The 43,924-nt window shown below is 40.7% G+C and carries 43 protein-coding genes, 3 tRNA genes and 2 pseudogenes; 26 read left to right on the top strand and 22 right to left on the bottom strand.

Going from position 1 to position 43,924, the window contains the following annotated elements:
• Positions 1-160 precede the first annotated feature (160 nt).
• Positions 161-1,300, bottom strand: coding sequence for a homocitrate synthase (gene lysS / locus RMY64_RS28945; RefSeq protein WP_322674582.1), 1,140 nt, complete (start codon positions 1,298-1,300; stop codon positions 161-163).
• A gap of 35 nt (positions 1,301-1,335) precedes the next feature.
• The gene (locus RMY64_RS28940) at positions 1,336-2,217 is read right to left on the bottom strand and encodes an AAA family ATPase (protein ID WP_322674581.1); all 882 of its coding nucleotides are present in this window, start codon (positions 2,215-2,217) and stop codon (positions 1,336-1,338) included.
• 315 nt (positions 2,218-2,532) lie between these two features.
• On the opposite strand from RMY64_RS28940, the gene RMY64_RS28935 reads away from it, so the two are divergent.
• Positions 2,533-2,742, top strand: a complete 210-nt coding sequence (locus RMY64_RS28935) for a molybdopterin-binding protein (RefSeq protein ID WP_322667910.1) — start codon at positions 2,533-2,535, stop codon at positions 2,740-2,742.
• A gap of 570 nt (positions 2,743-3,312) precedes the next feature.
• Here the strand turns inward: RMY64_RS28935 and RMY64_RS28930 are convergent.
• The 11 genes from RMY64_RS28930 to nifK form a co-directional block, all read right to left on the bottom strand.
• The gene (locus RMY64_RS28930; RefSeq protein WP_069069799.1) at positions 3,313-3,612 is read right to left on the bottom strand and encodes a 2Fe-2S iron-sulfur cluster-binding protein; all 300 of its coding nucleotides are present in this window, start codon (positions 3,610-3,612) and stop codon (positions 3,313-3,315) included.
• A gap of 228 nt (positions 3,613-3,840) precedes the next feature.
• Entirely contained in the window at positions 3,841-4,212 is a 372-nt protein-coding gene (locus RMY64_RS28925; RefSeq protein ID WP_229455309.1) for a HesB/IscA family protein, read from the bottom strand.
• Positions 4,213-4,346: 134 nt separating this feature from the next.
• Positions 4,347-5,144, bottom strand: a complete 798-nt coding sequence (locus tag RMY64_RS28920) for a HesA/MoeB/ThiF family protein (protein WP_322683920.1) — start codon at positions 5,142-5,144, stop codon at positions 4,347-4,349.
• A gap of 10 nt (positions 5,145-5,154) precedes the next feature.
• Positions 5,155-5,472 (bottom strand): nitrogenase-stabilizing/protective protein NifW, encoded by a 318-nt coding sequence (gene nifW, locus RMY64_RS28915; RefSeq protein WP_322674579.1) that lies wholly within the window; start codon positions 5,470-5,472, stop codon positions 5,155-5,157.
• The gene (locus RMY64_RS28910; RefSeq protein ID WP_322667906.1) at positions 5,469-5,684 is read right to left on the bottom strand and encodes a CCE_0567 family metalloprotein; all 216 of its coding nucleotides are present in this window, start codon (positions 5,682-5,684) and stop codon (positions 5,469-5,471) included. Before RMY64_RS28910 ends, nifW begins: the two co-directional genes overlap by 4 nt.
• 135 nt (positions 5,685-5,819) lie before the next feature.
• Positions 5,820-6,296 carry a NifX-associated nitrogen fixation protein gene (locus RMY64_RS28905; RefSeq protein ID WP_322674578.1) on the bottom strand — a complete coding sequence of 159 codons (477 nt, stop codon included), beginning with the start codon at positions 6,294-6,296 and terminating at the stop codon, positions 5,820-5,822.
• On the bottom strand, positions 6,293-6,706 hold the full coding sequence (gene nifX / locus RMY64_RS28900) for a nitrogen fixation protein NifX (RefSeq protein WP_069069804.1): 414 nt from the start codon (positions 6,704-6,706) through the stop codon (positions 6,293-6,295). Before nifX ends, RMY64_RS28905 begins: the two co-directional genes overlap by 4 nt.
• A 305-nt stretch (positions 6,707-7,011) precedes the next feature.
• Complete coding sequence (gene nifN / locus RMY64_RS28895) at positions 7,012-8,349, bottom strand: nitrogenase iron-molybdenum cofactor biosynthesis protein NifN (protein ID WP_322701796.1); 1,338 nt, start codon at positions 8,347-8,349, stop codon at positions 7,012-7,014.
• The gene (nifE, locus tag RMY64_RS28890) at positions 8,350-9,732 is read right to left on the bottom strand and encodes a nitrogenase iron-molybdenum cofactor biosynthesis protein NifE (RefSeq protein ID WP_322701795.1); all 1,383 of its coding nucleotides are present in this window, start codon (positions 9,730-9,732) and stop codon (positions 8,350-8,352) included. It abuts the gene before it with no gap.
• Between the two features lie 132 nt (positions 9,733-9,864).
• A complete protein-coding gene (locus tag RMY64_RS28885) occupies positions 9,865-10,212 on the bottom strand; it encodes a Mo-dependent nitrogenase C-terminal domain-containing protein (protein ID WP_322674576.1) in 348 nt (115 codons plus the stop codon).
• A 181-nt stretch (positions 10,213-10,393) separates the two neighbouring features.
• Positions 10,394-11,929: a nitrogenase molybdenum-iron protein subunit beta gene (gene nifK / locus RMY64_RS28880; RefSeq protein ID WP_322674575.1), complete on the bottom strand. Its 1,536-nt coding sequence runs from the start codon at positions 11,927-11,929 to the stop codon at positions 10,394-10,396.
• Between the two features lie 691 nt (positions 11,930-12,620).
• On the opposite strand from nifK, the pseudogene RMY64_RS28875 reads away from it, so the two are divergent.
• The 4 genes and pseudogenes from RMY64_RS28875 to RMY64_RS28860 all read left to right on the top strand — a co-directional run.
• Positions 12,621-13,943, top strand: a pseudogene (locus tag RMY64_RS28875) (site-specific integrase); the annotation flags it as partial.
• A 105-nt stretch (positions 13,944-14,048) separates the two neighbouring features.
• Positions 14,049-14,324: a DUF433 domain-containing protein gene (locus tag RMY64_RS28870; RefSeq protein ID WP_322674574.1), complete on the top strand. Its 276-nt coding sequence runs from the start codon at positions 14,049-14,051 to the stop codon at positions 14,322-14,324.
• A gap of 48 nt (positions 14,325-14,372) precedes the next feature.
• Positions 14,373-15,506 (top strand): ATP-binding protein, encoded by a 1,134-nt coding sequence (locus tag RMY64_RS28865; protein ID WP_322701794.1) that lies wholly within the window; start codon positions 14,373-14,375, stop codon positions 15,504-15,506.
• The gene (locus tag RMY64_RS28860) at positions 15,499-16,272 is read left to right on the top strand and encodes a hypothetical protein (protein WP_322674572.1); all 774 of its coding nucleotides are present in this window, start codon (positions 15,499-15,501) and stop codon (positions 16,270-16,272) included. The genes RMY64_RS28865 and RMY64_RS28860 overlap by 8 nt, the downstream gene beginning before the upstream one ends.
• 44 nt (positions 16,273-16,316) lie before the next feature.
• On the opposite strand, the gene RMY64_RS28855 is transcribed toward RMY64_RS28860, so the two are convergent.
• Positions 16,317-16,886 (bottom strand): Uma2 family endonuclease, encoded by a 570-nt coding sequence (locus RMY64_RS28855; RefSeq protein ID WP_322701793.1) that lies wholly within the window; start codon positions 16,884-16,886, stop codon positions 16,317-16,319.
• Positions 16,887-16,997: 111 nt separating this feature from the next.
• On the opposite strand from RMY64_RS28855, the gene RMY64_RS28850 reads away from it, so the two are divergent.
• On the top strand, positions 16,998-17,189 hold the full coding sequence (locus tag RMY64_RS28850; protein WP_322674570.1) for an element excision factor XisI family protein: 192 nt from the start codon (positions 16,998-17,000) through the stop codon (positions 17,187-17,189).
• A 66-nt stretch (positions 17,190-17,255) separates the two neighbouring features.
• Here the strand turns inward: RMY64_RS28850 and RMY64_RS28845 are convergent, their stop codons facing one another.
• Complete coding sequence (locus RMY64_RS28845) at positions 17,256-17,795, bottom strand: DUF2267 domain-containing protein (RefSeq protein ID WP_322674569.1); 540 nt, start codon at positions 17,793-17,795, stop codon at positions 17,256-17,258.
• 447 nt (positions 17,796-18,242) lie between these two features.
• Here RMY64_RS28845 and RMY64_RS28840 point away from each other — a divergent pair, with 447 nt between their 5' ends.
• Positions 18,243-19,040: a dienelactone hydrolase family protein gene (locus RMY64_RS28840; RefSeq protein ID WP_322701792.1), complete on the top strand. Its 798-nt coding sequence runs from the start codon at positions 18,243-18,245 to the stop codon at positions 19,038-19,040.
• Between the two features lie 54 nt (positions 19,041-19,094).
• Here the strand turns inward: RMY64_RS28840 and RMY64_RS28835 are convergent, their stop codons facing one another.
• Positions 19,095-19,742: a class I SAM-dependent methyltransferase gene (locus RMY64_RS28835; RefSeq protein WP_322701791.1), complete on the bottom strand. Its 648-nt coding sequence runs from the start codon at positions 19,740-19,742 to the stop codon at positions 19,095-19,097.
• A gap of 371 nt (positions 19,743-20,113) precedes the next feature.
• On the bottom strand, positions 20,114-22,300 hold the full coding sequence (locus RMY64_RS28830) for an ATP-binding protein (protein WP_322701790.1): 2,187 nt from the start codon (positions 22,298-22,300) through the stop codon (positions 20,114-20,116).
• 419 nt (positions 22,301-22,719) lie between these two features.
• Between RMY64_RS28830 and RMY64_RS28825 the strand changes: the two genes are divergently transcribed.
• The 3 genes from RMY64_RS28825 (at position 22,720) to RMY64_RS28815 (ending at position 26,399) form a co-directional block, all read left to right on the top strand.
• The gene (locus RMY64_RS28825) at positions 22,720-23,604 is read left to right on the top strand and encodes a glycoside hydrolase family 75 protein (protein ID WP_322701789.1); all 885 of its coding nucleotides are present in this window, start codon (positions 22,720-22,722) and stop codon (positions 23,602-23,604) included.
• Positions 23,605-23,890: 286 nt separating this feature from the next.
• Positions 23,891-24,586 carry a PEP-CTERM sorting domain-containing protein gene (locus RMY64_RS28820; RefSeq protein WP_322701788.1) on the top strand — a complete coding sequence of 232 codons (696 nt, stop codon included), beginning with the start codon at positions 23,891-23,893 and terminating at the stop codon, positions 24,584-24,586.
• Between the two features lie 223 nt (positions 24,587-24,809).
• Entirely contained in the window at positions 24,810-26,399 is a 1,590-nt protein-coding gene (locus tag RMY64_RS28815; RefSeq protein ID WP_322701787.1) for an alkaline phosphatase, read from the top strand.
• A gap of 234 nt (positions 26,400-26,633) precedes the next feature.
• Here the strand turns inward: RMY64_RS28815 and RMY64_RS28810 are convergent, their stop codons facing one another.
• Positions 26,634-27,056 carry a hypothetical protein gene (locus tag RMY64_RS28810; protein WP_322701786.1) on the bottom strand — a complete coding sequence of 141 codons (423 nt, stop codon included), beginning with the start codon at positions 27,054-27,056 and terminating at the stop codon, positions 26,634-26,636.
• Positions 27,057-27,616: 560 nt separating this feature from the next.
• Here RMY64_RS28810 and RMY64_RS28805 point away from each other — a divergent pair.
• The 3 genes from RMY64_RS28805 to RMY64_RS28795 all read left to right on the top strand — a co-directional run bounded on the left by RMY64_RS28805 (position 27,617) and on the right by RMY64_RS28795 (position 30,183).
• A complete protein-coding gene (locus RMY64_RS28805) occupies positions 27,617-29,230 on the top strand; it encodes an AAA family ATPase (protein ID WP_322701785.1) in 1,614 nt (537 codons plus the stop codon).
• A gap of 213 nt (positions 29,231-29,443) precedes the next feature.
• Positions 29,444-29,860 carry a XisH family protein gene (locus RMY64_RS28800; RefSeq protein WP_322674557.1) on the top strand — a complete coding sequence of 139 codons (417 nt, stop codon included), beginning with the start codon at positions 29,444-29,446 and terminating at the stop codon, positions 29,858-29,860.
• Positions 29,848-30,183 (top strand): XisI protein, encoded by a 336-nt coding sequence (locus RMY64_RS28795; protein ID WP_322701784.1) that lies wholly within the window; start codon positions 29,848-29,850, stop codon positions 30,181-30,183. The genes RMY64_RS28800 and RMY64_RS28795 overlap by 13 nt, the downstream gene beginning before the upstream one ends.
• Positions 30,184-30,655: 472 nt before the next feature.
• Here RMY64_RS28795 and RMY64_RS28790 read toward each other — a convergent pair whose 3' ends face one another.
• The gene (locus tag RMY64_RS28790; protein WP_322691781.1) at positions 30,656-31,306 is read right to left on the bottom strand and encodes a TraX family protein; all 651 of its coding nucleotides are present in this window, start codon (positions 31,304-31,306) and stop codon (positions 30,656-30,658) included.
• 252 nt (positions 31,307-31,558) lie between these two features.
• On the opposite strand from RMY64_RS28790, the gene RMY64_RS28785 reads away from it, so the two are divergent.
• The 11 genes from RMY64_RS28785 (at position 31,559) to RMY64_RS28740 (ending at position 40,335) form a co-directional block, all read left to right on the top strand.
• Positions 31,559-32,137, top strand: a complete 579-nt coding sequence (locus RMY64_RS28785; RefSeq protein ID WP_322674554.1) for a hypothetical protein — start codon at positions 31,559-31,561, stop codon at positions 32,135-32,137.
• A gap of 21 nt (positions 32,138-32,158) precedes the next feature.
• The gene (locus RMY64_RS36940) at positions 32,159-32,293 is read left to right on the top strand and encodes a COP23 domain-containing protein (RefSeq protein ID WP_322674553.1); all 135 of its coding nucleotides are present in this window, start codon (positions 32,159-32,161) and stop codon (positions 32,291-32,293) included.
• 200 nt (positions 32,294-32,493) lie between these two features.
• Positions 32,494-32,569 (top strand) — tRNA-Met (locus RMY64_RS28780).
• Positions 32,569-32,643 (top strand) — tRNA-Met (locus RMY64_RS28775). Before RMY64_RS28780 ends, RMY64_RS28775 begins: the two co-directional genes overlap by 1 nt.
• A gap of 399 nt (positions 32,644-33,042) precedes the next feature.
• On the top strand, positions 33,043-34,107 hold the full coding sequence (locus tag RMY64_RS28770) for a reverse transcriptase family protein (protein ID WP_322701783.1): 1,065 nt from the start codon (positions 33,043-33,045) through the stop codon (positions 34,105-34,107).
• Positions 34,108-34,342: 235 nt separating this feature from the next.
• A tRNA-Ile gene (locus RMY64_RS28765) sits at positions 34,343-34,415 on the top strand.
• 626 nt (positions 34,416-35,041) lie between these two features.
• Positions 35,042-36,568 (top strand): slipin family protein, encoded by a 1,527-nt coding sequence (locus RMY64_RS28760; protein WP_322701797.1) that lies wholly within the window; start codon positions 35,042-35,044, stop codon positions 36,566-36,568.
• Positions 36,569-36,795: 227 nt separating this feature from the next.
• The gene (locus RMY64_RS28755) at positions 36,796-36,948 is read left to right on the top strand and encodes a hypothetical protein (protein ID WP_322674551.1); all 153 of its coding nucleotides are present in this window, start codon (positions 36,796-36,798) and stop codon (positions 36,946-36,948) included.
• A gap of 106 nt (positions 36,949-37,054) precedes the next feature.
• Positions 37,055-37,546 carry a hypothetical protein gene (locus RMY64_RS28750; protein ID WP_322674550.1) on the top strand — a complete coding sequence of 164 codons (492 nt, stop codon included), beginning with the start codon at positions 37,055-37,057 and terminating at the stop codon, positions 37,544-37,546.
• Positions 37,547-37,921: 375 nt separating this feature from the next.
• A complete protein-coding gene (locus tag RMY64_RS28745; protein ID WP_322674549.1) occupies positions 37,922-39,355 on the top strand; it encodes a site-specific DNA-methyltransferase in 1,434 nt (477 codons plus the stop codon).
• 11 nt (positions 39,356-39,366) lie between these two features.
• Positions 39,367-40,335: a type II restriction endonuclease gene (locus RMY64_RS28740; RefSeq protein WP_322674584.1), complete on the top strand. Its 969-nt coding sequence runs from the start codon at positions 39,367-39,369 to the stop codon at positions 40,333-40,335.
• A gap of 202 nt (positions 40,336-40,537) precedes the next feature.
• On the opposite strand, the pseudogene RMY64_RS28735 reads toward RMY64_RS28740, so the two are convergent.
• Positions 40,538-41,095, bottom strand: a pseudogene (locus RMY64_RS28735) (nitrogenase component 1); the annotation flags it as partial.
• Positions 41,096-41,533: 438 nt separating this feature from the next.
• Here RMY64_RS28735 and RMY64_RS28730 point away from each other — a divergent pair.
• Complete coding sequence (locus tag RMY64_RS28730) at positions 41,534-41,734, top strand: hypothetical protein (RefSeq protein WP_322701782.1); 201 nt, start codon at positions 41,534-41,536, stop codon at positions 41,732-41,734.
• Positions 41,735-42,258: 524 nt separating this feature from the next.
• Here the strand turns inward: RMY64_RS28730 and RMY64_RS28725 are convergent.
• Entirely contained in the window at positions 42,259-42,429 is a 171-nt protein-coding gene (locus RMY64_RS28725) for a hypothetical protein (protein ID WP_322701781.1), read from the bottom strand.
• A gap of 56 nt (positions 42,430-42,485) precedes the next feature.
• Between RMY64_RS28725 and RMY64_RS28720 the strand changes: the two genes are divergently transcribed.
• On the top strand, positions 42,486-42,716 hold the full coding sequence (locus tag RMY64_RS28720; protein WP_322701780.1) for a hypothetical protein: 231 nt from the start codon (positions 42,486-42,488) through the stop codon (positions 42,714-42,716).
• A gap of 147 nt (positions 42,717-42,863) precedes the next feature.
• Here the strand turns inward: RMY64_RS28720 and RMY64_RS28715 are convergent, their stop codons facing one another.
• On the bottom strand, positions 42,864-43,652 hold the full coding sequence (locus RMY64_RS28715) for a KilA-N domain-containing protein (protein WP_322701779.1): 789 nt from the start codon (positions 43,650-43,652) through the stop codon (positions 42,864-42,866).
• Positions 43,653-43,924 lie beyond the last annotated feature (272 nt).

Here is a 43,924-nt window from a genome sequence, read left to right as displayed (position 1 = left end):
GTATGGACATTGCACAGTAGATGACCTCAATTCATCCCTCTATTATGCAACGCCTCTTTTATAAAATAGATTAATAGCAGATATAAGTGGATTTAGATCCCCGACTTCTTGAAGAAGTCGGGGATCTGCACTTGAATAGTAAGTGCGTATATTTTTAAATTTACTGGCAATGATAAGAATATAAAATATTGTCTACATCTTCGATGGTAAGATTTTGTTTGTCAGCTAAAGTTTTTAGCATATTGGTAATATCTTTAAGCTGGGATAAATTAAAGGAAAGTCCTAATTCATTCGCTCGGTAATTAACCGCCTGTTTTCCAGCCAATTTATGATTAATTAAGATTGAGCGCGTTACACCAAAACTCCTGGGATTAATAGCTTCATAAGTCTCAGAGTTATTAAGCATAGCTTTAGTATGAATGCCAGCTTTATGACTAAAAGCACTCTCACCAAAAACACAATGGTTAAAAGGAATAGAAATTCCAACTTTTCTCGCAACTAATTCATGCAAGTAACCAAGTCGATCTAAGCGATATTTTGATTTAATCTGTTCTGGATTTGTGGCATATAACCTAGCGATGAATCCAGCTAGTGAGGTAATACCATTGCGTTCACCAATACCCAGAACACAAGTGTCAATATGAGTTGCTCCTGCTTCCAATGCTGTATAACTGTTAGCATTTGCACATTCTGTATCATTATGGCCGTGAAACTCAATATCTAAATTAGTGAACTGGCGCAAAGTCTTCACTAATTCAAATACTTGCATTGGCGTAATAATTCCTACTGTATCGGCAATTCCTATGCGTTTGACAACTCCTAATTTTTCAATCTCCGAGTAAATTGTGATTAAATCTTCTATGGAAGTGCGTGACGAATCCTCAGCTGAAAACCGTAACTCAACATCGGGAGATTGTTGATGGATAAAAGTTAAAACTTCAGATGCTAAATCAATAATTTGATTAATATTTTTACCATGACTGAACTGACGCATCAAAGAAGAACTACCAATAGTTAAATTAATCCCGGCTACGCCTGTTGCTAAAGCAACTTTAGCATCTTCTAAGTGACAGCGAATGTGAGTTAATATTTTGGATGGCAAGCCTAACTGAGCCAATCGTTCACAGTCTCGTCTAGACTGAGGTGAAGCAATTGGTGACGTTAACTCTATATATTCCACTCCAAACTCAGCAAGGGCTTCAGCAATCTCGACTTTATCATCTGAAGAAAAATTGGCTTTGACAAATTGTTCGCCTTCACGGAGAGTACTTTCTACAATTGCAAATTCAGATAGCGACATTGAGCAATCCCTATACTAATTCTGACTAAGGATATTCACTTATTAGTTTTTATATTAGCAGATTTGTATAATTGAGAAATAATTGCTTTGGCTGATTCTTGAGGACTGACTATAGTATCAATTATAAGAGAGCGATCGCTCGTATCCATCGCCTCTAAAATCTGTTTCGTCAAAACCGAATCATAGTTCTGACTTTCTTCGACAAATATTTTTAGTTTTTCCCGCAATTCTAGACTTGTGATAACTTGTTTACTGATAAGTTCTAAGATTTGTTGTTCTTCTTTAGGAGTAAAATAAGCAGAAGCTTCTGGTACGCCCAAACTAGCAAAATTACTCAAGACTTCTGGAATAATTTGCATCCGCTCGTCTAACTCTTGATTAGCAATTCGATCGAAAGAATCATGACGTTTTATAAGCCTTTCTAAACGTACAGTATTTGGTGCAGTCAACATTACAAATTTAGCATTTTTTAAAGCTTTCGCTGCATAGCGAATCTCATTTTCACCACGTAAACTATCGAAAACTAACATAGAGTTTACTTGTTGTGGATTAATATGTAGCGAAGCTAAGATGTGACCCATTCCACCAGGAAAGTATTCTCTATAAAGACGAGTATAAGTTAGGCGTTTAATCCGGCAATGGGGTTGTATGAGTTTCTCTTGCATTTTTAACATTGGCGCAATTATTACGCGTTCGGTTAAAACACGACGATTAGGTAAAAGTGTAAAATCCAAGCCTTCTTTAGCCAAAGCTTTTGCAATCGTGCTTTTTCCTACGCCAGTCATACCTACTATGATTAGTAAAGGAAAACTCGTTATTGGCAACCAGTCTTTAGGAACAGGAAATCCTACACCTACACCTAGACTTAAGTGTTCAAAAAATAGATTTTGCCTTGTTGTATTAACTCGATCCTGCACAATATGAACCTCTTTTTAGCTTAGTTATTATAAAGATACAGTTATCATATAACCTCAGTACTTATACATAAAATTAGCTGTTTTAAATTTGATGTATATTATTATCAATAATTACTTTTTTTAAATTTTTTATCTTACTTTTTGGAGCAAATGACCGCCCCACCTATTCGTGTAATGCTCGTCAAGCAGAGATACTACCGTTAAGTAAATGAGGTGATTTCAAAATTATTAAGATATTTTAAAAAAAGCTATTTTTAAAATAAAAACTTGCTAACTTACTAAAGTATAAATAGTCAAAATTAGTGAATTAAAAACATGGAAATTAGCGCTCGTAATTCTCTGAAGGGTACTGTCAAAAAAGTTGTACATGGTTCAGTTAATACTGAGATAACTTTAGAACTAGCGCCAGGAGTAGAGCTAGTATCAATCATCACAAAATCATCAGCGGAAAAGCTATCACTTGCAGAAGGTAAGCAAGCCTATGCTGTGATTAAATCATCAGATGTGATCGTTGCTGTTGATTAAAAAATAGAGTTGGCTTCCTTTGTGAGCCACTCTATATTTTCATATAAAATTGCATTTATTTATACAATTATAGTGCAATAGCGTATTCAAGCGTAATTGCAGCAATCATATTAGATTTTTAAAATTGAAAATCACAGATACTCAACTTATTTAAAAAGCCAGGTATTTGATGTTTCAGAAATGATTAAATAAGACTATACATAAAGGTTAATTAATGGAATTATCAATAATGCGAACATAAATCGCTTGGACACTTTCTAAATTTAGGACAAAATCTATGTTATCAATATTGAGGATAAAAGAGAAAAATTTTGTCACAACCTGATATGAGTTCTTATTACTATTCCCATTAATACAAATTTTTTAAAGATTATTCCATTTTGATTTTTATAAAAAGTTACGATTTCTAGCTCTTGCATTATAAATAATTCTAATAAATAGCCAATAACACTAAAGCGGGTAGATATTTAATTATAAATTAGGAATTTTGAAAGGAGGAAGGAAGTATATTTTCATCCTTCATCCTTCATTTGTTATTTGGTTGCAAAAGGCAGCAACCAAAGTAATAATTTAGACCAGATATGCTTCTTGATGTGTTTTAATTGTGCAATTAGAACGAGGATAAGTTACACAAAGTAGAGCGTATCCTTTAGAAACCTGATCGTCATCTAAAAAGTTTTGATCGTCTTGATTAACTTCACCTTCGACAACTTTACCAACACAGCTAGAGCAAGAGCCTGCATGACATGAAAAGGGCAACTCAATACCATTTTCTTCTGCTGCTTCTAAGATGGTAGTTTCTTCGTCAACTTCAATTGTGGTGTCGATGTCTTCTTTTTTGTTGATTAATCTAACTTGGTAGGAAGCCATTTTTAGATTCTCCTCAAACGTTATACAGTTGGTCTAATTTCCGAATTTTTTGAGCAACCTATCCTACTTTTTGCTTCCCTTCTTCTGACAGAGATGCTAAGTTTAGTTAGCTTTTTTATAGAGATAAGGGATGCAATGCGAACTAGAAGCTATCTCAAGGGCATTGAAACTCTGCGGAGTGCGTTTATGGGAAATCTCTACAATTGACTTAGCACTAACGAAATGATGTTAGCTGCAAGGTACACCAGTAGGCGTACAGTCGCCTGTTTTAAAAGACTTTCCACAACCGCAGGTATCAGTTGCATTAGGGTTGATGAATTTAAAACCGCTTTCCATCACTCCCTCAACAAAGTCAACGATAACTCCGTCTAATAAGGGCGCACTTTTGGCATCAACGTAAACCAGTACTTTGCCTTGCTGACTTACTAAATCATCTGGTTGAGGCTTGCTGGTGATATCGATCGCATATTCATAGCCACTGCAACCACCATCTTTTACCGAGATGCGGACACCTTTAGTTGCGCCATCAGCGTCGGGTGCGGAACCTTTAAGGAATGCCCGCAGATGAAATTCTGCTTTTTCTGATAAAATAACGGCCATCAGTTCTCCTGATTTGTAGCGATTAGTTGTTCTGATTTCAGGTGGGGTTGTCATTTGTCAGTTGTCCTTTGTCCTTTGTCATTTGTCAGTTGTCCTTTGTTATTCACCAATGACTAATGACCAATGACTAATGACTAATGACTATTGACTGTGGGTTCCATCGAATTGGATTGCGCGTGTCTCCAAGGCGCACTATTGCCGCATACTGGACAAGAGCGATCGCGGTGAGAACGGCGTTTAGCAAATTCCATCCGATTTAAGTCGATTGTCAGTAATTGCGACAATAGAGGCTGACTAAACCCGGTGATCAGCTTGATAGCTTCCAACGCCGTTAAACAAGCTAGGGTTCCAGAAACAGCACCTAGAACTGAAAAGCCACGCTGATCCCAATCAGGCTTTTCTGGAAACAGACAAGATAAACAAGGAGTCACACCAGGAATAATCGTCGTCAGGTAAGCCTCCATCCCATTCATTGCGGCTTCCACCATTGGTTTACGCGATCGCACGCAGGCTTCATTTAACAAATTGCGCTCTGTAAAGTTGTGGGCGCAATCAAGAGCCATATCAGCAGATTGCACTAACGAATCTACATTTTCCGGGGTGATGTAATCATGAACAGCTTCCACTTGGACATCAGGATTGATCGCATCCAGAGTTTCTTTAGCTTTGAATACCCTTGGCTTACCTACCCAATCATCAGTCATAAGAACCTGACGATTCATATCATCTTGCCGCAAGTCACCACCCCGGACTAGGATTAGCCGCCCAACGCCCGCTACTGCTAAGTAAAGCGCCGCCGTACCGCCTAATCCCCCCACACCTGTAACCAAAACCGTCGCTGACTTCAGGCGCTTCTGTGCTGTTTCGCCAAAATTCGGAAGCATCATTTGGCGACGATAGCGTTCTAATTCGGTAGGCGTTAGGTTAACCAATTTATACCTCCTAATCAGAAGTGATTTCTGTCAGTGTGACTACATTTTTCGGCTTATCGTTAAACACTTTGAACAGCTTTTGTTCGTGAGGTGTTGATTCGACAAATACCTGATAAGCTTTTTGCAAAGCCAAAGAATATTGATTTAGTCTCTCTTCTTGATTCAAGTCAGGAGAATTATCATCAATTTCCTGTATATATTGAGAAAACTTTTTCAGAATATGTAGACGATTTACATTCACAACTTCTAAGTCGTAGGACATATTAAAGAATTGAAAAAATTCTTCTGCATCTACGAGTTTCTTGAATTCATCAATAGTTCCAGTCATTTCGCATTCTCCAATTGTTTCAGATGTTGCTTAAGTTCATCTAACTGACGATAGATTTCATAAGTTGCGGCAGCAACATCCATAAGTTGGTTGTAATCTGTTGGCAGACCTTCAGCTAAATCATGCAGATCCATTTTCATTTGACCTGCTTTACTGTTGAGCCGTCTGATTTGTCCTTGTAGTTCCTCAATGCTCGTTTCTTCTGCTTGCACAATCAGCCACTCCTTTTCTAAAAATTAGGAGTTATAAGTTATGAGTTATGAGTTATAAATTAGTAACTGTAAATCCTGAATTATCAGTTAATAGTTAATTCAACTCCTCACTCCTAACTCCTCACTCCTAACTCTTTAAATTTTGCCAACTTCAGGAAAACGTTTCGCCAAATCAAGACCTTTTTTGACGTAGTTTTCTCCCTCTTCTGCTAATTTCTCTACTGAGTCAAAGCCAAAGCGATGAGCATCTCGCAAGGTTTTCACAGCTAACAAGAGACGACCAGAAAAAACTAGCGCCCAGCCAAATCCTTCATGGCTCAAATCAACTACAACCTGAGATATCAAACCTGTTTCTTGTTCAATTCCAGCCGCTACAGCCCGAAAAAATGCCATAATTCGTGCTTGCGTGATCGGATCGACTTCGCCCTCAACGGAGATTTCCCGTTTCTTTTGTTTGGTAACAATAAAGGGTTTGAGAATCAACTCATCCGACCAAGTACGATAAACTCCATAACTGTCTTGACCACGGATTTGTTTAATTAATACCTTCAGGAAAGGTGAGTTCAAGACTTCTGTTGTAGCAGTTCCGTTAACACTATTATTTGTGGTCATACTGTTGCTTCGTCTTCAATTTCATCAGCAAAGTTTGTGGTTTTTGGCTGTAAAGCTTTACGCAACCAAGGTGGAGGATTACCTTTGAGGGTTTTCACTAGCTTATTTAGCACTTCGCTAATTTCTTCTTCTTCCGATCGCGCCTTCACTGGGGTGACACCTTTCTTGATTAACCGAGCGGCGGCGCTACCACCAATTGCTGTTACGTAAATAATCGTACAGTCGCCTATTGACTCAAGTTTTGGGGTAATTTTGTCTTCATTACCATCTTCTTTGAGTTCGCCTTCAAAGGTGAGGGTTTCTACGAAGTGATATCCCTCATCGGTAATTTCGTAAACATCAATCATTTTTGCCCATCCGAAGTGAGCATTAATATGAACTCGGTCACTCGTCGTGAAGGCTATTTTCATTGTAATTCTCCTCAGTTTTGAATTTTGAAGCAATACGGTTCAGTTAGTAATATTTAGCTTTGGAAGATCCCCCTTAAAAAGCTATGGTGTATACACAAGTTTGAAATAGCTGATTATTGATTAACCAAGGTTTTACCCCACCCTAACCCTCCTCTTATAAAGGGGAGGGAACTAGATTTGATTTATTGTTTCCCCCCTTTATAAGGGGGAATTAAGGGGGGTAATTCGACTTGTGTATACATGCTTTAACGAGGGTTAGGGAGGATCAACTCTTAACTGAACTGTTTTGAATTTCAAGTGTGAATTCAAAACTCTGCGCTCACAGTTCCGAACTCTTGGAACTGTTTAACTCTCGCTTCTTCTGCCTCTAAAAACAGGTTGCCGATGCCAAATAAAAGCTCCATCGTGCCTCGATAGCCAACTTTGGTAAATTGACCATTACCTAAACGGTCATAAATGGGCAGTCCTAGACGATAAAGAGGAATCGAGAGGCGTTTTGCGATCGCACCCACATTCGAGTTACCAATCAGCAAATCAGAACCGCCTGCTAAACTCTCGAAGTCTTCTAAGTCGCCGATGGTGATACTTTTAACCGGGAGTTTTTCTAAGAGGTGCGATCGCGTGGTTGTCACCACAGCATGAATTTGCGCTCCCATCGATTGCAGAAAATGCACAGTTGACCACAACAAGTCTGGTTCTAGTGCTAAGGAAACTCGTTTTGCACCGAAGTAAAAGTGAGTGTCCAACATCGCATCTTGCAACTGACGACGTTGGCGGCGGTATTTTTCGGGTACGCTATTACCGCTCAGAATCGCCAATGCTTGGATAAATTCATCTACTGGTTCTAATCCCGTCAGTTCGCCAAACACCTCATAAGGTGTACCAAAGCGTTCTTCCAGAATCTTGGCAGCCCCCCGCATACTTTCACCTAATGCCAGGGTAAAGGCAGAACTACCTACTTCTCGTAGCTGTTTTAAGGTAGTGCCACTGACTGTAACCGCACTATAATTATCCTCTAAATGACCATCTAGAGAAGCGCCAAGGTCAGGTACAAAAATCGGCACTAGTCCAAAGGAGGTGACTATCTCTTTGATTTCCTGTACATCCCCAGGTGTGAAAGCAGAACCCGCCAAAACCGTGACTTGTTCAGTTCTGAGTCCACCTGTGCGGGGAATTTCCTTAACTATGCTTTCGACAGCAACAGCAAAGCCATCTTGCAACGCACCTTTAAAATCTGGGGTAGGTGCAAAAACGATCGCTAAATCATTCAATTCGGGATGGCGATCGCGGATTTCCTTAAGAAAACCTTCAATGTCATCGCCTCTAGTTTCCGTTAACCCAGTGGTACATAAACCAATAATTTCCGGGTTAGCCTTTTCCACCAGAGTGAGAATTGCTTGCTCCACATTCTCTTCACCACCCAAGATAGTAGTGACTTCCGTCATCGCTGTGGTAGCTAGGGGAATCGCTTCCCGGAAATGCCGCACTAGGACAACTTTGGCGAAAGCAGTACAACCTTGAGAACCGTGGAATAAGGGCATTGTCCCTTTCAATCCCAAAAAGGCTAAGGTTGCGCCCAAAGCTTGACTTTGCTTGAGGGGATTAACTGTCAGTGCTTTGTTAGAAGCGGTAACGATCGCCATTTAAACTTCCTCCTCTTCTTCCCAAGGAGCGGGTTTGCGTATTTGTTCCCAAATCGGGCTATACAGAGCTTCGTACAGTTCCCGCGCCATCTCAATCATTCCTACATAACCTGCATAAGGATGGTGGCGTTCTTGGTTGATATCAAGGAAAGGAATTCGAGCTTTCAAAGCTGTGTATTGGTTACGTCCACCTGCAATCAGCATATCTGCGCGAGTGTCTTTAACCAGTTGTAGCAATTCTTGAGCGTTGCCTTTCTCTAGCATGATGCCATCGTTGCCAATCAACTTCTTGATTTTGGCTTTATCTTCTTCAGTACTTTTCCGAGTACTAGTAGCAACAACTTCAATGCCTAAGTCTCTAGCAGCCGAGATAATCGACCAACTCTTGACACCACCTGTATACAAAACAACCCGCTTACCTTTGAGTCGAGCGCGATAGGGAGCCAATGCCAAATCTAAAGCAGCCGTTTCATCTGCAATTAGCTTTTCTGTCCGCTCCTGTAAATCAGCGTCGCCTAATTTAGCAGCGATATTTCGCAGACAGCGATTCATATCATCGATGCCATAGAAAGACTCTTCAATGTAGGGGATGTTGTAACGCTCCTCCATCTTTCTCGCCATATTGAGCAGCGCTCGCGAGCAGATCATGACGTTGAGCTTGGCGCGGTGGGCGTAGCGAATTTCATCGTAGCGAGCATCGCCCGTAATTTTAGACAAAATACGGATGCCTAATTTTTCCAGCAGTGGTGTTACTCCCCACATTTCACCGGCGATGTTGTATTCACCGATTAAGTTAATATCATAGGGCGTTGTATGTTCCGGTTCTGCTGTTCCGACAACATATTCTAATAAAGCTTCACCGCCAAAACGGTTGCCCAGATTTTTACTGCCAATGAATCCTGGGGCAATCACAGGAACAACAGGAATACCAATTTTCTCAGCCGCAGCTTTGCAGACAGCATCCATATCATCGCCAATTAATGCTGTAACACAAGTCGCATAGACAAATACTGCTGCTGGTTGGTAGCGCTCGTGAAGTTCCAGAATCGCTTTGTAAAGCTTCTTTTCGCCGCCGAAGATGACATCATTTTCACCCAAGTCAGTGGTAAAGCCCATTTTGTAGAGTTGAGGGCCAGACGACAGACTACCACGACTGCCCCAGGAATTACCAGCACAGGCGATCGGCCCGTGGACTAAATGAGCAGCATCTGCGATCGGCACTAGAGCAATCATTGCACCATCAAAGGCACAGCCCCCTTGAGCCGCGCCAGGTTGTGCCTGTTGAGCGCATGACTTATTTTTCTTTTCTGCTTGTTTGTGCTGATTATGCTCGCATCCTGTCTCAGTCAGCAGCTCGTTGATTTTGCCTTGGGTGCTTTTCATCTCTCTTCTCTTAATTGTTAATTGTCCTTTGTCATTTGTCATTTGAATTGACTATTGTACAGACGCGATTAATCGCGTCTCTAGCAATGACTAATGACCAATGACTAATGACTAATGATCAATGACCAATGACTAACAAATGTATCTTGTGACATCCTCTCCACAGACATCGGTCAGGTAAGATAGAGCGCGGAAACGCAATCCTACAAATTCGTCATATAAAGGATTGAGTTTACATAGTGGTGGAATATCAATACACTTCCCAAATAATTTAATTTGTCGCTCAAAGGGACAACAACAAGGAATTGTTTGGCAAATTAGATGAGCGATGCGATTATTTTTAACCTGAATTCCATCCACTACACCACGCAACGGATTAAGAAGATTATGGAACCATCCTGGTTTTTTCTGGTTAGGTGGATGGTAATTAGGATGAGGATGAGTATGAGTATGTTCGTGAGTGTGATTGATGGTTTCCATCTATAAATTCCTTGGGTAAATGCTATCAAGAAAAAGGGAAGTTGGGGATTGGGGATTGGTGATTGGGGATTGGGTATTGGGCATTGGGCGTTTTCCCAGTCCCCAGTCCCCAGTCCCTAGTCCCTAGTCCCTAATCCCCTTCTTCACCCTTTAATTAACACGTTGTGTTTCTACGCAATTTCTAACGAATCAAGTCGTAGGAAATATCTGTCTTAGAAGGAATGTTGGTGTTGCGATCGATTTCTTCAAACAGGGTGTTTACAGTCCAGTTGAGGAGGTTGATTATACCTTGATAACCAATGGTGGCGTAGCGGTGTAAGTGGTGGCGATCCATGATGGGGTAGCCGATTCTCACGAGGGGAATCTTGGTGTCGCGCCACAGGTACTTACCGTAGGTGTTACCAACCAGGAAGTCTACTGGTTCGGTGAACAACAATGAACGCATGTGCCACAAGTCCTTACCAGGCCAGAGGGTTGCATTCTTACCGAAGGGGCTAGAAGCAAGCAGTTCTCTCATTTCTGCTTCAAATATTTCGTTGCTGTTGTGAACCAAGATATGCACAGGTTCAGCACCCATTTCTAGCATAAAGCCAACTACGCTGTATACTAAATCTGGTTCGCCGTAGATAGCGAAGCGCTTGCCGTGAATCCATGAGTGGGAGTCAGTCATGGCATCAACTGCACGACCGCGTTCGATTTCCAATTCTTGAGGAATTGGGATACCACTCAATTCGCTGAGTTTCATCAAGAACTCATCAGTACCCTTAATGCCCCAAGGACGGGAAACTGAGGTTGGTTGCTTCCACTCTTTTTCGATGTACTCGCGGGTTTTGAGAGTAGAGTGTGATTGCAGAGCAATTGTAGCTTTCGCATTGATTGAATCTTCTGCATCTTCTAGCTTTGTACCACCTGGGTACATATCGAATTCACCTGTGTTGGGTGAATCCAGGTAGTCGCTGTTGTCAGCTAGAATGGTGTAGTCAAAGCCAAACAAGGAAGCAATCCGCTTGATTTCGCGGTTGTTGCCTACGTAGGTGTCAAAACCTGGGATGAAGTTGATTTTACCATTGCTGGTTTCTTTCTTATGACCTGCGGTCAAGTTAGAAAGAATTCCCTTCATCATGTTGTCGTAACCAGTGATGTGGGAACCGACAAAGCTAGGAGTGTGAGCGTAAGGTACTGGGAAATCTTGAGGAACTGAACCAGCTTCCTTAGCGTTGTTGATGAAAGACTGCAAGTCATCACCAATTACTTCTGCCATACAGGTGGTGCAGACAGCGATCATCTTAGGCTTGTACAGTTGGTAAGAGTTCGCCAAGCCGTCAATCATGTTTTGCAGACCACCAAACACGGCTGCATCTTCAGTCATTGAAGAAGATACACCAGAGAATGGCTCTTTGTAGTGACGGGTTAAGTGGGTGCGGAAGTAAGCAACGCAACCTTGAGAACCTTGAACGAAAGGTAGAGTACCTTCAAAACCAACAGCAGCAAAAATTGCTCCCAATGGTTGACAACCTTTAGCAGGGTTAACGGTTAAAGCTTCACGAGCGAAGTTCTTTTCACGATAATCCCAACCCTTTGTCCACTCTGCAACCCGTGTTACTTCTTCGGCTTCGTGACCGTTTTCAAACTGCTTTTTGTTTTCAAATAGCTGTTGGTACTCAGGCTGGTGGAATAACTCGACGTGATCTTGAATTTTTTCTGGATTCTGAGGCATTTCTGGATCTCCAAGGTTACTGAATTCTTTACTGATCGAGGAATGAGAATTTGAGGCGGGAGTGGGAATATGATTCAAAATTCAAAATGCAAAAATCAAAACGAATTTTTAATCTTTCAATTTTGAATTTTGGATTCCCAACTCCCCCCTGGGGTTTTAGCCCCAGGTTATCCTTACTTATCTCACTCTCCCATTTCCCTAAACGGCAGCCTTAGCTTTAGCTTCAGCCTTTTTAGCCTGAGCTTTTTCATTCCAAGGAGCGCCAATTAATGACCAGGTTGGGCTGTTGAGTGCCAAGTCCATGTCACGTGCGAAGATGGCGAAGCCGTCATAACCGTGATAAGGGCCGGAGTAATCCTTTTTTTGGTTTAATTTTTTTCAACAGCCTAATGTTTGCAATAAACAGTGTCTGTTCTAAACATTGTTCGTTGATAACACATTTATTTTTAGGCTAAATATAGGCTAAAAAGACAGCATAATTATTAGGTTCAGAACTTATATCATGTCCGCTTGCTTATTAAACCCGAAGAACCCCACCCCGCCAAAGCTGTGCTTTGTCTCCCCTCCCCGCAGGCGGGGAGGGGTTGGGGGTGGGGTGCAATGACTGCGGGAATAGTAACTAATTATGCAGACATGATATCACGCATCATTTAAATGTTGTCCTGAACCAAGGTGATTAAAAAATCGCCCGTTTTTTTGCTCATCTCTGCAAGCACAGCAGCAAAAAGAACACATGAGAACTAAAGTACTATTGGAATTAGAGAAAGTTAATCTGCGTTTGAAGTCTGCAAAGGCAAAGGTGACAATTAGAGAATCGAATGGAAGTCTGCAATTACGGGCGACGTTACCAATTAAGCCGGGAGACAAAGATAGCAACGGTACTGGGAGAAAGCAATATAATCTCAGCTTGAATATTCCCTCTAACTTGGATGGACTCAAGACGGCTGAGGAAGAAGCTTATGAATTAGGGAAGTTAATCGCTCGTAAAACTTTTGAGTGGAATGATAAATACTTAGGTAATGAGGCAATTAAAAAAGAATTTAAAACTATAGGTGAATTACTCGAACAATTTGAAGAAGAGTATTTTAAGACTCATAAACGAACTACTAAAAGTCAACATACTTTTTTTTATTACTTTTCCCGAACTAAAAGATTTACGAATCCTAAAGATTTAGCGATCGCAGAAAATTTGATAACTTCAATTGAACAAATCGATAAAGAATGGGCTAAGTATAATGCAGCTAGAGCTATATCGGCATTTTGTGTGACATTCAATATCGAAATTGATTTATCTAAATATTCCAGAATGCCTGAGAATAATTCCCGAAATATACCTACAGATGCGGAAATATCTGAGGGAATTATCAAGTTTGAAGCTTATCAAAATAACAGAGGTAATCAAGTTAATCAAAACGTTCAAAATAGTTGGCAACTTTGGCGCTGGACGTATGGAATGTTAGCAGTTTTTGGTTTACGTCCACGGGAACTTTTTATTAATCCTGATATTGATTGGTGGTTGAGTGAAGAAAATACAGATTTGACATGGAAAGTTCATAAGGATTCTAAGACTGGGGAAAGAGAAGCATTACCTTTACATAGACGATGGATTGAGGAATTTGATTTAAGAAATCCGAAGTATTTAGAGATGTTGAGGAGTGCGATCGCAAAAAAAGATAACACTAATCATGCTGAGATAACGGCATTAACACAGCGAGTTAGTTGGTGGTTCCGCAAAATAGGATTAGATTTTAAACCTTATGATTTACGTCACGCTTGGGCAATCCGGGCGCATATTTTGGGAATCCCAATTAAAGCGGCGGCGGATAATTTGGGGCATAGTGTGCAAGTTCACACGCAAACTTATCAACGTTGGTTTTCGCTAGATATGAGGAAGTTGGCGATTAATCAGGCGTTGAGTAAGAGGAATGAAGTTGAGTTGATTAGGGAGGAGAATGCAAAGTTGAAGATGGAGAATGATAAGTTGAGATTGGAGGTTGAAAAGTTGAAAATGTAAATGGTTTATAAACAAAGTTAAATTTACTGATAAATCATACCAAATTTAGAGAATTTGCTATGATTTATAGGTGAAAATCATCCAAATAAACCCATTAAGATATTTATGTCGGCTACTGACATTGGAACACTGATTGTTAGGTCACCCGAAACTCTAGGGGGTCGCCCTCGCATTGCTGATACTAGAGTTTCTGTTCAACGCATCACAGCTTTGTACAAACTTGGGCTGAATGCAGAAGAAATTGCTGAACGCATGGGAAATGTAAATCTTGTCCAAGTTTATGCGGCTTTAACTTATTATCACGTTAATCGAGAGGAAATTGAGGCGTACATCTCTGCTGAAAAAGCAGACTACAAGCGGTTAGCTACAGAAATGGGCTAAGTAATATGAGATCAATTCAATTATTTGTGTAAGGATGTTAGCAATAAAATGCTAGAAAAAGTAATACTTCATAATTTTAAAAGTCATAAATATACAGAACTTAGTTTTGATAGTTCTAGATTACATGCACTCGTGGGAAAAAACAGCGCTGGTAAAACAACCGTACTACAAGCGTTACATAATCTCAGTAGGCTTGCTGCTTCACCATTTAAAAGTATTTTTCAGTATGAAAGATCACCTGAATTCATTACAACAATTGGAAAAAAAGATATTTCTGTTACTGCAAGTGGTTTTTGGAGATTTAGCACTCGGCAGAATTGGGAAGCTTCCTATAGTTGGAAGCAGCAAAATAATGATTATTGGCATCCCATAGCATCATGGAACATAAATGGAAATCCAGGAGAATTAGAAGGATGGTCAAGTTCTTTAAGTGAATCTCCATCTCCAATTTCTCAATCTCTGAAATATGCTGTTTACCTGAAACTAGTTGCAAGTAATCTTGCTAAAGCAGCTTACAGTGAAGAGATTAGGCCGAGAGTTGAGTTTGACGGTTCTGGATTAGCACCCACTTTAGATTTTTTGCGTAATGAGGCTCCAGACAAATTTGAATTAATAGAGGGAATGTTGAGCCGGATTGTACCAAATGTTCGCAAAATTGGTATAAAGCGAGCAAAGGTTCCAGTTATTCGCAAACGTTTAATCGAAGTTGATGGTAAGTCTATTTCCTATGAAGAAAGTCAGGAAATGACAGGGCAAGAAGTGATATTAGATATGAATACTGGTAATCGGATTCCAGCCCATGCAATTAGCGAAGGGACAATGCTAACATTAGGTTTGCTAACTGTGTTGATGAACCCTACTCAACCTAATTTAGTTTTTTTAGATGATGTGGAACAGGGACTTCATCCAAAGGCACAACGTGAGTTAATGACTGTTTTTAAGGAAATCATTCAATACAATACAAATTTGCAAATTATTTTTTCTACTCACTCTCCTTATATTATTGATGAGCTTGTTCCTTCTCAAGTACATATATTAAATAACAGTAATTCTGGATTCACAATCTCCAAACGTTTGGATGAACATCCTGATGTGGAATGGGCAAAACAAACTTTGACAACTGGTGAGTTTTGGGATGCTGAGGGTGAAGAGTGGGTTGTTGCAGGAGAAGTCAGTGATTGAGTTCATTGTAATAGTGGAAAGTGGTGCAGATGCAAGAACAGCTACTAAATTAGCCGAGCGCATTTTGATGGAGCAAATCGATTGGTTAGAACCTGAACTAATAAAAGATATATTTAACTGGAGTGGCTTACAGGTAGGAACAGAACATTCCTGCTGGAGCGACGTTACAAAAATCATTGATGATGCAAAAGACCAACTAAGATATAAACCTCCAAGATTTCTAGGCCATGATAGTAAGAATCTATCGTTAAAAGCCGATGGAGCAGCATCTATCAAGGTTCTTAATTTGGTACGTTTTCTTCAAAGAACGCGACAGATTAAAGCTGTTATCTTTATCCGTGATTTAGACAATCAACCAGAGCGTAGAGAAGGGCTTGAGCAAGCACGCTCAGAACATATTAATCGACAGCCCCAACTAAAAATTGTTATTGGTGCAGCTAACCCAAAGCGTGAAGCATGGGTTCTCAATGGGTTTATTCCGTCTAATCAAGAAGAACGAATTCTAGAACAAATCAAAGCTCGATTGAATTTCGACCCTTGCATAGAATCACACAGATTACGCTCTACCTCACATGAAGAACCCGATAGAATTAGAAATCCAAAAGTAGTAGTTGAGCGGCTAACAGGCAAAGATATGGAACGCGAACAACAGTGTTGGGAAGATACAAATTTGAACCTTCTACGTGAAAGAGGTGTTCATACAGGTTTGACAGCCTACATTCAAGAAATTGAGCAACACTTGATTCCAATTATTTTGTCTAAGTAAAAAATTCGCACCCCTCCCAAAGCATACATCGTCACAAAGCTGATTTATTCAAAAACAACACCGCGATAAATTTCTGTCATCGATAATGTGATCGCAACTGAATCTAAAGAAATAGATCCCTCTAAGCTGCTAAAATCACTGAGCAACCAACCTTCAGCTTGTTTACTGTAGCGTTCCACAAAAGGTTCATCTTGCTCGACTAATAAATATTCGCTAAAACTCGGAATTGATCGATACATCCGAAATTTACTGAGTCGATCGCAATCTGCGGTGGAAGGAGATAGAACTTCAACAATCAGTGTGGGATTCAAGACTTCATCTGAGCGATCGCCATTTAGTTGCGGTTCGCCGTCAAAAACCATTACGTCTGGATATACTCCACGTCGATGTTCGGGAATCCACAGCCGTAAATCGCTGTTAATTGGCTCGAATTGAGTATCGCGCATCACAGAAGTAAGATAGGTCAAGATGTTCCGACCGATGCGGCTGTGTTTAAGGGTTCCTCCAGGCATGGGTACAATTTCTCCATCTCGATATTCGCTGCGTCCTTCGGCTTTTTCTTCGATCGCACGATATTCATCCAAGCTGTAGCGGCGCGAGATGGTAGAAATCATAGGTTGTAAGCGATCGCATTAGCTATAAAACAACAATATTATTTTGTCACAGATTTACTAGTGAGGTGATATAGTCTTGCGGTCTATATATTCTTTTTTCTACAAAAGACTGTGCGATATCTTTCGGGTTATGCAAAGCCGAATTTATCTAGACCTGGTGCTGCTTTAGTGGGATGCACGATAGAATTTAGGCAAAAGACTTTATCTTTTCAATTTGTGACCGAGGGAGTGCCTAAGCAAGATATAGTGATAGCATATCATGCACCTCATGTAAGGCAGTATACAGAGTTTGCTGTAGGCTAAACCTATTGAAAAAGCCTGTTTGCGATCGCTACTCACAAACAGACTTTACTTTTTTTATACTTCTAATTAAGCCTGTTCCCAAAGCTGACGTACATAATCAGGTAGCCAGCTAGCAATTTCCTGAATTCGTTCTTCGGAAAGTTCGTCTTTAGTAGCAGAAAATACTGCTTTAACCGCTTCCTCTCGGTCTACTGTTCCCGGTTTTCCACCTTCGTTAGCAACTCGGAACAGGAAGCGATCGGAATCGATCTTAAAGATACCAGGGCCTTGCCAAGGTGGACGAACCCGGCTCAAAAATCTCACAAGTGGATTGCTGTCTCTCCAGAGATCGGATACTTCAAACTGGAGTGCTTTTTCATCTGTAGGCACTGCCTCTGTATGCAGTTCTGCCTCGACGCGATCGCTAGCCTCTGTGGTCATTAAGTCGCGCATGACGCGAAACACAATTTCGGTAAAGTCTCTGGCATCATAGGGGTCTGCAAACCCGGCTCTGACCTGCACTTTTTCCAGGAACGAACGATGTTCGTCGGCGATCGCAGTTCGATTATCTTCAATCTCCGTTGGGTCAACTTCTGGAATATCTGTTCTAAAACTTTGATCTGGCATTGTTTTTTCTTCTGGTTATTAATTTTGAGTCTTTATGCTTACTTTATGTAAGGTCGCACAAATCAAAAAGCCTTGGAATCTTCCAGAAGTTTGAGATGCCATTTATTCAAAAGTTAGAAATTCATCTGATTTGCATGGATACAGGTAGCAGGACTACGCCCCTACAAAGGTTTTGGATCGCACATATTTAATTTCTGAAAATATCATATCTATTAGATATCTTGCAAAAGTAACTTTTGCCTTGACGTTGGGGTGCATGTGAAAGGTTACTGGGTTTGGGAAAATTTCATCCTTTCCCCTTTACCCCTTCTCCTTTACCCCACAAATGCCAAGAAGTCTATTGAGTAGAGCAATACTCTTAGTGTTTTTGCTCGTTGTAGACATCACTCATTGGTATCAAAAAATAGTCAAAATAGATGAGTTAGTATAAAAGCAGCCGAAACAAAGATGCTAGAAACAAAAAACATCGAAATTCACACTTCCTATGTCAAAGTACCCAACGATGACTTAGAAATTGATGCTTACTTAGCTCAACCAGCACAAAACGGAACCTTTGGCGCAGTTATAGTTTTTCCAGAAATTTTTGGAATCAATAGTAATATTAGGGATATTACGGAATTAATCGCTAAACAAGGTTATGTAGCGATCGCCCCGGCGATGTATCAACGTATTGCTCCCGGTTTTGAAGCTGATTTTAGCGCTGAAGATGTTGGGTTCAGTCCAGAAAGCTATAGGCTGGGGTTTGAATATTATCAACAAGTAAAATATCAAGAGATATTGAGCGATATTCAAGCTACCATTACTTATCTCAAAACTTTACCCAATGTCAAAGATGATGCAATCGGTGTCATTGGTTTTTGTTTTGGCGGTCATGTTGCTTATATGGCTGCAACTTTCCCTGATATCAAAGCAACAGCTTTGTTTTACGGTGGTGGAATTACCACTTCTAGTTATGGCGAAGAGACTCCAACTATTAATCGCACCTCGGAAATCAAAGGTACTATTTATGCATTTTATGGCACAAGAGATATATTAGTTTCACAGGAGGAAACCGAGCAAATTGAGGCAGAATTAAAGAAACATCAAATCAATCATCGTGTATTTCGATACGATGCAGGACATGGATTCTTTGCCGGATTTTTCAAAGACAAGTACCCATTTATGGAACAACACCCAAGTTATAATCCTGAAGCTGCTCCTGATGCTTGGCAACATGTTTTAGAACTGTTTCAAAACCACTTGTGATTCGACTTGTCGTAAATATCGCACTCATTGAACAAGAGTGCGATCCTGTTGCCTTTAAGCTTTGGAATTTTTCAGCAGGAATTGACAACCACATAAAAACGGGTTTGGATTTTCTATGCGATCGTCTGCAAGCACTTCAATGGTCAGCTTACTGTTGTAAATCAATTCGTCATAATCCATCAATGCATCCCACTTGATCTTGTCAGTCGGGAAGCCTACCTGTGAAGCTGCATCAGATATTAATTCTTGCCATTTCTGAATCTCTGGATCTTGCGATTTGCAGTAATCGAGAATGGCAATCAAGCCACCAGGCTTAGTAACTCGCAGGATCTCTGCAAGGGCGCGGACTGGATCGCTAACGACACAGAAGGTAAATCCCGATGCTGCTGCATCAAAAGTATTATCAGGAAAATCAAGATTGCAGAGATCCGATACTTTGAAAGTGATGTCTGCGGATACGCGTTTTTTACGTGCTTCATCCATCATCTTCTCAGAGAGATCGACACCGACCACACGTACACCTTCAGGATAGGCTGGAAGATTAAGACCAGTTCCTACCGCAGCATCCAATACGGTTTGTCCTGGTTTGAGCTGCAAGGAGGCAATTAAGGGTTCGCGCTCGATGTGCCAGTAACGCTTCATAATTGCGTCATAATCTACCGATCCCCGATCGTAGGTTTCAATCACCTGATGTATTTGCATAGATTTTTTAACAAACAGAACTACTGACTTTAACTATCTGTTCAACTGTATAATCTGTTTGCGCCCAAAACTTGTATATTCTCTAACCAACAAAAAAACTTCATTGTATACTCTTTTACCAACAAAATAACTTTATAATTGTCTTTTGACCGAACAATATCTATAACAGCGAAGTGACAAGAGCAGTTGGTGTATTATCAAAAATCGCGAACGATCGCCATAAACACCAAATCATTGTTCAAGCTTCGGAAATTAGCAAAGGTATTGTTACTAACAGCACTTTGCAAGTCAATGAAGTACACTCTTCCCCAACTTGCAATCTGCTGTATAATTCAAAACTCTCTACATCTTCCTGTTCCCCTATCGCAGTCTCAACCATTCCTTAACCGCAGAGGAATCTGAATGATAAACTCGGTTCCTTTTTCAGGAGTTGAGAAACACTCTAGTTTACCGCCATGTTTTTCTGTGATGATTTGGTAGCTGATGGACATACCCATTCCGGTTCCTTTGCCAACGGGTTTAGTGGTGAAAAAGGGATCGAATATTCGTTGCAGAAATTCTTGAGAAATACCAACTCCGTTATCAGCGATCGCCACTTCTAACCACGTTGAATTAACTACCGATGTGCGAATCTTAATTTGACTGGGATTTTCCTTAATTTCCTGATATGTAAGCTTAGTATTATTTTCTTCTAACGCATCAATCGCATTTACTAAAATATTCATAAATACCTGATTGAGTTGTCCGGCATAGCATTCTACTAAGGGTACAGTGCCGTAGTTTTTAATCACCTCAATTTCAGGTTGTTCTGGTTTACCTTTAAGGCGATGCTGCAAAATCATCAAAGTGCTGTCGATGCCTTCATGAACATTGACCCGTTTGAATTCCGCTTCATCAATGCGAGAGAAATTTCGCAACGACAGTACAATTTGGCGAATGCGATCGGTGCCTACTCTCATCGAAGACAACATTTTTGGCAAGTCTTCCTGCAAAAACTCTAAATCGATGTCTTCAGAAACGGTTTGAATTTCAGCAGCAGGATAGGGATTATATTGCTGATACAACTGCATTAGTGCTAATAAATCCTGAGTATATTCTTGCACATGGGCAAGGTTGCCATGAATAAAGTTGACTGGATTATTAATTTCGTGTGCGACTCCAGCCACTAGTTGTCCCAAACTAGACATTTTTTCACTTTGAATAACTTGAGATTGAGTGCGCTGCAATTCTCCTAATGCATTTTTAAGTTCAGTAGTGCGTTCTTCTACCCGTTCTTCTAGTTCTTCTTTGCTTTTTTCTAAAGCACTAAAGGATTCGTGTAATTGCCCTGCCATCTGGTTGAAAGAGTTAGATAGGCTATTAAGTTCTTGAATGGGGCTAGTTTCTAATGTCTGATTGAAATTACCAGATGCCATTGCTTCACTTGCCCAATTCAAGCGCAAAATCGGGCGGACAATCCAATAAGAGGTAAACACGCCCATCACAGAAGCAATGACTAATGCGCCAAAACAAAGAGCGATCGTGGTGCGCGTGTTGGCGTTAATTTGGGTCATGAATGTGTTTTCTGGCACACTCACCACCATCAGCCAATTCAAACCATATTTTTCACGCCAAGGTAAAACATGGACATAATGCCGTTTTCCTTCCATCTCAAGTTGAAAATCTGTGTCTTGGGTGATAGACCCAAACCCAGAGGTTTGGAAGTGTCTGCCAACATTCTGAATGATTGGATCGGAACTATCGATCGAGTGCAATCGCCGGATCTTTTGATTGACCACAACAAAAGGCTTCTCTGTACCGGAACTGGCAATTAATGTGCCATCCCGCTCCAAAAGGAACACTCGCCCAGACTGACTAATATTCAAACTGCGTAAAAAATCGCTGAGTTTTAATAGGTGAATGTCTGTTGCAATCATTCCTAGTAAGCGATTTTGCGAATCATAAATCGGACGACTAGCAGAGGCGCTGATGTAAGGCCCCGTTGGCAAATTTGCAGTCACAATCTTTGCCCAAATAGGTTTACCAGCAGCGATGGGCTGGGTATACCAAGATTCAGTAAAATTGTTCCAAGTCCATCGAGTATTTATTTGAGTTCGATTACCTCGATCGTCTGTGGCATAAGTGAAAGTATTATTGGAAAGCTTGGCAGTCCAATCATCAATGGTAATAGTTTTGCCATCATAACGAGCTACTCCTAGCCCTTCACCTGTTGTTAGTCCAATACCAATATAAGTTAGGTCATAAGCCTGCATCTGATCCCAGAAATACTTGCCAAGGGTTTGGCGATCGCCCACATCCAATAGTCCCCTGTGAATAGTATCTGCGTTGATCTGATTAAGGGTTTGTGGAATGGAAAGATAAGACTTTAGGTGTTCATCCACGACATCGCTAGTACGCTCTATCAACTGTTGGGCTAGGTCGTTAACTGCTCTTTGTCCATTTTTAAAAGACAAATAACCCACTAAGCTGACTGCTGCAAAAATTTGGATCAGGAAGGGAACAATAAGAACAATCTGTAATGGGAACGCCTTAGCTTTGTCGAGATAGGGAGTTTTCATTGCTGGAAGCTGAAAGTTGTGCTGATTTGATTTGCTTCTATAGTTCCCAAGATGTTCGCATACTCACATTTGTTGAAATTTTTTTCTCAAGTCAAAGGCGGCTTTAGGGTGGAATGGTACTTTCTTAGGCAAAAATTGCTGCCCAGATCCCCAACTTCCACCCTCTGGGTGTCTGCAAGCAGTTGGAGATCGAAATCCAGCGATTTAGTAAGTGACATTTAGATTTAGGCTGCGTTGCGGGGGTTCTTTCTCGTGTATTTGCCTTGCTTCAAAGCAGGAAAATCAGGTATTGCCCCCCAGCTGGCGCGACACAAAAAATCAGAGTTTAAGACGTTCTAGATATTAGCGATCGCATCAGCACAAAATTTGGTTTTTTCAATGTATTTTGATGAGTTTAACTTTTAAATTTGGAGTAGGTTATGCAGCAATTTCAAGTAATCTCAGATAGTTTGAATATACGTTCAGCACCGATTGTTGATGAAGCTAATCAATTAGCATCTCTTCCCAAAGGATATATTGTATCTAAAATTCAAAATTCGGATAATGAAAAGTGGTGGAAAGTTGCAACTATTATTGAAGGAAAAACTTTAGAAGGTTTTGTCGCTCAAAAATTCCTGAGTCCAGTCACAAAGTTTTCGCTCAAGACTGTGATTAAAATTGGTGAAATTCCCATTCTCCAGGCAAATGGAGAATCTGCATTTTTCTATGAAGCAGGGATGAGCATTAATGCTGATGGTGCGCCTAATGCTTATCACCCCGCAGATAAAGGGATTGATTTTTTGGCAAATGCTGGGTATTCAGATAACTGGTGGGCACTAGCTGTAGATAAAAACGGCAATCCATTTATTCAAGGCAGTACCGATCCATATCCTGGATACTATATTTCTACAACTGCATTATGCGACTCTGGATTTGCTAAACAAGATCCACGCCGCTATGTTGATTCAACAAAGATTCCGTATATTGTTCTTCCAGGAAATGATGGTTTTAGAAAAGCTACAGGCGTTAAATTAGGAGATTTTGCAGTTGTTTATAACACTAGCAATGAAAAACTCGCTTTTGCAATTTATGCTGATGTTGGCCCTAAAAACCAAATTGGAGAGGGTTCAATCGCTTTGTCTCAGGCTGTTGGAAACGAGCCATTAGTACAATCAAGAGTCAAGCGAGGAATTCCCAAGGATATCGTTTATATTGTTTTTCCGGGTTCTGGAAATGGACAGCCAAGAACAATTTCAGAAATAGAAGCTGAAACTCAACGGTTCTTTGAAATATGGGGTGGCGTAGAACGGATCAAGTCTCTATAATCGACATTCTGCATTTCAATCAGTAGTATAATTACACAACACTTAGGGTGAGATACGAATATATACTCATCCTTCCAATTTCCAGTACAACCAGTCCCCATTACCCCTTATCCCCAGAGAACGCAACCTGTTCGCCAATCCCCAGTTGAATATAAATGTTTTAGTTAACTGCTAACTCTTTTATTCGCTAACTTAAATTTTATTTTATTTTACCTCTAATTAAAGTCTGCTTAAACTCACAATTTTAAAATAGGGCGACTTCAATTATTTGAAGAGTAGTTTCTTTTTGTCAAAAAGGGAAAAAGCATTGATTTTCATCACTGTTCTACTCAGTGATGAATACCCATTTGGGAAATCAGCAAGTTGTAAACAAACTGCTTTTATACCTTGCAGTGTGTATTGCTTACAGAAGTTTATGGTGAGGAAAACTGAAATGAAATTTGTTCCACAATTAGTGCTTGCTGCTACTTCGATTTTAGGTTTTGCTACTGTAGATGCCAAATCTGTATCTGCTGCAATTATTAATTACGCTTTCACAGTTGATAGTCCCGTAACTAAGGGAAATGGCTTTTTTAGCTTTGATGACTCAACTTTTAGTAATGAAGAGAATCCCGTAGCCGCCATTAAGTCACTTTCTTTCCAATTTGACGGTGACTCTACCGTTTACACTGAAAAAGATGATACCAAATATCCAGAATTTCCCCTAGTATTTCCAACTACGTTTTCAACTGGACAAACATCTTTAGCATTAGACTATCTGTTCAACGATAAATCTAATCCTTCCAGTTCTATAAGTTATGAAATCATTGGTGAAGATTTGACAATTTTCTCTAGAACTTCTCCAGATACTAAACCCATATTAGGTAGAGTTTCGTATACACAAGTACCTGAACCTACACCTTTAGTTGGCGCTCTTTTTGCTTGTAGTCTTGGCTGGATAATGAAGAAAAAAGTAGCATCAATGAAAAAGATTAAAATCTAATCTTGGTTAAGTTGATATTAACGCTTTCTTTGCCAAGGATTAATCTCTTAGTAATATGCTTTTATCTGGAAAAACAACATCTAATACATTGATGCCAGAAAAATTAGGAATTAAAACCTGATTTTGGTAAGGGAGTTAGTTACGAAGTTTGCCTAAGACCACCCTGCCTTCTTCGTGTTAGCTGTTGCTGCGTTTTAACTTACCTGTTAGTCAGGAGTAGAAAATGGTAGATTACCGGAATTTTGAGCAGTTCCTACACAGTCGAATCAAACGACGCAACTTAATTATCGGGGCAGGAGCATTGTCTGGTTTGGCGATCGCTAACCAATTTTTCGATCGACGAGCGATCGCTAGAAGCAGATTTTCTAATTATCCTTTCACTTTGGGTATAGCGTCAGGCGATCCCTATCCTACCAGCGTAGTGATTTGGACTCGTCTAGCTCCCGAACCCTTAAATGGAGGTGGAATGCCACCTGCTAATGTGCCAATTCGCTGGGAAATGGCTACCGATCCCGATATGAAACGTATTGTCTCCAGAGGTACGGTACTTGCAACTCCACAACTAGCTCACTCAGTTCGAGTTGTGGTAGAGGGACTGCAACCTGATAGTTGGTACTGGTATCGGTTTATTGTCGGTCAAGATGCTAGCCCCATTGGCCGCACTCGTACAGCTCCTCTAGCAGGTGGCTACTTAAATAAATTAAACTTTGCCCTTGTCTCTTGTCAAAACTATGAGCAAGGCTACTATACTGCTTACAAATATCTTGCCCAGGACGATCTCAGCTTAGTTGTGCATGTTGGCGACTACATCTATGAAGGAGGAATTTCAAAGAATCGCCCCAGACAGCATAACAGTGCAGAAATTGTGACTTTGGAAGATTACCGCAACCGTCACGCCCTTTATAAAACTGATTCCAATCTGCAAGCAGCTCATGCAGCGTTTCCCTGGATTGTTACCTGGGATGACCATGAAGTGGAAAACAACTATGCCAACGACATCTCGGAAGTCGATACTGAACCAGACCAGAATCCGGCAATCTTCCTTCAACGACGGGCTGCTGCCTATCAGGCTTACTACGAACATATGCCACTGCGCCCCTTCTCGCGTCCTGTTGGCGCCGATATGCAACTTTTCCGTCGGCTCTCCTTTGGTAACTTAGCCACCTTCCATGTCCTAGATACCCGCCAATATCGCACCGATCAGCCATGTGGTGATGGTACTAAAGAACGTTGCCCAGAAAATTTAGATCCGAATGCAACGATTACTGGCAAGCGTCAGGAAAATTGGCTATATGATGGTTTGGCTCGCTCACAGGCTAAGTGGAACGTTTTAGCCCAGCAAGTTGTAGTTGCTCAGATAGACACAAAACCAGGGAAAGGCGCAACTTATAGCATGGATAAATGGGATGGTTATGTGGCTTCCCGCGATCGCCTCATGCGTTTCTTAGAACAACGCAAACCATCTAATCCAATCGTATTATCAGGCGATATCCATTCCAACTGGGCAATGAATTTAAAGGCTGACTTTAATAATCCAGAATCTGCTACGGTCGGGAGTGAATTTGTCTGTACTTCAATAACCTCTGGTGGAGATGGGGCAGATACCATCCCAAATGTTGAAGCTTACTTACCCGATAACCCACACATTAAGTTCTTCAACAGTCAACGGGGGTATGTTCGCTGTTCGCTGACTCCCACAACCTGCAAAACAGACTATCTAGTTTTATCAAATGTCACAACTCCATTTGGCACGATTAGTAAGCGGGCTTCATTTGTGGTTGAAGATGGTCGTCCAGAAATACAACAAGTCTAATCGTTTAATTCCCAGGTATCACAAGCAGACAATCATAGATGGATATAAATAAATCATCAGTGTTTATCTATATCCACCTCTGGTTTCATTTTCAGAAAATTGACTTTTGCAAGTCGATAGAGACGTAGCAGTGCTACGTCTCTTTCTTACGGAGAGCGATATCTACCAGACGCTTTGCGAATGCGTTTATGCAATTATTTTTGCTTGAAAAAATTTTGTGTAGAATAGCATATATTAAGTTGTCGCTACTGGTTTGTTTCCATTTTTGCTCTCCATACTGGCAACAATTGACGGTTGCTCATCATTGATTGGCGACTTTTCTCGCTGTCCCTTACGACGCTGATTTTTAGGAACTCCTCCCGCCATACCGTACTCTATACTGCTTTTGCCATATCGAGTTCCAACTGCCATTAGCATTTGTTCTGTCATATCTCCCAACTCGCTTTCTGTGTCTAGCATTTCCCGATACAACTTATCCAAGCTGGAAAGGGCACTATTGTAAGCATTTTCTTTAGATCGCATCGTCTCGATCAGAGTTGAGAAAGCAGGTAAGGTAAGTCCATTGCCTAAATCTAACCTCGGATCGATAGAGTTTATGCTAGCCGCACGGCGCACTGCTTTTTCTAACACTACAGAAGTTCTTTTTCTCCGAGCCATGATCTATACCTTGTAATCTAATACGGTTAATATTCTTTACCTTAAAAAATTTACGTATAGATCAGCTTGGGAGAATTCCGGCAAATCTGCAATAGTTTTTGCTACATAGCGATCGTTGTCATGAATGCGCTAACTACTGAAATGAGAAAGCAAACTGGGGTTTGAGAAAGTCAAAGCTGATTTTACTTGCGGAAAACACCAATATGAGAAAGCAAAAGCTCATTTGGAGTAAGTCAAAGTTGATTTTACTTGCGGAAAACACCAAAATGAGAAAGCAAAAGCTCATTTTGAGAAAGTCAAAGTTGATTTTACTTGCGGAAAACACCAATATGAATAAGTCATAAGGCATTTTGAGAAAGTCAAAGTTGATTTTACTTACTTAATTTGACTTTATATATTTTCTTGATGCAGTGAGCAATTATAGTCATTGTGAAAATCTCAAATCAAAAATGGGTATAACAGAATACAGAAATAGATTGTAGAACTAGTTAGGGGATACTGCCATCTTCTTTCGTCTTGTATATTGTCTATAATTACAAAAGTCTAAATGGTAACACGCCGTGACCTTCGATTTGACTATTCCTCGCTCTGCTGGCGAACCACTCAATCTCACTGTCAGCGTGGGAGAAAACCTATTCATTCTTGGTGCTAACGGTACTGGCAAGTCCAGTTTGATGCAACAGTTATATACTCCTCATCATGCTAATGCGCGACGAATATCGGCACATCGCCAAAATTGGTTTTCTTCCAATGCAATGGATTTATCACCCAAGCAAAAGCAAGACTATGAATCCACTATGCGAAGCGTAGACACCAGTCTACACTCGCGCTGGAGAGACGATTACGCTACACAACGCACGAGCATTGCGATCTATGACCTCATTGACGCCGAAAACGTGCGTGCTCGATCAATTGCCGGTGCAGTCGATGGCAACAACATTGAGCTTGCAAAGACTCTTTCAAAGAAAGATGCTCCTATAAAGCTCATCAATGAGCTTCTACGTCTTTCAAATATTCCTATTGAGATATCTGTCAGTCAGAGCGATCAGGTAGTTGCAAGCAAATGTGGCGGCACTCCCTACAGCATTGCGGAGCTTTCGGACGGCGAACGTAATGCCTTATTAATCGCGGCAAACGTACTGACTGTTAAGAACGGTACATTGGTACTAATTGATGAGCCGGAGCGCCACCTTCATCGCTCCATTATCTCACCGCTCCTGACACTTTTGTTCTCCATACGGCATGATTGTGCATTTATCGTGTCTACGCACGACGTGATGTTGCCCCTTGATAATCCGGGCGCGCGTACACTGCTCATCCGAGGCTGCACCTATGCTGGATCTTCCGTCAGTGGTTGGGACGCGGATCTTCTTCCTGCCGAAACTGAGATTGATGATGACCTCAAGAAGGATATCCTTGGTGGGCGCAGAAAGCTCCTATTCATCGAAGGCACTGAGCGAAGCCTTGATAAGCCGCTTTATAGTTTAGTGTTTCCAAACGTCTCTGTCGTTGCTAAATCGAACTGTCGTGATGTTGAACATGTCGTTTCCAGCATCCGAGACGCTGACAAGCTTCACTGGCTTCGTGCTTTTGGTATCGTTGATAACGATCGACGGACGGAAGCCGACATTAACCGACTCAAAGAGAAGGGTGTATATGCCCTTTCGGTCTTCTCTGTCGAGTCGATCTATTACCATCCATCTGTTCAAGACCTTGTTGCACAGCGCTATGCAGTCGTTACTGGAGATAACGCCCTTACTCGTCTCGCTAATGCCAAAACTGCTGCGATTGCAGCAGTCCAGCCACATGTTCAACGCTTGAGTGAGCGAACTGCTGAAAAGGCGCTTCGTGAAGAGTTTTTTCGGCATTTGCCTCGAAGAGAACAAATTGCTAATAGTGAACCCATAAGTGTTTATATTGATGTAGTTAGTGTTGTCACAGCAGAACGTGAAAGGTTACAAGATGCACTTGATGCTGGCAATTTGGCAGAAATCATTTCACAATATCCAATTCGCGAAACACCTGCTCTAGACAAAATTGCAAAGGAACTTGGGTTTCAAAACCGTGAACAGTATGAGGGGGCTGTACGGAAACTACTAATGGATAACAATGAGGCACTAACTTTTGTGAAATCTCTCTTTGGCACGTTGGAATCTGACATTGAGACAGCATGATTGCATGTAGTGCGATCGCATCCCTCCTATAATGTGCATTGTGCTGCACGAGAACACACTCTACTACTGGCAATTTGATCCGATTAGCAAAGTAAGCGATCGCTTAGTCTTTTGAGCAGACTGGCGAAAACTTATAGGTCACAACAGGTAAAGGCGTTTACTTTTTCAGCAAAAAGAGTACCATCATGAGTGTAGAAGTATCTAATTTTATCTGTGTCAGCAAAGGACATTTTTCACGAAGCAGTTAAGCAAGCTCTACAAAAAGAGCAATGGGTAATTACAGACGATCCACTCAAATTTAAATTTGGTAACGTCAACTTTCAGATTGATTTGGGTGCAGAAAGACTGGTTGCAGCCGAGAGAGCAGGTGAGAAAATAGCAGTCGAGATTAAAAGCTTTCTGAATCCTTCTGCAATTACAGATTTCTACGGGGCTTTAGGTCAATTCCTCAGTTATCGCTTGGCGCTGAAAGCGACTGAGCCTGAGCGAGTATTATATTTGGCAGTTCCAGTAGATGCCTATCGAACTTTCTTTCAACTTGAGTTCACGCAGACAGCAGTACAAATATATCAAGTTTTGTTAGTTGTCTACGATCCAGTGAATGAGGTGATTGTGCAATGGATAAAATAGCTAAGTATCGAGAGTATATTCAGACTTTGCTTACTCGTTATGCCAGTGACGATGTTTCAGATGATGAGGTCGAGGCTCAACTCATCTTCGATACAGAGCGAGATCATTATCAGTGGATGAATGTGGGTTGGCAAGAATTCGATCGCATTTATCGATGTATCATCCATTTTGACATTAAAAACGGAAAAATATGGCTTCAGCAGAACTTAACAGATCAGAATCCTGCTGAGGAGTTAGTTAAGATGGGTGTTCCCAAAGATGACATCATTTTGGGATTGCAGCCTCCCTATAAAAGGCAGTACACAGATTACGGCGTTGCTTAAAGAGTTAGCCATATATACAGTGGTGCATTGCGCGATCGCTGATAATAATCTGGGCGATGTCAACAACAGGCTACGCCCACGTACTCTTGGGCAGAGAAAGCAAAAACACTATAGCAAAGTCTAAAAAAACAATCTAGCAAAATTATTGTCTGCCTCACTGCCAGCCCTTATTAATTTTAAAGGATTTGGATACCAGCTTTCTTATGCGATCGCTGTTTAGTTATATCATGTCCGGTTAATTAGTTATAATTCCCGTAATCTATGCAGAAACCAGAAAACCCTCTTTCCCTCTGCCCCCTGCCCCTCGGTCACTGAGCGTAGCCGTTGGCGCAGCCTCTCGTAGAGAAGTGCTGCTCCCCTGCGGTCTTAATGATAAATCTTTAATTGGACACGATATTAGAAGATTACTTTGCCTCAATCCGTGAAGCCAATTGTATTAAGGTTATCTGTAGAGCAATACAGATAGTTAATCCTATCTAGACTGGATTAAATAATTGATTATACCTAAAATAATTAAATGAGCCGGGTAAAACACATAAAACCATCTAGCTCGTGAACCTTGTTTTCCATTGAATTGAAAAACAATGAATCCTGCAATAATTGCCCAATATTGCACTATATCACTTATAAATAGAGTTACTAAAATAAAGTGAAAGAAGCACCAGTAGAGCAACCATACATTAGGCTTTAGTTTGTCTATTAGGGACATCAATAAAATTACTGCAATCCCATATACTCTATATTCAACGCCCAAGCCCTCAGCAACTACCGCACACAAGCCGATAATTATTAATTGCTGCCATAATTGCGAATAACGCTTTATTAAGCGCAACATCACAAGTCCAAGAAAAAGCGTAAACAGAATATTAAGTGCTAAACTCTGGAAAACAATACTATAAATAGGCTGAGATATTATTGCTGTAATTAATAGTCTCCTCCCATAGCGGTATACATTTTGGGTGTGTTTTTCGCCTTCAGCCAAAAGCCATGCAAACAGGGGAAAACTGAATCGCCCAACTAAGTGCAAGATTCTTAACTCTGGGATTAGCAAATAGCACACATGATCCATAACCATGAACACTGCGGCTAAGATTTTAATGTTAAAAGCTGAAACTTTAATCACAACGTTACAGTTACCTTGGATTCTTTGATATAGAATCCTAAAAATTTTATTTAATTTTATTTATTTAATATAAGAGTTATTCAAAATACTAGCAATTTGATAACATTAACAAAAAGGGCAATGTCTACAATGGGCTGTTACCCTCCTGTGTCGCTCTAAGCATTAGCGTAGCGTCTCGTAGAGAAGCTATGCCAAACGTCTTTACGCTACGCTATCGGTGACACCCTCTTCAGCAGAAAATGCAGAAACACTATGGCAAAGCGTAAAAAAAGCAATCTCCAGTGGATAAAAGAAACGCTTGAACTCAAACCCGATCATCGTTGGGAATCTCCATCAGGTTACAAAATTTTTGTAGCAGATCGAGGCGCTGTTCGTTTCAATGTTCCCCAAAATTGGGTTTTTGAGCCACAAGAGAAATCCTTCAAGTTCATGGATAAAAAACCGCCCAACGATGATTGCTGTCTAGAAGTATCTTTTAATCGCCTCCCACCCAATGACTGGAGCCAGTTTCCGCTAAAATCTACCTTGAAGAAAGTCCTGGAAGACGACAGCCGCAACATCATTGAGAGGGGAGAAATTATTACCGTCAAGCGTCAAACTGCTAGAATTGTCTGGACAGAGATGAAGTTCATTGACACTCAAGAAGAACCACGGGAAGCTTTTTCGCGGACTTGCATTGGTTTGGGGTCGAATGTTCAATGCTTGATTACATTCGATTATTGGGCAGATCAAGCAGAGCAACTAATACCCGTTTGGGATGAAGCAATGCGTAGTCTCACGCTAGGGTTGTATATTCGCGATCCCATGACTGGTCTAGCTTTCCCAGACTGAAGCCCAAGAATAATTGCTCAAATGAATGGACAAAATGTGGTTTGCACGGCAAATCAAGTCAATGGGTGCTGTAAAAGGTTGATATTGACCCTCAAACCCAATGAAGATGGTGTGCAAGCGCTAAATAATCTCCTGGCTTGGCGGGGCAACTTTTAAGTATAAATTAATAGAATACTTTACGTTGATTTGAGAGAACATCTAGGAATTCCTAAAGAATAAATTACAGCGTTTTTCCTGTGCTAGATTTGAACCGGGATAGTAATAAAGTTACAAAGCTATAGTTTAGGTTCCATAAGCCTAACTGGTGCGCCAACCTCTGGTATGAGCGTATACCGCCGAGTACTTTAAACTATATTGCTTGATTAGCTCAGTTGGCAGAGCGATCGACTCATAATCGATGCGTCACAGGTTCGAGTCCTGTATCAAACCCCAGGAAGTTAGCTCACTGGTAGAGCAATCGACTCATAATCGATGTGTTGTAGGTTCGATTCCTATACTTTCACCCAGAACCCTGTCCGGGTTAAAAGACAATACCCTTCCAAGGTAGCCAATATGGTACGGATCTTAACAGATTCGAGACCCCTCATTTTCTCAACTCTGCGGTGCAAGTGTTCTGCTGTCGGTCATTACTCATAAGGGTAATGTTCGGTAGCCACAGTCAAGGAGTAAGCGCAACTGCATTTTTCCCTAACTTGAGTATGTCCCTTCGTTTTCTACATCTAGTTTTCCTTCGGGGATTCTAGATTGGTAAATTGAACGGTATATTTGAGCGCGGTTCTTTTTCTAGATTGTCATTGAGCAGTTTGCGAAAAGTAACAGCAATCTTAATCCAGCTTTGGAGAAGCTTTTGCCCACACCTAAACTGTAAACACTTGCACTTGCAGAGTAAAAAAAGCTTTTGTATTATGTCCAGCAAAAATCTAAGCACTATCTCATTAGCGGCTGAAAATAATCTAGAAAAGTTGCAAACTGATAATTTAGCACTTTTGCGCTCGCATGGTTTAGCTGAATATAATACTGCCGAAGAAATAGCCTTGGCAATGGAAATAAGCTTAGAAAAACTGCGCTTTTTAACAACTAGTACATCCCGAACTACACATTACCTCCCTTTCAAAATTTCAAAAAAGGTAGGTGGAGATAGAATTATTTATGCACCAAAGCCCGATCTGAAAGCTGCTCAAAGGTGGATTCTAGAGAATATTTTAGAGAAATTAGAAATTCACAATGCAGCGCACGGATTTTGTAAAAATCGTTCGATAGTCACTAATGCTAAACCTCATATTCGTGCAAATGTAATAGTCAATATTGATTTACAAAATTTTTTTCAGTCAATTTCTTACAAACGTGTCAAAGAATTATTTTGCGAGTTTGGTTATTCAGAATCTACGGCGACAATTTTCAGTTTGATTTGTACGACTGCTGAAATAGCAATAAATGGACAAATTAACAATACAGCTTTAGAAAACCGCCATTTACCTCAAGGTTCGCCTGCAAGTCCTGCTATTTCTAATCTAGTTTGCCGTAATCTCGATAGTCGTCTTGCTACAATCTCTGAAAATCTTGGGTTTTGCTATACGCGATACGCTGACGATTTAACATTTTCTGCTTCTAGGAATGCATCGCCCAAAACATCTGATTTGATTAAAAACATTAGATATATTATATCTAGTGAAAATTTTACTGTTAATGAGAATAAAACCAAGATTTCTGGCAAAGCAGTGCAGCAAGAAGTAACAGGCCTAATTGTAAATACGCAATTAAATATATCTAAAAAGACATTAAAAGCTTTTCGCGCAACTCTATATCAAATAGAACAAGAAGGTTTATCAGGAAAAACTTGGGGAAAATCAACTAATTTAATTGCCGCAATTACCGGGTTTGCAAATTATGTAGCAATGATTAACCCGACCAAAGGCGCAGAATTTAAATCAAGTGTGAAACGTATCAAGCAGAAATATGGTGACTCCTAAACAGATGAAGTACGTTTTTAAAGCTGCTTATTTTGCTAGAAAAGACTCATTTAGGCGTACCTCAGCAAAAAATAGCCAGGGCGAATCACATTCGCCCTTTTACTTTTTTCCTGTGCTAAATTTGAACCGGGATAGTAACAAAGTCACAAAGCTGTAGTTTGGGTTCTGTATACCTGACTGGTACGCTAACCTCTGGTAATAGCGTATACCGCCTAGTACTTTAACTATTTCACCATGAAAGTTAGCTCATTTGGTAGAGCGATCGGTGTATCGCCGATTAGTTGTAGGTTCGATTCCTATACTTTCGGGCAAAAACCCTCGCCCTGGGTACGGGCACCTTGTTAGGGACAAGGCTGCAGAATTATTGGGTATTCAAAAAGACCCAATCAAAAAAACTTTTTGTTTTTTCTACTCTGTCATGCAGGTATTTATAACAGTCAAGGAGCTAGCGCAACTGTATCTCTCCCTAACTTGAGTATGTTCCTTCCTTTTCCTACATTTGGTTTTCCTTTGAGGATTCTGAATTGGCAAAGCGAACGGCATATTTGAGCGCGGTTCTCTTTTTTTAGATTGCCATTGAGCAATTTGGGAAAAGTAACAGCAATCTTAATCCAGCTTTGGAGAAGCTTTTGCCCGCACCGGAACTGTAAAAACCTGCACTGGCAGAGTAAACAAAATTTTTGTAGTATATAGTAGTACAAAATGCTAAAACTAATCTTTTAGCTTTTATTTAAAGGGTTGTAAAGCCTAAATAACCTCCTGATAAATTCTGTATACTCCAGTAGTTAAGCCGTGAGACATCGGTGGTATTTGAGTTCAAGCAAGGTTATAAATGTGTTGTTCTAATCTTCTTAGCTAGTTGCGATGGCTATGCCCGCCGCAGGCATCGTCTAGTTTACTTCAGCTATCACACAAATTATTTATGCAAATCACTATGTGGGAAACGTTTTATATTAAACCTAACGAAATCGGCATCTTATATCACCGCAGTGACTTTAAGAAAATTTTGCAACCCGGTACACATACATATTTTGGTCGGCATTGGCAAGTAAAAATTTATGACCTCAATCAGCCACTAGCTCAAATTGAAAACCTAGAACTGTTGTTGCGAAATCACGAAGCCGAACTACAAGAACACTTATTGATTATCAGAACCGCATTCAATCAAGTTGCATTAGTCCGCTACGGTCAGAATTGGGTAAGCGTTGCACCAAATAAATTGATTGCTTTTTGGCGTGGTTTTATTGAAGTAGAGTCTCATATATTCAACTTGGAAGAAAGCTTAGAATTACCTAGTTCTTTTGTGCAGCAATTGCGCTCAGTTACCTTGAATGGAGTGAAGAAGTTCCAAATCTCAGAGTCGGAGATTGGTCTACTATATCTGCAAAATAATTTTGTGCGACCTCTAGAACCAGGAGAGTATGCTTTTTGGTCGGTAGATAGAGATGTTACCGTCAGGACTCTCAGCCGAATTATCCCTAACCCAGACTTTCCCCTCGAAGATGTACTCATTGAAAAACATCCCGACTTTATAACTGCTTACTGTGAAGTCGTGCAATTACAGACTTCGCAAGTTGCAATTGTGCGATATAGAGGGAAAGTGATTTCTATTTTGCCACCCACCAGCCGCAAGCTATTTTGGCAGGGTGTTACAGTGGAAATTATCGATATTAGCGTTGATGCTCAGTTACAGCCTAACTTAGTGGCTGAGTTGGTTGAAGGTTCAACAGAAGTGAAATTGCTTAGTCGTAACTGTTTGCATATTTGCCAAGTTCCCGCGCAGCACGTTGGATTAGTATACATTAATCAAGAGTTTCAAGGACTGCGATCGCCAGGAGTACACGCTTGGTGGTTATTTGGCCGCTCTTTTCAAACCGAAACGATTGACTTGCGACTCCAAAATATGGAAGTATCCGGTCAAGACATCCTCTCTAAAGATAAAGTACCTCTGCGGTTGAATTTGACAGCTGGCTTCCGCATACTCGACCCATTGAGAGCAAAAAACGGATTGTCAGATATTTCTGGTTATTTGTACAAAGAATTACAGTTTGCTTTGCGTGGTGCAGTCGGCGAACGCAACTTAGATGCTTTATTAGAAGATAAAGGTGCAATTGATAGAAGTATATCTGAATACATTCGCCAGAAAGCCGCAGACTATGGAATTGAAGTAGATTCTGTAGGTGTCAAAGATATTATTTTACCTGGTGAAATTAAGACTATCTTGAGCAAGGTAGTTGAGGCAGAAAAAGCCGCTCAAGCCAACGTAGTCAGACGTAGAGAAGAAACTGCTGCTACTCGCAGTATGCTAAACACTGCCAAAGTGATGGAGGATAACCCGGTTGCGTTGCGTTTAAAGGAACTCGAAGTGTTAGAGCGGATTGCAGAAAAGATCGATCGCATTCAAGTTAACGGCAGCTTGGATAGTATCTTAACAGATTTGATTCGGATGAATCCGCAATGATTTAGTGATTAAAAATTAAGAGTTGGGTTAGGTCGCGTATTAATAAATTTAATTATAAAAAATGTTTGCGGTCGCACCTAATCTAACCTGTAAAAATTGCTTGTCTCCGGTTAGCTGAAACTTGCGAAAATTTTAGCATATCGCTAGAACGTATTACTTCGGAAGCATTTCACACAAAAATCTTAGACAACTCTACAACATAAGTAAATTGGATAATGTCGGCGCTAATGTCTGACTTAGTTTCATACGCTATCGTTACGCCTGATGGAAAGTGGCACGATCGTGAAGGAAAATCCAATGAAGAATGGCTAGAAAAGTTCCGAAGTCTTTTACGCCAATATCAAGACAATATAGTGGTTGCGATTGATTGTCATTGTTGATTAAAGGGATTTTGGCAAAGTACCCGGATTGTTAATAGAAGATTGGACGATTTAATGCGATGGCATCCCCCATCCCATGTTCGCATAGCTGTCGTACAATCTATCCATGTATGACGATACCTGTCGATTTCTTGCCGAAAACTTCTCAGCCGACTTTGCCAGTTGGTTGCTGGGAGAGTCGATAACACTGACGGAGCTAAAACCCTCCGAACTCTCCCTCGAACCCATTCGAGCAGATGCTCTTATTCTGCTTCAGTCCGATGATTCTGTCTTGCACTTAGAGTTTCAAACTCACGAAATTCCAGACCCAATAACTCAAGCCAATTTGACTGCTGCCTCAGCGATTTTAGCTGGGATAAGATTAGAGGAAGAGATTATTTATCGTCTATTGCGGAGGGACATTATGCAGGAATCTGTGATTTATCGTTCTATCCAAGAAGAGGCAGAAACTAAGGCAAAGGCGAGTATGCAACGAGAGATCGCTGTCAATCTTTTACATGCAGGTGTGGCAATTAACATTATTGCTTCTACAACAGGACTAGCCATTGAGGACGTACAACAACTTCAGCAGCAGATTACTGAACCTCCACAAGCTTAAGCTAATAATTGAAATATTAGAGGCGATCGCACTATCTCGTAAATTAGTTTTATTAACACGCAATCATCAGAATTTGGGCAAATTACCTGGATTGTTAATAGAGGATTGGACGGTTTAATGCGAGATCGCCTAGTTTATTGTCGAGTCAGGGCGTAGGCGAAGCCCGTCGCAGACATAGCAACAACAGTCTACTTCTTGTGCATTTCAGAAATAATCTTTAAAGGCGATTGCTACAACGGTCTACTTCTTGTGCATATCGCACATCATTCCTAAATATACAGTGACTTTTTGTAAAGTTTAGGCGAATCATATATCTAACCTTAAAATTTAGAACTATACTAACTTGACTAGTTAATTCTCTAGGAAAATTCATCTGTGATCAGCCTAGCAAGTGTTTCCAATACCATGTCCGAAGTGGAAAGTGATGGTTTAGGTGAAATTGAGATCCTTGATAGGCAACTGCATCAGTGCTTCCAAAGTAAATTTTTAGTTCATCCTTCATTGACACGACTTATAGTTAGTTTTCAATCTAACAAAACTAGACCTATCTATCGGTGGTATAAATATAAAGAAGCTTTTTCTGCATCTCTTATAGAATATCTATTGCAACGATATAAAATTACTAAAGGTAAGGTTTTAGATCCATTTGCAGGCAGTGGAACAGCGCTATTTGCTGCTAGTGAAGCTGGAATTGATACTGATGGTATTGAATTATTGCCCATTGGTCAACAAATAATTAATGCCAAAAATATTTTAGATTCTGAGTTCACGTCTGAAGATTTTGATAGGATCAACTATTGGTCAAAGTTACACGTTTGGAAGCAGTGTGAGCAGAAACAAGACTTACCAGAATTGAGAATCACAAAAGGAGCTTATGCTGAACTAACTATAAATGCAGTTGAGCAGTATCTTGCAGCTTGCAAACGAGAAAATCATAGAGTCCAAGCAGTTTTAAAGTTTGCCTTACTGTGCATTTTAGAATCCATAAGTTATACACGTAAAGATGGACAGTATCTGCGTTGGGATTATCGTTCCGGTCGTGGACAGAGCAAGAAACCTTTCAACAAAGGCGAAATTCTAGAGTTCGATAATGCGATCGCCAATAAAATAAGTGAAATTATTGATGATTTACTGCCTTCTACACGACAAATTGAGCTTTTCCCAATTAAAAATTCTCAAGGTCAAATTCACCTTTATGAAGGATCTTGTCTTGAGATTATGCCGCACCTAGCCAATTCCGTATATGATGCAATTATTACATCCCCACCTTATTGCAATCGATACGACTATACTCGCACTTATGCACTAGAACTAGCTCTACTTGGTATTTCTGAAAAGGAATTAATTAAACTTCGTCAAGAAATGCTAAGTTGTACAGTTGAAAATCGCCCCAAAGATTTATTGACTATCAACTCAGACTGGGAAAGAGCTTTAACTATTGCTGATTCACAGAATTTGTTGCAGGCTATCTTGAAATATCTAGATAACCAAAAAGCAAAGGGTGCGTTGAATAATAATGGTATACCAAGAATGATTAGAGGATATTTTTATGAGATGGCGTGTGTAATACAAGAATGTTTTCGTGTTCTTAAACCAGGGGCACTTTTATTCATGGTTAACGACAATGTTCGCTATGCAGGTGCAAGCATTTCAGTAGATATGATTCTCTCTGATTTCGCCCAACAGCTAGGTTTTGTTATTGAAAATATCCTTGTTTTGCCAAGTGATAAAGGTAATAGTAGCCAGCAAATGGGAAATCATGGACGCGATCCATTGCGGAAGTGCGTTTATGTGTGGAAAAAGCCATAACTCGAATTCCTATGTGTTCCTATCAAACTCATCTTCAATCCATTGATGATCTTATAACAACTTATGAGGCAATTCGTGCAGGTTTTGTAGCTCTTGCACTAGAGAAAAATCGACGTGCTACGCCATTTGTTGCAGAAGCAAGGGCACTTAAAGAAGCTGCTGCTCAAGCTGAGAGTCCTATTGAATTACTAAAGATTAAGGGCATTGAGATGGGATTGTTAACTGCGGCAGGCTTATCTGATAAATCTTTAGCACACCTGATGTCAGAGGATAAGGTAGAAGCTGTAAATGGTCTGATCAAAAATTTCCTTGAACCAGCAGGTGCAAACTTTCCAGAGGAATTGGTTTTTAGATTTTTGCTAACTCGTGGTGACACACTTGGTGGTTCAATGCGAAATGTTGGAGGCGTGTTGGCACAAAGAAAGCTGACTCGTGCAATTCTCTCTACTCTGACGATCGCAGGTACAAAATACCACTGGCAACACTCAAAAAGTAAAAAGTGGATAGCCATGACAAATAATGACTCAGAAATTGAGTTATCTTTACGAGGAATAAGCTGGGAAAGCGAGATTGGTAATCGCACACTAATTTATAACCTGACTGTCCCGCTAGTTAGAAGTAATGTGGATCTATGTTTGTTTAACTTAGCCCCAGCAGAGTTAGCAGCCAACAAATCTAGCACCATTGAACCATCTGTAGTTGCACCATACGTTATCGCCCTTGGTGAACTTAAAGGGGGTATAGATCCCGCAGGTGCAGATGAGCATTGGAAAACTGCACAAGCAGCACTAAATCGTATACGTAATGCATTTTCCAGGGTAGGGCATTCACCTCTGACTTTCTTCGTAGGATCGGCGATCGCTAGAAGAATGGCAGGCGAAATCTGGAATCAATTGGAAAACGGCACTCTCAGTAACGCTGCTAATTTAAATCGAGAGAACCAAGTTGCATCTATTTCTCGTTGGTTGTGCAGTCTATAAACGTGTACTTAAGTGTATTGATTGTGTTTTCAATCATGCGATCGCACCATTTAATCTAAAAAATCGTCATTAAAAATAGTCTTTCATTTTACAGTTTTTATTTGAGCAAAATGCAATAAAAATCTAAGAGCTAGACTCCATAAGAGTTATACTATGTAAAGCATCAAAATAGATTGTTACTATATAAGCCTGCAACTGGCATTTAGGCTAGAAATAGGTTCTTTTTTCTCCCGCCGCTAGAAAACCTTGCATTATATGATGTTGAGGAGCGATCGCTAGGTTCGGAGTAATCCCAAGAGTGCATTTGACGGAAAGGAAGACCCATCTTTTGGAAGACATACTTCTCTTTCACACCAGAAGCTACCAAATCAGGCTTCAGCGCTTTGATAAATTCCTCGAATTCGTAAGCGGTAACGTCGTCATAAACGATGGTGCCGTTTTCGATGTAGTGAGTGGTACGTTTGTAGTCGTCATTATGAGCGAACTCATAACCTGTACCAATCATCTTCATGCCCAAGTCTAGGAAAGCTGGGACAACGTGGCGAGGACGTAAACCACCAACCATGATGGCTACAGTCTTACCATCCAAGCGGGGGCGGTACTTAGCAATTACCGCATCCATTGTGGGCTGATACTTGGCGATAACTTTCTCAGCGTTTGCTTGGATTGTTTCGTCAAACTTGGAAGCGATTTCCCGTAAAGATTCAGCAATCTTGGTGGGGCCGAAGAAGTTGTATTCCAACCAGGGTATACGGTAGGCTGAAGCCTAAAACCCTTATATATCAATAGTTCTGCAAGTCTGCGTTTTGTGTGGCTTGTTTTTGTCTTAAAGCTCGTTATTTAAACATCCAAAACCCCACTGCAATGGTAATCTGATTTGCAAATTGTGGCTTAAGGGCTATGAAGTTTTAGCTGTATACCCAATAGAATTAGAAATCGATTAACCCTCGACTAGAGATGCAACAGTGGTTTATGAGTCAAAATTCGCAGCCGGATAACATATATGTTGTCCGATAAATTTTCGTCAATTTTCGCTGGCGGATAACTTAAAGTAGTCCAGCAAATTTTTGTCAAAATTCGCAGCCGGATAACATATGTTGTCCGGCAAATTTTTGTAAATGCTTGCAAGGCATCTGTCAAAGTTTATACACTTGTTTAAAACGCGAGTGTATTTGGTATGAAAGCAATGGGAAGGCGGATGAGCCAAAACGGAGTAGTGCATTTGATGGATAGTGAAAATCCGCGATCGCAAACTTGGTTTACCTTGTGCGGTCGCAAGATTCGCGCTGCTCACGCTCTCCCGTTGCAAAAGTTTGAGAAGAGCGAAAACTGCTGTACGGTTTGCGTTCGGATGCAATGCAGTAACTCACTGCTGCACTCTCGACTAAACGCAGCATGAATGCGCGGCTATAGGTACTTGGTTAGACTGCCACCAAAATCCTTAGAACTTTCTGGCGAAACCTATTAGGTTTTTATCTTTATTCTTCACCAATGTTTCTGAGCGGAAACATTAGATGTTTCCCCTAAGTTTCATAGTGAGTACGGGACATAGGGAAATGTTATACATTTCCAAAGTACGGGACACTCGTTGTGCAGTCGTCGCTATAGGAACCCTTAAGGGTTCCTAGTCCGTTGTGCAGTCGTTGTAAAAGCGTTTTTTAAACCACGCAAAAATCAAGGGAAATATAATATATATCCAAAAACTAAACCACGCGGAAATTGCAGCTTGCACGACTGCTGTTATGCAGCGTTATAGCGTTGAGCGAGGGTTAAGGGGTCGCATAGCACAACATGGGGTCTAGCAAGCCTTGTAATGAGTTAGTAAGATTTTCCACCCATAGGGTGGTTACATTCCTAGTAGCGTCCGTAGAACATACGTCGCTTCGGAGCCTTAACCCCCCGTGTCGTAGAACAGTCGTATGGTTAAGGTTTAGAAAACGCGATCGCGTTGCGGAAGATTTGCGCGATAGAGCAATAATCGTTGCGTAGAGAAGTTAACTTGTCTGAACCTAATGCTTTGCCAGGGCGATCGCTCGCGTTACGGGCAATTTGTGCCGTGTTCTTTGTTAGCACCCTATGGGTATTAATCAACATTTTGGTGACTTATGACCAGTGCCTCGCGCCGCTCAACAATGGCTAAACCTTAAGGTTTGTACGAAGTTCTTCATCAGCGATCGCCCAACGTTTTTGTACACAATCGGCGGCGGCTGCTCTTAGTGCTGCACGTTGCGGCAACTTCCAATTTCAACTTACAACTTCATCAGCTAGTTGGTGGAAGTCGGAAGTCAAAACCGGAAGTTACATCTATTCAATTGCGATCGCAATCGAGCGAGCGTGTACGCCATTGCGTTGTCATTGAGCGAAACTCAGTCAAGGGTTAAGGCTCGACCGGGAAAGCGAGCGATCGCGCACTGTAATTGCGTTAAAAACTGCATCGGCAAGCGTTGCAACAGGCAATGAGCGATCACGTACAAAAACGACCCCTGGTCGTTGACCAAGGGCCGTTTTTATAGTCCACGGGTACTACCTCAAAAGTTATAAGCGCCGCCTTTCTCTCTTACCCAATCACGAATTTCTAGGATGAAATAGCTGAATAAAGCAATTTCATCTTCTATTGATATAGATGAGTCCAGCTTTACTGATATACCTGAATCCAGTCTTCTATGTCTCTCAAAAAATGTATACGCACTCTGATAAATGTTAGGGTATTTCTCTTTCAAAAAATCTTCTAACAAGTCGAAGGTATCTTGACAGAGTGGAATACTGAAAACAAGTTTTTCGCAAGGCAATCCAAACTTTTTGTTTAAGAGAGACACTAAATTAGATTCAGAAAGTTTCTCTCCCCACTCAGGCTGTTTTCTGAAGCGATCAAGCGCGATTGGATTTGTGAAACAGATGAAATCGCGCTTATAAATGAAGCTGTACTGCTTCTGAACTGCCTCGTTGATGATATCCAGCCCTTCTACTGTGTTTTGGCGTGAGGCAATATCAGCAGCAAGCGTTGGGTCAGCCTCGGCATATCTGATAAAAGTCTCGGCTACATAGTTGGCGAAGGCTGGATCGAGGTAGCTGGCTAGGTGAACTGCCATGATTGGGTGAACCCAAGTTACCCAAGTTTTACCTACGCGCTCAACAATCCAGGGTTCAGCATTTGACTGTGTATTTTTCAAATGCTCGAATCTAGCCTTGGTTTCTGGGAATCGCTTCCAGTTTTTCAAGTCATACCCAAAACGCTTACACCACTTGGTGGCATTGATGTAGTTGTCATCTCGCTGTGCATCTTGCACCAAGTTACCAAACTGTTCTATGTTTGACATATATAAATTTTTCATTGTTTTGAAAATCTTAAACGACTCCGGCTCAAACAGGGGTTGTTTTTTTTAGCCTACAGACACTACCACCACACAGTGAAAATAAGTAGCTACTGGAAGCTACAAGACAAAATTTGATACACCTGTTTGGGTGAGTCAACTTCAAGGTTTGGGTTTGACGGTGTATTTTCTACACTGTCAACTTCAAAATTCAGGTTTGACAGTGTATTTTCTACACTGTCAACTTCAAAATTCAGGTTTGACAGTGTATTTTCTAC

This window comes from Nostoc sp. DedQUE08 (assembly GCF_034530895.1).
GTDB lineage: Bacteria > Cyanobacteriota > Cyanobacteriia > Cyanobacteriales > Nostocaceae > Nostoc.
The sequence above is the reverse complement of the archived record's forward strand: the minus strand, read 5'-3'. Positions and strand labels throughout refer to the sequence as shown.

Bases quoted from the DNA above. Each gene is read 5' to 3' on its own strand.
- lysS (WP_322674582.1), bottom strand. From the start codon at position 1,300: ATGTCGCTATCTGAATTTGCAATTGTAGAAAGTACTCTCCGTGAAGGC.
- RMY64_RS28935 (WP_322667910.1), top strand. From the start codon at position 2,533: ATGGAAATTAGCGCTCGTAATTCTCTGAAGGGTACTGTCAAAAAAGTT.
- RMY64_RS28930 (WP_069069799.1), bottom strand. From the start codon at position 3,612: ATGGCTTCCTACCAAGTTAGATTAATCAACAAAAAAGAAGACATCGAC.
- RMY64_RS28925 (WP_229455309.1), bottom strand. From the start codon at position 4,212: ATGGCCGTTATTTTATCAGAAAAAGCAGAATTTCATCTGCGGGCATTC.
- nifW (WP_322674579.1), bottom strand. From the start codon at position 5,472: ATGACTGGAACTATTGATGAATTCAAGAAACTCGTAGATGCAGAAGAA.
- RMY64_RS28905 (WP_322674578.1), bottom strand. From the start codon at position 6,296: ATGACCACAAATAATAGTGTTAACGGAACTGCTACAACAGAAGTCTTG.
- nifX (WP_069069804.1), bottom strand. From the start codon at position 6,706: ATGAAAATAGCCTTCACGACGAGTGACCGAGTTCATATTAATGCTCAC.
- nifN (WP_322701796.1), bottom strand. From the start codon at position 8,349: ATGGCGATCGTTACCGCTTCTAACAAAGCACTGACAGTTAATCCCCTC.
- nifE (WP_322701795.1), bottom strand. From the start codon at position 9,732: ATGAAAAGCACCCAAGGCAAAATCAACGAGCTGCTGACTGAGACAGGA.
- RMY64_RS28885 (WP_322674576.1), bottom strand. From the start codon at position 10,212: ATGGAAACCATCAATCACACTCACGAACATACTCATACTCATCCTCAT.
- nifK (WP_322674575.1), bottom strand. From the start codon at position 11,929: ATGCCTCAGAATCCAGAAAAAATTCAAGATCACGTCGAGTTATTCCAC.
- RMY64_RS28870 (WP_322674574.1), top strand. From the start codon at position 14,049: ATGTCGGCTACTGACATTGGAACACTGATTGTTAGGTCACCCGAAACT.
- RMY64_RS28865 (WP_322701794.1), top strand. From the start codon at position 14,373: ATGCTAGAAAAAGTAATACTTCATAATTTTAAAAGTCATAAATATACA.
- RMY64_RS28855 (WP_322701793.1), bottom strand. From the start codon at position 16,886: ATGATTTCTACCATCTCGCGCCGCTACAGCTTGGATGAATATCGTGCG.
- RMY64_RS28845 (WP_322674569.1), bottom strand. From the start codon at position 17,795: ATGCCAGATCAAAGTTTTAGAACAGATATTCCAGAAGTTGACCCAACG.
- RMY64_RS28840 (WP_322701792.1), top strand. From the start codon at position 18,243: ATGCTAGAAACAAAAAACATCGAAATTCACACTTCCTATGTCAAAGTA.
- RMY64_RS28835 (WP_322701791.1), bottom strand. From the start codon at position 19,742: ATGCAAATACATCAGGTGATTGAAACCTACGATCGGGGATCGGTAGAT.
- RMY64_RS28830 (WP_322701790.1), bottom strand. From the start codon at position 22,300: ATGAAAACTCCCTATCTCGACAAAGCTAAGGCGTTCCCATTACAGATT.
- RMY64_RS28825 (WP_322701789.1), top strand. From the start codon at position 22,720: ATGCAGCAATTTCAAGTAATCTCAGATAGTTTGAATATACGTTCAGCA.
- RMY64_RS28815 (WP_322701787.1), top strand. From the start codon at position 24,810: ATGGTAGATTACCGGAATTTTGAGCAGTTCCTACACAGTCGAATCAAA.
- RMY64_RS28810 (WP_322701786.1), bottom strand. From the start codon at position 27,056: ATGGCTCGGAGAAAAAGAACTTCTGTAGTGTTAGAAAAAGCAGTGCGC.
- RMY64_RS28795 (WP_322701784.1), top strand. From the start codon at position 29,848: ATGGATAAAATAGCTAAGTATCGAGAGTATATTCAGACTTTGCTTACT.
- RMY64_RS28785 (WP_322674554.1), top strand. From the start codon at position 31,559: ATGGCAAAGCGTAAAAAAAGCAATCTCCAGTGGATAAAAGAAACGCTT.
- RMY64_RS36940 (WP_322674553.1), top strand. From the start codon at position 32,159: ATGAATGGACAAAATGTGGTTTGCACGGCAAATCAAGTCAATGGGTGC.
- RMY64_RS28770 (WP_322701783.1), top strand. From the start codon at position 33,043: ATGTCCAGCAAAAATCTAAGCACTATCTCATTAGCGGCTGAAAATAAT.
- RMY64_RS28760 (WP_322701797.1), top strand. From the start codon at position 35,042: ATGTGGGAAACGTTTTATATTAAACCTAACGAAATCGGCATCTTATAT.
- RMY64_RS28755 (WP_322674551.1), top strand. From the start codon at position 36,796: ATGTCTGACTTAGTTTCATACGCTATCGTTACGCCTGATGGAAAGTGG.
- RMY64_RS28750 (WP_322674550.1), top strand. From the start codon at position 37,055: ATGTATGACGATACCTGTCGATTTCTTGCCGAAAACTTCTCAGCCGAC.
- RMY64_RS28740 (WP_322674584.1), top strand. From the start codon at position 39,367: ATGTGTTCCTATCAAACTCATCTTCAATCCATTGATGATCTTATAACA.
- RMY64_RS28730 (WP_322701782.1), top strand. From the start codon at position 41,534: ATGAGCCAAAACGGAGTAGTGCATTTGATGGATAGTGAAAATCCGCGA.
- RMY64_RS28725 (WP_322701781.1), bottom strand. From the start codon at position 42,429: ATGTTGATTAATACCCATAGGGTGCTAACAAAGAACACGGCACAAATT.
- RMY64_RS28715 (WP_322701779.1), bottom strand. From the start codon at position 43,652: ATGTCAAACATAGAACAGTTTGGTAACTTGGTGCAAGATGCACAGCGA.